Origin of the sequence: Spirillospora sp. NPDC047279 (assembly GCF_040643285.1) — a bacterium.
Classification (GTDB): domain Bacteria; phylum Actinomycetota; class Actinomycetes; order Streptosporangiales; family Streptosporangiaceae; genus Spirillospora.
Genome location: NZ_JBEYUA010000003.1, coordinates 359,555 through 415,336 on the forward strand (window position 1 = coordinate 359,555; position 55,782 = coordinate 415,336).

Below are 55,782 nucleotides of genomic sequence, written 5' to 3' on the forward strand. Positions count from 1 at the left end.
GCCTGGGCACGAGGACGGCGTCCCGGATCGAGTTCATCGACCGCGACGGCTGGTTCCGCGGGCCGATGCAGACGCTCTCCGACTACTACGACCGCACCCGCCGCGACTGGTGGCCCCGCGGCCGGCTGCGGCTGCTGACCGAGCCGGTGTGGACGGGCCGCACGCCGCTGGAGATCCGCGAGTGGAAACGCCACGAGGCGATCCTCAACGTGGCGTTCGCCGGCACGCCCAGCACCTTCGTGTGCGCCTACGAGACCGGCGCGGTGCCGCCGCACGTGATCATGGACGCGGCCCGCACCCATCCCGAGCTCCTCGACGTCGAGGGGCTGCGGCCGAGCGGCGAGTTCGTCGACCCGGCCGAGTTCTACGCCGGCTGCAACGCCACACGGCTGGAGCCGCCGCCCCCGTACGCCGCCCGGCGCGGCTTCGCCACCGGCGAGCTGCCGGGCCTGCGGTCGTTCCTCGCCGAGGAGTCGGCCCGGCTCGGGCTGCCCGAGACGCGGTCGCTGCCGTTCGTGCTGGCCGTCAACGAGGTCGCCACCGACGTCATCCGGCGGGGCGGCGGGCACGGCGGGGTCTGGTTGTGGGCGGAGCACGGCGAGCTGCTCTGCGACGTCGCCGACCCCGGGCGGGTGATGGAGGACCGGTTCCTGGGCTACCTGCGGCCGCGGCCACTCCAGCCGGGCGGCGCCGCGATGTGGGCGGTGCGGATGCTCTGCCACGTCGTGGAGATCCGGGCCGGCGAGCAGGGCACGGTGATCCGGATGCACCTCAAGCTGACCTGAGCGGGTGCGGGCCGCGGCACGGCAGGTAATCTGCGGACCATGCTGACGATCGAGCGTGCCCTGGTCGACAAGATCGTCGCGCACGCGCGCGCGGACCACCCCGACGAGGCCTGTGGCGTGATCGCCGGGGCGATCGGCTCCGACCGGCCCACCCGGTACGTGGCGATGACCAACGCCGAGCGCTCGCCCACGTTCTACCGGTTCGACTCGCTGGAGCAGCTCAAGGTCTGGCGCGAGATGGACGACCGGGACGAGGAGCCGGTGGTGATCTACCACTCGCACACCGCGACCGAGGCCTACCCCTCGCGCACCGACATCTCCTACGCCTCCGAGCCCAACGCGCACTACGTCCTGGTGTCCACGCGCGCCGAGGACGACACCGAGTTCCGCTCGTTCCGCATCGTCGACGGCGAGGTGACCGAGGAAGAGGTCAAGATCGTCGACGGGTACTCCTGACGCGGGCGTGGGGGCTCTTCCCCAGGTCGGTAAACTGGCGGTCATGAGGACGAGCGAGCAGTGGTGGGGCGCCCTGAGGCGGCGCCGCGACGCCGTGCTCGTGATGTCTCCGGTACAGAGCTTCCTGTTCGGGCACTCCCGCGCCGAGGTCGTCTACGACTGTCGCTGAGGCGCGCGCCCTCGGGCGCGTGCCGAGCCCGCCCGGAATTCCCCCGCGCCCCGCCCTGTTGTGACGCCGTGGCGGGGAAGCCCGTACGAACCTGAAGGAGACCATCGCGATGGCGATCGAAGTCCGGATCCCGACGATCCTGCGCACCCTCACCGACGGCGCCAAGGCCGTCGAGGGCAAGGGCACCTCGCTCGACGAGCTCTTCGCCGACCTCGACACCCGCCACCCGGGCCTGCGCGCCCGCCTGGTGGACGACAAGGGCCTGCGCAAGTTCGTCAACGTCTACCTCAACGACGAGGACGTGCGCTTCCTCGGCGGCCTGGAGACCGAGGTCTCCGACGGTGACAACGTCACCATCCTGCCCGCCGTCGCCGGCGGCTGAGCCGGAACCCGTGCCCATGCGTTTCGACTCGCTGCTGGACTCGCTCGGCCGTACCCCGCTGGTCGGCCTGCCCCGGCTGTCGCCCAGCCCCGAAGTACGGCTCTGGGCCAAGCTGGAGGACCGCAATCCGACGGGTTCGGTCAAGGACCGGCCCGCCTTCTTCATGATCGACAAGGCCGAGAAGGACGGGCTGCTCACGCCCGGCCGCACGATCCTCGAGCCCACCTCCGGCAACACCGGCATCTCGCTGGCCATGGTCGCCAAGCTGCGCGGCTACAAGATGATCTGTGTCATGCCGGAGAACACCTCCGAGGAGCGCCGCCAGCTGCTGCGGATGTGGGGCGCCGAGATCATCTCCTCGCCCGCCGCCGGCGGCTCCAACGAGGCCGTCCGGGTGGCCAAGAAGCTGGCCGGGGAGCATCCCGACTGGGTGATGCTCTACCAGTACGGCAACGAGGCCAACGCCCTGGCCCACTACGAGACGACCGGCCCGGAGATCCTCGAGGATCTGCCCACGGTGACGCACTTCGTGGCCGGGCTCGGCACCACCGGCACCCTCATGGGCGTCGGCCGCTTCCTGCGCGAGCACAAGCCGGACGTCCGGATCGTCGCCGCGGAGCCGCGCTACGGCGAGCTGGTCTACGGCCTGCGCAACATCGACGAGGGGTTCATCCCCGAGCTCTACGACGACTCGGTGCTGACCACCCGGTTCTCGGTCGGCTCCGCGGACGCGCTGCGCCGCACCCGCGAGCTGCTGGAGCAGGAGGGCATCTTCGCCGGGGTCTCCACCGGCGGCGCCCTGCACGCCGCGATCGGCATGGCCCGCAAGGCCGTCAAGGCGGGCGAGCGCGCCGACATCGCGTTCGTCGTGGCCGACGGCGGCTGGAAGTACCTGTCGACCGGGGCCTACGAGGGCACGCTGGAGGACGCCGAGGAGCGCCTCGAGGGTCAGCTCTGGGCCTGATCGCCGGTGGTGGGTAAGGTGCGTACTCGAACGGGATTCTAGAAAGCGGGCCCGGGAGGGTGCGGATGAGCAGGTTCGGCGACGCGACCGCGGTGAAGCGGGTGGACGACGGGCGTTACGAGGCCGATCTCGACGCCGGCTACGGCATCGGCGAGGCGCTCAACGGCGGCTACCTGATGGCCGTGCTCGCCCGCGTGGCCGTCGACGTCTCCCCGCACGCGCACCCGGTGTCCACCGCCACCAGCTTCCTGCGGGTGGTCAAGGCCGGTCCCGCCGAGATCCTGGTCGAGCCCCGCAAGACCGGGCGCACCGCCGCCATGGCGCGCCTGACGCTCGTCCAGGGCGGCGAGGCCGTGGTGGACGCCCTCATCACCACCGGGACGCTGGCGGAGGACCTGGAGCCGCAGTGGCGCGGCGAGGCACCGGCCGCGCTCCCGCCGCCCGAGGAGTGCTCCACGTTCTCCTCCGGCAAGGGTGAACGCGGTTTCGCCGACCAGGTCGAGATGCTCTTCGACCCCGCCACCATGGGCTGGCTCGACGGGCAGCCCAGCGGCCGTCCCGAGGCCCGCGCCTGGTTCCGCGTCCCCGGCCACGAGCCCGACGGCCTCGCCCTCGCCCTGGCCGTCGACGCGCTGCCGCCGGTCGTGCTCAACCTGGGCGCCAAGGGCTGGGCGCCGACCGTCGAGCTGACCTGGCACATGCGCGCGGTGCCGGCCCCCGGCTGGCTGGCCGTGCACGGCGGCGGCCGGCTGGTGGCGGACGGCTGGTTCGACGAGGAGGTCGAGGTCTGGGACTCCGCGGGCCGGCTCGTCGCGCAGAGCCGCCAGATCGCCCGCCTCGGCCGGGGCCTTCCCGCGTCCTGACCCGTTCCGGCCACCATCCGGTGACCATCGCGCGGCATACCGCTCCGTTCGCCGTCACTCTCGTCACCGCCGTCCGTCCGCGTCGCGAACGTCCGTCGCCCGGCGTGCAGGTGAACGTGCGCTTGGTCACACGGGGGCGTTGACGTGCTCCGTTTCAGGTATGTGACCATGTGATGTACACCGCATGAAGCGTTGCCGGGAGCAGAGTTCGCTTAGCCTTGAGGACCATGTCAGACGCGCCGATCGGAATCTTCGACAGTGGGTTCGGCGGCCTCACCGTGGCCCGTGCGATCCTCGACCAGCTGCCGAACGAGCCGATCGTCTATCTCGGCGACTCGGACCGCCAGCCGTACGGTCCGCGACCCATCGCGCAGGTGCGCTCCTTCGCCCTGGAGATGCTCGACCAGCTGGTCTCCGAAGGGGTGAAGATGCTCGTGATCGCCTGCAACAGCGCCAGCTCGGCGATGTTGCGCGACGCCCGCGAACGGTACGACGTTCCGGTCGTCGAGGTGATCCACCCGGCCACCCGCCGTGCCGCCCGTGCCACCCGCAACGGGCGGGTCGGCCTCATCGCCACCCAGGCCACGGTCACCAGCCGTGCGTACGAGGACGCGTTCACCGCCGCGCCGCACATCGAGCTCACGAGCAACGCCTGCCCGCGGTTCGTGCCGTTCGTGGAACAGGGGGTGACGATGGGGGACGAGGTTCTCGACGCGGCTCGCGGTTACCTCGCGCCGATCGTCGAACGCGGGTGCGACACCCTGATCCTGGGCTGCACCCACTATCCATTGCTCACCGGCGTCATCTCGTATGTCGTCGGAGACGGGGTCACACTGGTCTCAAGTGCCGATGAGACCGCCAAGGACGTCTATCGAGTGCTGAACGACCAGGGGCTCGCCCGTGCGGAGGCCACCCCACCACCGGCCCACCGGTTCCGCGCGACCGGTGACCCCGCCGTGTTCGCCGCGCTCGGCCGCCGTTTCCTGGGGCCCGAGATCGGCTTGGTGGAGACCACACCCGGGGCGGCGGGGCGCGGTCATGGGGACGGAACTCCGAACAAGGCTCTGACCAACTGATTCCTCGGGGGACACAAGAGGAGGAGTGAGCGTGCGGGTCACAGTGATCGGCTGCTCAGGCAGCTTTCCCGGACCGGACAGCCCCGCGTCCTGTTATCTGATTCAGGCCGAGGGCTTTTCCATGCTGCTCGATCTGGGCAGCGGCGCGCTCGGGTCGTTGCAGAAGTTTCACGAGCTGTACGACATCGACGCGATCTGCCTGTCGCATCTGCATCCCGATCACTGCCACGACATGTGCGGGTACTGGGTGGCGCGGCGTTACCGCCCCGGCGGCATGGCGCCGCGGATCCCCGTCTACGGTCCCGGCGTCACGCCGCGGCGCATGGCCGAGGCGTACGACCTGCCTCAGGACCCCGGCATGACCGAGGCCTTCGACTTCCACTCGCTCGAACGCGGTCCCTACGAGATCGGACCGTTCCGGGTGACGACCGCGCTGATGTCCCACCCGATCGAGGCGTACGGCTTCCGCATCGAGCACGACGGCAAGGTGCTGGCCTACTCCGGCGACACCGGTGAGTCCGAGGCGCTGGTCAAGCTCGCCCGCGGTGCCGACCTCTTCCTCTGCGAGGCGTCCTTCCTCGACGCCCCCGACCTTCCGCCCGAGCTGCACCTCACCGCGCGGGAGGCGGGCGAGCACGCCGCCCGCGCCGGCGTCGACAAGCTCGTGCTCACCCATCTGGTCCCGTGGAACGACGCGGACCAGTCGCTCGTCGAGGCCAAGGGGAGTGGCTTCGAGGGGGCGATCGAGCTCGCTCACGTGGGCGCCGAATACCGGCTCTGAGGCGTCCGGGCGGGGCTCCGCGCCGCGGGCCGGGCGATAGGGTGAGACGCATGGCTCGCCCTGACGATCGCGCTTCCGACCAGCTCCGTCCCATCCGCATCCAGCGTGGCTGGCTCGACCACGCCGAGGGGTCGGTGCTCATCGAGTTCGGTGCCACCCGGGTCCTCTGCGCCGCCTCCGTGCAGGACTCGGTGCCCCGCTGGCGGCGCGACAGCGGGCTCGGCTGGGTGACCGCGGAGTACGCGATGTTGCCCCGGGCCACCCACACCCGCGGCGACCGCGAGTCGGTCCGGGGCCGCCTGGGCGGCCGGACGCACGAGATCTCCCGCCTCATCGGCCGGTCCCTGCGGGCCGCCATCGACTTCAAGGCGCTCGGCGAGAACACCGTGCAGATCGACTGCGACGTGCTGCAGGCCGACGGCGGCACCCGTACCGCCGCGATCACCGGCGCCTACGTGGCGCTCGCCGACGCGGTGACCTGGATGCGCGGCAAGGGCCTGGTCAAGGGCGACCCGTTCGTCACCTCCGTCGCCGCCGTGAGCGTCGGCGTCGTCGCCGGGGAGCCGCGGCTCGACCTCTGCTACGAGGAGGACGTGGCCGCCGAGACCGACATGAACGTGGTGTGCACCGGCGACGGCCGGTTCGTCGAGGTCCAGGGCACCGCGGAGGGGCAGCCGTTCGACCGCGCCGAGCTCGACACCCTCGTCGACCTGGCGGCAGGGGGCTGCGCCGAGCTCACCCGCCTCCAGCGGGAGGCCCTCGGCGGATGACGAAGATCATTCTCGCCACCCGCAACGCGGGGAAGATCACCGAACTGCGCCGCATCCTCTCCGGCGACGTGCTCGGCGGGTCCGGAGCCGCCGCCCGAGCCGGCGTCCCGGCGGGTGACAGCATCGAGGTCGTCGGGCTGGACGCCTACCCGGACGCCCCCGACGTCCCCGAGACCGAGCTCACCTTCGAGGGCAACGCGCTGCTCAAGGCCCGCGCCGTCTGCGCGCACACCGGCCTGCCGGCGGTCGCCGACGACTCCGGCCTCTGCGTGGACGCCCTCAACGGCATGCCGGGAGTGCTCTCGGCGCGCTGGTCCGGGCGGTTCGGCTCGGCGACCGGCGACAAGGACCGGGCCAATCTCGACCTGCTCCTCGACCAGCTCGCCGACGTCGGCGACGAGCACCGCGGCGCCTACTTCGTCGCCGCCGCGGCCCTCGTGCTGCCGACCGGGGTGGAGCACTGCGTCGAGGGCCGGATGTACGGCCGGATCATCGGCGCCCCGCGCGGGGCCGGCGGCTTCGGCTACGACCCGGTCTTCGTCCCGGACGGCGAGGAGCGCACCTCCGCCGAGCTGGCGCCCGGGGAGAAGGACGCGATCAGCCACCGGGGCAAGGCGTTCCGTACGCTCGCCGACATCCTCCCCGAGGCCCTGGCCGCCGCCCGCTGATCCCGTACCCGCGCTGATCCCGTAACGCGCTGATCCCGGACAGCGCCGGCCTCGCGGCGAGGTCGGCCGGCCTGTCGTCAGGAGGTCGGCCGGTCCGGGCACTCGCCGAGGCGGAGGCCGGGCATCATGTGCCAGCCGACCGTCTCCATCACCGTCCGGAACTGCGGTGACATCCGGTCGAGGACGAGCGGGCCGCGTTCGGCGCGGCGCCGGGCCGTCTCGGCCAGCATGTTGATCGAGCCCAGGTCGATGAACGACAGCCCGGCCAGGTCAAGATGGATCTCGCGGCCGTTGACCGACGACGCCAGCCTGCCGAGCGCGCGGTCCAGCACGGTGTGCCGGGACGCGTCGAGCTCGCCGGACAGGGCCAGGCCGGCCGGCTCGAAGGTGCGCACGATGCGCAGCACCGTGTCGTCGAACTCGGGGTCCGGGCCGACGAGGACGTCGTGCGACCGGTGCAGGGAGCCGAGCTCGTCGGGCGTGCAGCGGCGCCGGTCGTAGCAGCAGATCGCGATGACGGCGGTGCTCGGCCGGATCGCCCGCTCGATCTGCAGCTCGCTGCCCAGCAGCGGCTCCAGGCCGCCGGGTCGGCGGACGGCCCAGGTCAGGTCGGCGGTCACCCGGACCGTCTCGTAGCCCTCCTGCCGGGCGCGCAGGATCTCGCGGACGAGCGCGTCGCCGACCGCGGCGGGCGGGCAGGACGGCCCGCCCAGCTCTTCCAGCGGGATGACGCGGAGGCCGGGCGACCGGGTGCCGGCGCCCTGCGTTCCGGGTGATGTCCCGGGTGCCGTCCCGGGCGGAGTGACGCGCAGGGCCGACTCACCGAGCACGATGACCTTGTCGCCGGCCTCCAGTCCGCAGCGGACGAACGAGCCGACGACGTGCCGCCGCTCCTCGTCGTTCGCGAACGCGAGCAGGGCGTGATCACCAGGCCGTAGTTCGCGGACCGGCCGGCGGACGGATACCAAGGTCTCCATATCGCCTTCCCTCAGCCCCCGCCCAGCCGCCCTGCCAACGGACGAGCCATGCTCGAAGCCTTCCACCGCATCTCCGGGGTCGAAACCAGACTACGTCCAGGGTGCCACGGCGAGTAGCGGGTCCCTTACCGCCTTTTACCGGTATTTGAGAGACGTCCGTCACCGGCGTACGTGCAGCCGCACGAACGTGCCGTCCCAGCCGGCCTTCAACTCCACGAGGTCCACCAGCAGCCGCACGGTCCACAGCCCGAACCCCCGCTGCAGCGCCGACTCCGGCGGGACGAACCCGGTCAGCGGGCCGGGACGCCAGAAGCCGTTGTCGCCTATCTCGCACACGAGCTCGTCGTCGTCGGCCCACAACCACACGCCCATCGGCGGGGTGCCGTGCCGCACCGCGTTGGTCGCCACCTCGTTGACCGCGGTGACCAGGGTGCGTGCGGCCGTGCTGTCGAAGCCGTGCCCGAGGGCGCGGGTGCCGACGAAGGCCCGCAGGTCGTGCAGGTCGTCGCTCTCGATCGTGCGGTATTCGGCGTCGCGCGGCCGGTCGAGGCAGACCTTGCTGTCGCAGCCGTTGCCGAAGTCGACCGGCTCGACGTACGACTCGTTGACGCGAGTGCGGCCGTCGTCACCGCTGAGGAACTTGGGGTGCGTGTGGCGGGCGTGCTCGATGACCCCGTGCGGCAGCGCGGTGCGGTCGTAGGGGCACAACGCCGATGCGCCGGAGTCCTTGAACGCCACGTTGATGAGCGACTCGTACCGGGCCCACTCCAGCGTCTCGCGCGGATCCTGGCCGCGCCAGACCGGCTCGGCCAGCGCGCGGACGGTGCGCGGCCGGCTCTCCTGGACGATGCCCTGGTAGTCGCGCAGCGTGCGCACCGGGTGCCGGTAGAACTCCTCCGACGGGGCGAAGATCATGCCCTGGCCGTCGGCCCCGAGCGTCTCGCGCACCGCCTCCAGCCCCCGTCGCTGGATGACGACCACGACCTTCTCGTCCTGCTCCATCCCCTCACGGAGGAACGGGACGGCGGTGCGCAGGAGGTCCTCGATGCCGCCGTACAGGAAAGCCCTGTGCTCCAGTGTCATGAGGCCATTCCTCGTTCTTGCCCGCGGGCCAGCCCGGGGAGCCGGTGCCAGCCGACCATCTCGATCACGTTCTCCACGTCGGGCGGTAGGTGGTCCAGGACCAGGGCGTCGTCGGTGGGGAGGCCGGTCGCGTGGTGGGCGAGCAGGTTGAGGCCACCGAGGTCGATGAAGCCGAGCCTGGAGAAGTCCAGGTGGATGCGCCGGCGGTCGCAGGTGACCAGCGACAACTTCTCGGCGAACACCGCGTGCCGCGCCGCGTCCAGCTCCCCCTCGACCCGCAGCCCGTGCGGCTCGAAGGTGCGCACGATGCGGAGGATGCCATCGTCGAATTCGGGATTCACTTCCACGAGGACCTCGTGAGTGTTCCGCAGGGCGTCGAGCTCGTCGGCGGGACAGGCGTGCTTGTCCACCTGGCAGATGGCCATCGCCATGGTGCTGGGGGAGACCGTCTCGCCGAACTGGTGCTCGCAACCCAGCATCTGGGTGATGTCGGACCGGCCGGGCTCGTTGAGCACCCAGCTGAAGTCCGTGGTCAGCCGGACCGCACGGAAGCCCTGGTCGAACGCTTCGTCGACCTCCCGCTCGAGCGTGCGCAACATCCGGTCGGGATCGAACCGGCCCCGGCCGGAGAGGCAGGCGCGCTCGCGCGGGATGACCCGCAGCTGCCTGGTGTGGGTGAAGGTGCACAGATCGATGCCACGCCTGGGACGTACGCCGGGCAGCCTGTCGGCGGGAGCGTCCGTCACGTAGACGACCTTCTCCTCGGTGCCGAGCCCGTCGTACACGAAGTCTCCGATGATGTGCGCGCGCTGTTCCTCGCCGGAGAAGGCAAGCCACGCATGGTCACCAGGTCGTATCTCGTTCACGGGCCGTTCGGCGATCCAGCTGTCCATGGCCTGCCCATCAAGGTTGGCGTGGATTCGTTCAGCGTACGCCGCGGGCGGAGATTTGGAAGCCCAATGCATAGAGTTCCTCACGCTGCGTGCCACCCCCTGGTAACGCCCTTCCGCCCCCGGTGTCGCGTCGCCATGACTAGCCACCTCCGCCCCCGGTCGTGGATCCGCCCCGCGCGCCGACGGTGGCCGGCACGCTCGGCAACCGTAGCCGGAGCCGGACCGCCGTGCCGTCGTCTCCGGTGCGGATCTGCACCATCGAGCACAGCAGCCGCACCGCCCACAGGCCGAACCGGCCCGGCCCGTCCGGCCGCGGCGGGATGAGGCCGCGCCCGGAGCCGGCCGGCCACCGGCCCGCGTCGGTCACCTCGCAGACGAACGCGGCCTCGCGCCACTCGACCCACATCCGGAGCACCATCGGCGGCCGGCCGTGGTTGGTCGCGTTGGTGACGACCTCGGTGACCGCGACCAGCAGCCGCTGGAGGTCTTCTTCGGCGAGGGGCGTGAGCCGCGCGTAGTCGGTCACGTAGGCGCGCAGCCAGTAGAGGTCGGGCCGGTCGATGGTGAGCGTCCAGGCGTCGTCGGGCGGCGCGGGCAGCGGCACCCGGTCGCAGAGGGAGTTGTAGGCCCAGGGGTCCATGTATCCGGGATTGCCGACCGCCCGGTCGCCGCGCAGCGTCTCCGGGTGGGTCCTGCGCGCCGCGGCGACGACCCCGGCGGGCAGCGACCTGGCGTACGGGCAGAGGATCGCGGCGCCGGTGCCGGCGAACGCCACGTTGACGATCGCCTCGAGCCGCTGCCATTCGAGGACCTCCAGCGGGCTGCGCGCCGTCCACGCCGGCTCGGCCAGGACCCGCAGCCGCCGGCCCTCGCCGCACAGCCGGTCGGCGTCGCCCAGGCAGTCGGCCAGCGTGCGCGCGGGATGCGCGTACCACCGGTCGGGCGCGACGAACTCGACCCGGCCGGCGCCGGGCGGCCCCAGGGCATCGCGCAGCACCGCCTCGCTGCCGATCCCGGTGACGGCCAGCACCCGGTCGCCCGCGTCGATCCCGTCGCGCAGGAACGGCATGGCCCCGGCCAGGAAGTCGTCGATCCCATCGTAAGGAAGCACCCGATGGGAGAAGGGTTCGCTCACGGTGCCCACCTGCGTCATGATCACAGCGCGACCGCCCGCTCACCGAACGAACGGGCCAGTCCAGCCTAAGCCGAATGGCCCCTCGTCGCCGAGAGCGTTTTTCAGATGATGATGCGTAACGGGAGTCTCACCTGCTCGCGCGGGTGAAATCGTGCTCGTGGGTGCGGACGGGGGGACTCGAACCCCCACGGTGTCTCCACCAACAGGACCTAAACCTGCCGCGTATGCCTGATTTCGCCACGTCCGCCAGCTTTCGACCGGATCAGCGGATCCCGTCGAAGCCGTGCTCGTTCGATCTTAGGCCGGGACGGCCCCGCGGACCTGGTCAGAGACCGAGGTCGCGCCGGAGCCGGTCGACGTGACCGGTCGCCTTCACGTTGTAGTACGCCTTTTCGATCCTGCCCTCGGCGTCGACGATGAACGTCGACCGGATGACGCCGACGACCAGCTTGCCGTACAGCTTCTTCTCGCCGTAGGCGGCGTAGGCCTGGAGGACCTTGGTGTCGGGGTCGGAGAGGAGCGGGAAGGTGAGCCCCTCCTTCTCGCGGAACTTGGCGAGCTTGGCGGGCTCGTCCGGGGAGACCCCCACGACCGCCACGCCCGCCGAGTCGAGGTCGGCGAGGCTGCCCTGGAAGTCGACCGACTCCTTGGTGCATCCCGGGGTCATCGCGGCCGGGTAGAAGTAGAGGATCACGCGGCGGCCGCGTAGGGACGCCAGGGAGACGGGGTTGCCGTCGGCGTCGGGAAGCTCGAAGTCAGGGGCGACGTCGCCCGGCTGCAGCCGCTCGGACACGGAGATCCGCCTTTCGCTGGGATGGTCACCCCACCGTACCGGCTGGGGTGGGGGCGGCGTCGGCCGGGAAGACCTGACAAGATATGCGGATCATGCGTCGCGACGCTCGGACGATAGGAACGACGATAGGAACACGGCATGGCTGACAGGCGCGATCCGGAGGCGCTGGAGCGGGAGATCGAGCGCACCCGCCTGGAGCTCGCACGCACCATCGACGAGCTGGCCGACCGGGTCAATCCCCGCAACGTGGCGGAGCGCGGCAAGGCACGCCTCCGTGAGCAGGCCGGGCAGGTCGTCCAGACCGCGCGGTCGTTCGTCTACACCCGCGAGCCCGAGGACGGCGAGCCGGGGCAGATCAACCCCAAGGCCGTCGCCGTCGGGGTGGGCGTGGCCGTCACGCTGACCGCCATGGTCCTCTTGAAGCGGCGCAGGCGCCGCTGAGACGCCGCACGGAGGCGCCGGTCCGCGAGCCGCGGCCGGCGCTTCTGCGTGTCCGGGTGAGGACGCGGACGACGCCCTGCAGTTCGGACAGCTCGGTGCGGCAGAGCTCGCACCTGGACAGGTGCGCCCGCAGATCGGCGGCCTCGGGGCCGGTCAGCTGCCCGAGGGCGTAGACGCCGAGATCGATCTGGTAGCCGCAGTTTCCACCCACGTCCTTGGTACGGAACGGGGGCGGATGCCGTTCAGCCGAACTGCGGAAGATACGCCCGGTGCGCCGCCAGCCCCTCGTCGAGGATCTTTTCGGCGGTGTGCTTGCCCGGCACGAACGGATGCGCCATCAGCGCCTGGAGCGCCAGCCGCCGTGAACCGGAGACGGCGGCGTCGGACGCGAGCCGCTCGTACTCGTGCACGGCCTGCGTCAGCCCGCGGACGGCGCGGGGGATCGGGCCCATGGTCAGCGGCACCGGCCCGGCCGCGGTCAGCAGGGACGGCACCTCCACGATCGCGTCCGCGGGGAGCGAGGAGATCGCGCCCCCGTTGACGGTGTTGACGATCACCCGGCGGCTCTCGTTGAGATGCAGCGTGCAGATGACGTCGATGGCGAACTCGCCGTGCTCGCCGCCGCCCCGCTCCCGGCTCGGGTCGGGGTCGTCCTTGAACGACTCCTCGGTGACCTGGGCGACGAAGCCGGGCAGCATGGCCTGGATGTCCTCGGCCCGGGTGGTGCCCTTGGCGCGCAGCTCCGCCACGACCTCGTCGTGGAAGAAGTAGTACTTGGAGTAGGAGTTGGGCAGGAAGCCGAGGGCCTTGGCGAGCTCGGCCATGCGCGACGGGTCGCGCCATGGGGTGGCGCCGCCGCCGGGGATCTCCAGGTCCGCCAGGAGGGCGGGCAGGTCGAGTTCCCTGCCGTCCAGGCGCACCCGTTCGGCCCAGGTGGCGTGGTTGAGGCCGATCCAGTCGACCTCCAGGCGCTCGTGAGGCAGGCCGAGCAGGCCGGCCCACATCTCGGTGTCGCCGACGAACTGGTCGCACAGGCCGATGACGCGGACGCCGGTGTTGCGCGTCACCGCGTCGGTGACGATGTTGGTCGGGTTGGTGTAGTTGACGATCCACGCGTCCGGCTCGGCGTGCGCGGCGATCTCCAGCAGGACCGGGACCGACCGGCAGGCCATCATGAAGCCGCCGGGCCCGGCGGTCTCCTGCCCGACGACGCCGTGCGCGAGCGGGATCGCCTCGTCCAGGCGCCGGGCCTCCATGCCGCCGGGGCGGAACGTGGTGAAGACGTAGGCCGCACCGGACAGCGCGGGCTTGAGGTCGGTGTGCGCGGTGACGGTGAACGCGGCGCCCCGGGCGGCGAACATGCGGGTCGCCAGCCGGGTCATCAGCTCCAGGCCGGCGGCGTCGGGGTCGTAGAAGGCGAGCTCGGCCCCGGCCAGGTCGCCGGCGCGGTGCAGCAGACCGCGGATCACCCCCGGCATGTAGCCGCTGCCGGCTCCGACGATCGCGATCTTGACGTTCGCCTCGGGCACGCTCACCTCTCCACTTCCATGCTCGCCCTTGTCCCGTGCTCGGCCTTTTCCGCGGTCACACTGCCGCCCCGCTCACCGCAGGGTCGGCTCGGCGCGGGTGACGGAGTCGGCGCCGCGGTCGAGCTCGGTCTCGGGAATGTAGGGGACGACGAAGTCGTAACGTTCGAGCACCTCGGGCGGGACCTCGCCGGACTCGCCGAACGCCGCGATCTCGCCCCAGCAGGGCGCGCCGAGGGAGCCGCTGTAGTGGCGCACCGACAACCCGGCGCAGAGGTTGGCGAAGGACAGCCGCTGGCCGAGCGGCCAGCCCGCCAGCGTGCCGAAGACGAACCCCGCGGCGAAGACGTCGCCGGCGCCGGTCGGGTCGAGCGCCTCGACGGGCAGGGCGGGCGCGGACGCGCGTTCGCCGGTGGTGGAGTCGACGGCGATGGCGCCGCGCGACCCCTGCTTGACCACGACGACCGGGACGCGCGCGGCGAGGGCCTCCAGCGCGGCCTCGGGGGTGCGGGTGCGCGTGTAGGCCATCGCCTCGACCGCGTTGGGCAGGAAGACGTCGACGTGCGCCAGCCGGTCGAGCACGTCGGTGGACCAGGTCTCGGTCGGGTCCCAGCCGAGGTCGGCGAAGACCAGCGCGCCCTCCTGGCGCATGGCCAGCGCCCAGGCCGGGACGTCGCGGTCGATGTCGATGAAGCAGGTCGCGGTGCGCGGCAGGTCGCTGATCAGGTCGGCGGCCGACACCGACAGCGGCTTGGTGTAGGTGACCATGCTGCGGTCGGCGGCGTACGCCAGCGAGACCGTCACCGGCGTGGACCAGCCGCCGACCTTGCGCGACCAGCTGAGGTCGACGTCCTCCTGCTCGGAGAGCGTGCGCCACAGGTAGGCGCCGAACATGTCGTCGCCGAACGGCGCGGCGAGGCCGGTGCGCAGGCCGAGGCGGCTCATCGCGACCGCGATGTTGGCGATCCCGCCCGGCGCCGAGCCGAGCCCGTCGGTGACCAGCTCGGTGCCGGGCGGCGGCAGCCCGGGCAGCCCGGTGAAGATCATGTCCATGAAGACCTGGCCGGTGAGGAAGACGTCCAGGCCCCGGCCGCCGGTCGGCACCCCGGGGCCGCGTTCCGCGCAGGGCGCCTCCAGGGACGGCTCCGGCGCGGTGCCCGGAGCCCCGGCGGTGCCCGGAGCCTTCGCGATGCCCGCGGGCCCGGCCGTTCCGTCCGTCGTGCCGGTCGTCGTGTCGGTCATGGCGCCGCCGGGCGTCACGGCCCCTCCAGGTCGGCGGGCGCGGTGGCGCGGAACCGGGCCTCCACGGCGGCGCGGACGATCTGGGTCTCGGGTTCGAGCGCGATCGCCTCGGGGGCGGAGGGCGCCGCGCCGGCCTGGCCCGCGAAGGCGGGGACGGCGGCCATGTACTCCTGGGGCCCGTGCGCGGGCCCGGTGGTGAGGCCCTCGTCCGCCAGCTCCACCAGCGCCGTCAGCCGGGAGCCGAGCGCCCCGGCGTAGCTGCGGGCGCGGGCCACGGCCTCGTGCGCCGCCTGCCGCGCGGCCTCCTTGTAGACCTCGCTGTCGCGGCGGAGCTCCCAGGCGGGGCCGTTGACGTAGGTGCGTTCCTGATCGCCGAGCCGGGTGACCAGCTCGCCGAGGACCGCGAAGTCGATGACCGCGATCTTGATCCAGACGGTGCCGCGGTAGGCGCGGACGTCGCCCTCCCGCCGCCGGTACTTCAGCAGCGGCGTGATCGAGAGACCGCCCGTCTCGAGCGTCTCGACCGCCTCCCCGTACGACCTGATCAGGTCGAGGCACGCCTGGTTGCGGGCCACCAGGGTGTCCAGGGTCTTGCGCCGGTCGCCCTCCTGAACCTCCACGTGCACGTGGAGCCGTGCGATCTCCGGCTCGACCTCCAGTACGGCCTCGCCGCGCACGCTGATCAACGGTGCGTCGGTCATGCCGCCCAACTTAACCGGTCCAGCACTGAACTCGCCCTTGACGGAAGAGGTCAGTTCGAGGTCAGAGAAAGGTGCGGCCCTCGCCACGGTAGGTGGGCACGGTGCGCACGAGGCGTTCGCCCTCCAGGAGGTGGAGGGCGTCGAATCGTTCGCACAGCTCACCGGCCTTGGTGTGGCGGAACCACACCCGGTCGCCCAGGCCCAGCAGGTCGGCGGACGGACCGAGCAGCGGGGTCTGGACCTCGCCGGCGCCCTCGTTCCCGTCGAACGACAGGCCGGTCGGCAGGTAGGGCTGCGGCAGGCGGATCCTGTCGGCCGGGCCGGACGCCAGGTAGCCGCCGCCCAGGCAGGTCACCACGCCGGGGCCGGGCCGGCGCACGACCGGCAGCGCGAAGAGCGCCGCGGGCCTGCCGCGGAAGTTGGAGTAGTAGTCGAACAGGTGCGGCTGGTAGAGGCCGGAGCCCGCGGCGATCTCGGTGACCGCGCGTTCGGCGGTGGTCTTCTCGACGCTGCCCGTGCCGCCGCCGTTCACGAACTCCAGGTCGGTGAGCTCGCGCACGGCCCTGACGATCGCGGCGCGGCGCCGGGCCAGTTCGAGCCGGGAACGTTTCTGCATGGCGCGGATCGTGCGGGCCATGGCGGGCTTGCCCGGCGGCAGGTCGCCGACCCCGGCGATCTGCGACTCGTACGCCATCAGGCCGACGAGCCGGAGGCCGGGACGCTTGAGGATCGTCTCGGCCAGCCCGCGGACCTCGTCCGGGCCGTGCAGCGGGGAACGCCGCGCGCCGACCCGCAGCCTGCCGCCGAGCGCGCGGTACGAGGCGTCGATGTCGACGCAGACGCGGACCGGGCGGCCGTCGGCGCACTCCTCGATCAGGTCGAGGTGCTCGACCGAGTCGACCATCACGGTGACCGTGGCGGCGGCGTGCTCGTCGGCGGCCAGCGCGGCGAGCGCGGTGCGGTCGCTGGTGGGGTAGGCGACCAGGATGTCGTCGCTGGTCCGCTGCTCGGCCAGCCAGAGGGCCTCGGGCAGGGTGAACGCCATGATCCCGGCGAACCCGTCCATGGCCAGGACCTCGTCCAGCAGGGCGCGGCACCGCACCGACTTGCTCGCCACCCGGATCGGCTTGCCGGCCGCGCGGCGGACCAGGTCGGCGGCGTTGTCGCGGAACGCCTGGAGGTCGACGACCGCGAACGGCGCCTCGAGGTCGGCGGTGGCGGCGTCGTAGCGCTCCCGGAGGTTCATACCAGCCAGGTTGCCACAGAAAACGCTAGATGTGAAAGTTATTCATGTCCAGCTAGCCGCGGGAATGGCCGGAGAAGAAGTCCCACAACATCCGGCTCGCCCCGCCGGGCCAGCGGTGCGTCCCGCCCACGATCTTGCAGAACGTGACCTGGGCGCCCTGGGACCCCTTGCCGGTGGTGTTGCACTGCGTGCCGGACGGGGCGCCGCCCATGGTGCCGGCGGTCTGCCGCACCGGCGGCAGCTCGCCGCGCTCCCGCCAGAACTCCACGGCCTTCGACACCGGCGGGAACCCCCGGCTGTCGTTGACGTCCCGGCGCCCGCCGCCGTTGAACGGCACGCTCCGGTCGGCGGTCCCGTGGAAGATCATCGCAGACACCGGGCGGTCCGGGTCGCACGAGGTCACCAGCGCGCCCTCGACCACCCCGATCCCGGCCACCTTGCCGGGCCGCTCGCAGGCCATCCGGTACGCCATCCCGGCCCCGTTGGAGAACCCCGTGACGTACACCCGCTCGCGGTCGGCCAGCCCGGCGCCGGTCAGCTTGTCGATCAGCTTGCTCAGGAACGCGACGTCGTCCACGTTGCCGATCTTGGCCGCGCCGCAGCAGTCGCCCGCGTTCCACGTCGTCATGAAGCCGTCGGGGTAGGCGACCAGGAAGCCCTTGTCGTCGGCCACCTTGTCGAACCCGCTCAGCGACCTGAACTGGCTCATGTTGGAGAGGCCGCCGTGCAGCGCCAGCACCAGGGGGAGCGGTTTGGCCGGCTTGCCGTCCTCCCACCTGCCCTTGGTGAGCTTGGGCGGCACGGTCAGCAGGTATTCGCGGTGCCCGACCGTGCCCACGTCCAGCTTCTGCTTGAAGGTGCCGGTGCTGGTCGGGATGCCGTCCACCCGGGTGGGCCGTTTGTCTCCGGTGCCCGTGCTCTTGCCGCCACCACCGTCCCCGGTGTTCTCGGTGCAGCCGGCGAGCACGAGAGTGGCCGTCAGCACGAGGAGCAGGATTCGCCGCATGGGAGCGAATCTAACCGCCACGAACGCCCGCAAACTACTCACCGGTAGTCCGCGGGTGCGGAACGGCGATCAGCGTCTCGTGCAACGCGTGCACCACGTGCGCCGGGAGCACCTCGCGTATGATCAGGTCTTCGGCGGACGCGTAGGGCTCGCTCTCCCGCACCGCGACGATGAGCCTGGCCTCGTGCTGACCGATGCCGCGCAGGTTGGCCAGCACGTGCTCGGGCACCGAGTTGACGTCCACCAGGCCGCCGTCGTCGAACGTGCGCGGCAGGTCGGGGCGGCCGATCTGCAGCTCGCGGGCGATCGCCGGGTGGTGCCGGGTCAGGGTCCGCGCCTGTTCCCGCCTGGTCCGCCGTTCGACCAGGTCGACCATGAGCGGGTCGGGCGGCTCCTCCGCGGCGGCCGCCGCCCGGCCGTGCGCCGGGCCGTGGTCCGGCATGGTCACGACGGCGATCTGCACCGCCGCGCCGAGCGACGCGACGATCACCGCCACGATCGCCGGGCCGTCCCACGGCGGGTTGGACCCGTCCGGCCCGGAGGTCACCAGCACGACCATGAAGAAGGACGCCAGGGCCAGGTAGGCCGCGGCCGACAGCGCGAGCACGAGGCTACGGCGCCGGGCCGCCAGGAAGGCCGGCACGGTCCATCCGGCGGTGCCGCAGGTGAGCAGGGGCACGGCGACCAGCGCGATCTGCGCCGGCAACCCGATGCCGTGGCGCTCGGCCGGGGCGGCCACCGGCGCGGGGTGGCCCAGAGGGAACGCCACCGGCGCCGGGGTCCAGCCCGATGGCGCCGCCGGGCCGGGGGGCGTGTCGACCGGCGCGGACGGAGGCGCGAAGTCCACCGGAGCCGAGACCGCCGCTGCCGCCGAGCCCACGGCCGACGCCCCCGCGGACGCGGCCGCCGGGGCCGCCGAGGGGGAGACCCACTCCGGGCGGCGCGGCGAGACGACCCACTCCGGTGGCCGCGACGACGGCGTCCGCCGGTCCTCGATCGGCCGGTCGGGGGTCAGCGCCGGGTCGGAGCGAAGGATCTTGAGATGGAGGTCCTGGAGCCGCTCGCCGGGCTCGACCCCGAACTCCTCGTCCAGGAACGTCCGGGCGGCGCGGTAGGCCGCCAGCGCCTCGGGCTGCCGCCCGCAGCGGTAGAGCGCCAGCATCAGGAGGTAGCGCAGCCGCTCGCGCAGCGGGAAGTCGGCGACCAGCAGGGTCAGCTCGGGCACCAGCGCCTCGTGCCGGCCCAGCTCCAGCTCGATCTCGGCGCAGGCCTCCAGCGCCGACGCGCGCTGGTCGCCGAGCCGGTCGCGGGCCGCGTCGAAGACCGGGCCCCTGAGCCCGGCGAGCGCCTCCTCGCGCCACATCGCCAGGGCCGCGCGCAACCGCGCGGCGGCCTCGGCCGGGGCGTCCGAGCGCACGGCGAGCGCGGCCCGCACGTCGCGCTGGAACAGCTCGGCGTCCAGGCCGTCGGGGCCCACGTGCAGGACGTATCCGGCCGGGCTCAGCGTCAGCATCTCGCCGGGCGAGCGCGGCGAGCGATCCGGCTCCAGCACCCGGCGCAACCCCGCGACGTACTTCTGGACGACGTTGGAGCCGTTGTCCGGAGGTTCGTCGCCCCACACCGCGTCGACGATCGACGGCACGGAGACCGGACGGTTGGCGTTCACGAGGAGGACGGCGAGGACGGCCCGCTGCTTGCCGGGGCCCAGATCGAGCTCCTCGTCGTCACCCCAGGCGCGCGGCCGCCCCAGGATCTCGAAGCGCAGAGACCGCACGTGCACCCTCCTGACCGGCGCGGAAGCCGGATCGCAGTCCGCCGGCAGTCCGAGCGCAGTGACGGCAGACCGACGACAGCGATCCCGCACTGACGTCCATCAGCCTCGTCCCTGACACAAGGAGAAGGGGACCGATGAGCATTAATAGGACGCTCACTCCGGCGTTCGCGTTGCCGATCGCACTCGTTTTCACCATGACGGTCGCATGCGACGCCGGCGGCGACGACGGCGCCGGGTCGGTGCGGCCGGGCACCTCCGCGCCGTCCGGCACGGCGCCGGCCGCGACGCCCACGCCCGCGGCGACGCCCAACGGGGTCGAGAAGCTGAGCGCGGCCAAGATCCTGAGCGCGGCCCGCAAGGCCACGGCCGCGGCCGCCTCGTTGCAGATCAAGGGCAAGGTCAAGGACGGGCCGCACTCCGTCGCGCTCGACCTCAGGTACGCGGGCGAGAAGCGTGCCACCGGCGCGCTGACGATGGACGAGACCCGCCTGGAGCTGACCCGGATCGGCGACACGGTCTACATCAAGGGCGACGACGCCTTCCTCCGGTCGATCGGCGGGAAGGGCGCCGTCCAGCTGCTGTCGGGCAAGTTCTTCAGGACCACGTCCAAGGACCCGGACTTCCGTGAGCTGGCCGAGTTCTCCGACGTGTCCACCCTGCTGCGGCCGGAGGGGACGGTGCGGAAGGGCACGACGACGACGATCGACGGGCGCGGCGCGATCGCGCTCGGCGACCGCGAGGGCCGGCTGTACGTGGCCACCGAGGGCGAGCCGATCGTGCTGCGCATCGACGCCGGCGAGGCCGGCCGCGTCGACTTCGCCTACGACGTCCCCGTCGACGTGAAGGCGCCGCCCTCCGGTCAGGTCGTGGACGTCTCCGCGCTCAAGAAGATGATCGAGGGCGGCCCGGCCTAGACGGGCCTCACGCCGTGGGGCGAGGCGGTCTCCGGAGGACGACGCGGGCCGCGCAGGCGGAGCCGAGCGCCAGGAGGACGGCGAGCGCGGCGACGACGCGGACGAGGCCGTCGGCGGAGGTGGGGGCGGCGAAGTAGACGCTCCCCAGCCCGGCGACGGCCGTCACGCTCGCCAGCAGCGGCCCGGTGGTGTTGAGCGCCGAGATCGCCGAGGCCAGCCGGGTGTCCACCATGGTCGTGATCCGGGCGATGAGCGGGCTGTACCCGGCGGCGTGCCCCGCTCCGGCGACCATGAGCAGCGGAACGGCGCCGAACGGCCGCCAGCCGTCGTGCTGCGTCAGGACGAGCGTGGCCGCGCACACCGCGAAGGCGAGCGGCCCCGCCGGCGGGAGCAGCCGCTGGACCCGCGGGTGGTAGCGGTTCCAGGTGAGGCTCAACGCCCCGAAGCCCAGCGCGTACGGGACGAACGCCAGGCCCGCCTCGATGGGGGAGAAGCCGAGCCCGGACTGAAGGTGCAGCGTCAGGGTGAGCAGGAAGACCGTGTAGCAGCCCATGACGATCCAGCACGCCGCCAGGCCCGGCTTCACCCCCGCCGGCCGCAACGCCGCCATGTCGAGCACCGGGTGCGGGGCGTTCACCTCGTACCGCACGAACGCCGCGAGCAGCACGACGCCCAGCACGAGCCACGCCCAGGCGTACGGGGGCAGGAAGATGAGCGGCACGATCAACGTGGTCATCGCCGCGGTCAGCCCGGCGACGCCCACCAGGTCCAGCCGGGGCCGCCGGACGTCGCTCGCGGCGGCCGGCAGCACGCGCGTCCCGATGGCCAGGAGCAGCGCGCCGACCGGAAGGTTGATCAGGAACGCCGACCGCCAGGAGACGCCGACCGCCAGGCCGCCGACGACCTGCCCGAGCGCCACGCCCAGCGCCAGCACCATGCTGTAGAGACCGATCGCCCGGTGCCGGGCCGCGCCGTCCCAGTGCAGCTGGATCAGCGAGAAGACCTGCGGGATCAGCAGCGCCGCGCCGGCCGCCTGCGCGATGCGGGCGACGACCAGCGTCGCCGCGGTCGGCGCCAGCCCGCACAACGCCGAGGCCAGCGTGAACCAGGCCAGCCCGGCCAGGAACACGCGCCGGTGCCCGAGGACGTCGCCCAGCCGCGCGCAGGTGACCAGCAGAACGCCCGTCGTCAGCAGGTATCCCGAGACGATCAGCTGGATCGCGGCGCCGCCCGCGTTCAGGTCCTCGTGGATCGTCTGCGCGGCCACCGAGACGATCGAGCCGTCCATGGCCGCCATCGCCTGCCCGGTGAGCAGCACGGCCAGCATCGGTCCCCGGCGCACCCGGGGGAGAAGGTCGGTCACGGCTCGATCATGCGCCGCCGGCCGCCGTCCCGTCTTGAAGGAATATGCGGTCCGGTACGGGTCCGGCACGGGCCTGGGGCGCGGTCCGGCAGGAGGCCCGGGAAACGTCGGAGGCGGCCCGTAGATTGGAAACGTGCGTAGGGCGCGAGCAGTGGTCGAGGGGCCGCACTTCCGGATCGACACGGTCGACTGCGCGGACGACCATGCCGGGTGGTCCCGGCCGGAGCGGTCGGTCGCCACCCAGATCGTGCTGGTCAGGCGGGGGCGCTTCCGGCTCGACTCCGAGGGGCGCGAGCTGGTGGCCGACCCGACGACGGGCTACCTGCACGCTCCCGGCGTCGAGGAACGTTTCGCGCATCCGGCGGGCGGCGATGTCTGCACGTCCATCACCCTCGTCGGCGACGCCCTCCTCGCCGGCCTGCCCGAGCCGCGTTCCCCCGAAGTGCGCGTCGACGCCCGGCTGGAGCTCGCCCACCGCCTTCTCCTCCGCGCGCTTCCCTTCCGCGCGACCGGCGCGGCGGGTGCGGCGGCGCCGGGGCCGGATTCGTTGGCCGATTCGTTGGCGGAGACGGTGGTCGGCCTGCTGGGGCTGGCGCTGCGCGACCGGCCCGACGAGCGGCCGGGACCGGGCCGCGGCGAGCTGGCCCGGCGGGCGCGGGAGGCGGTCGTCGCCGACGAGCCGGGGAGCGACGACCTGGTGGGGCTGGCGCGGTCGCTGGAGACCTCGCCGTCGCATCTGAGCCGCACGTTCCGCCACCACGTCGGCATGACCGTCAGCCGCTACCGCAACCGGGTGCGGGTGAGCCGGGCGCTGTCGCGCATCGAGGAGGGCGAGACCGATCTCGCCGCGCTGGCGCTGGGCCTCGGCTTCAGCGACCAGGCGCACTTCGGCCGGGTCATGCGCGCCGAGCTCGGCGCGACGCCGGGCCGGGTGCGCGAGCTGCTCGGCGAGCATCCGCCCCCGCGGTCAGGCCGGGCTCCTCGGCCGGAGGCCGGGGTCGCCGCCGTGGGCGGCGCGGGCCGCGCGCTCCATGATGCGGCGCAGCTCGCGCTGGACCGGCAGCAGGTCGTCGCGGAGCTGCTCGCCGAGTGAGGTCAGGCGGACGACCCGGCTGGTGCGGTCGAACAACACGGCGCCGAGCCGGCGTTCCTGCTTCTTGATCGACTGGCTGACCCTGGACTGGGAGATGTGCAGCCGTTCGGCGGTCCGGCCGAAATGCAGTTCTTCGGCCAGCGTCAGGAAGATCTCGATGTCGCGCAGCTCCACCCGAATCCTCCGATTCGACAGTCCAGGGGATCGGAACCCTAGGGGACCGGAGGTTGGTGGGGCGGATGGGTCACAGGAGACTTAACTACCTCGCAACACGCATTGTGATGGTCTAGGCCGTTTTCGGGGTTTTTCTGGACGGCGCGCCGGACGGTCACCACACTGACGGCGATCTTTTCGGTCTCGGCGCCCGGAACGTTCGTCCTGAAGCGGTCAGGGCGGCGATTTCGGGTGACACGGAGGGAGGTCCGAGTGATGAGCGTGCGTCGTGTGGTCACCGGTCATGATGTCGCCGGAAAGGCGGTCGTCGTCAGCGACGAGGCGGTGGAGCCGTTCAGCCCGCGGTTCGCGCCGCGGTACACGATCTGGGCGTCCGACGAGGTCGTCGAGCTTCCGGACGAGGGTGCCGGGCCGGAGTTCGTCGGCCCGCTGATCCCGATGCCGGGCGGCTTCCATGTCCTGCGCCTCACCTTTCCCGCCGGGTTCAACTCGGACGCGATGTTCGACGTGTCCGACCCGGTGGAGGCGGCGGAGCGGGCGCGGGAGCAGCTGGCGGCCTCGGTCGCGATCGTGGACGACCCGAACCCGCCGGGGGTGTACGGGACGTTGCCGGGCTTCACCGGCATGCACGCGACCGCCTCGGTCGACTGCCTGATGCAGCTGGCCGGCGAGTCGGTGTGCGTGCTGGAGGACACCGAGATCCGCCTGAAGCCGGGGGACTGGATCGTGCTCAACGGGGTCGTGCACGCCTGGCGCAACGACGGCGACGCGGACGCGGTCCTGGTCGGCGTGGTCGTCGGGGCCGAGCACGCGGGGGCGCCGCTGCGAACCGGCTGAGGCGTTCCAAGACTGGAACGGAATGCTTCGTTCTGCTATAGTAGGACGTGTAAGAACCCATCCGAAGGGGGCACTCCATGGCTGAGATCAAGCCGTTCCGCATCGACGTCCCGCAGGCCGACCTGGACGACCTCCAGGAGCGCCTCGCGCGCACCCGCTTCGCGAACGAACTGCCCGAGGACCAGGTCACCGACGGCGTCCAGAAGGGCCCGATCGCGCCCGGCTGGGAGCAGGGCGTCCCGGTGTCGTACGTCCGCACCCTGGTCGAGTACTGGCGCGACGAGTTCGACTGGCGCGCCCAGGAGGCCAGGCTCAACGAGTACCCGCAGTTCACCACCGAGATCGACGGGCTGGAGGTGCACTTCGTGCACGTCCGCTCGCCCGAGCCGGACGCCACCCCGCTGATCCTCACCCACGGCTGGCCCAACACCTTCGTCGAGTACCTCGACCTGGTCGGGCCGCTGACCGACCCCCGCGCGCACGGCGGCGACCCGGCCGACGCGTTCCACGTGGTGATCCCCTCGCTGCCCGGCTTCGCCTTCACCGGCGCGCCGAGCGAGAAGGGCTGGGCCGCCGAGCGCACGGCCAGGGCGTGGGCCGAGCTCATGCGCCGTCTCGGCTACGAGCGGTACGGCGCGCACGGCAACGACGCCGGCGCGGTGCTGGCCCCGTTCCTCGGCCGGGTCGACCCCGCGCACGTCGTGGGCCTGCACGTGAACCAGATCTTCTCGTTCCCGTCGGGCGACCCGGCCGAGTTCGAGGGGCTCACGCAGGACGAGCTCGAATACCTGGGCTTCCTCCAGGGCTTCGTCGAGCACGCCGTCCACGACCGGGCGCAGCAGGCCCAGCCGCAGACGCTCGCGCACGCGCTCTCTGACTCGCCCGCCGGCCAGGTCGCCTGGAGCGGCCAACTGCTCGGCGACGTGGCGAGCCCGGACGTGATCCTCACCAACATCGCCCTCTACTGGTTCACCAACACCAGCGCGTCGGCGGCCCGCTGGTACTACGAGAACCACAAGGCCGAGCAGCCGGCCGAGCCGACCACGGTCCCGATCGGGCTGGCGAGCTTCGCGTTCGACTTCCGGCCGATCCGCAGGTTCGCCGAGCGCGACCACAAGAACATCGTCCACTGGAACGAGTACGACCGCGGCAGCCACTGGGCCGCGCACGACGCCCCCGACCTGCTGGTCAAGGACCTCCGCGAGTTCTTCCGCAACCTCCGCTAGGTCCTGCCCGCCCCAGTGCCGTACCGGCGCGAAGGCCCCCACCCCGTGTGCCGGCGTGGGGGCCCGGCCGGTCGTCAGGCCCATGGATCCCGGCAGCGAGGCGAGGAGCTCGGTCCGCCCGCACCCGCGACCGCTCCGCGTAGCCGGCACGGCGATGAGTTCTCGCCGGCGGCGAGGTCTGCATGTGCGACGACCGCGAGACGGGATGACCGCGAACTTGGAGGACGTATGAATCCGCCCATCGGAAGCATCCTGCTGGGCAGCACCGACCCCGGGCGGCTGCGCGCCTGGTACGAGACGGCCTTCGACATGAAGGCGGACGGCGACGGGTTCCTGCGGTTCGGCGAGGTGGGCGTGCTCATCGACGGGCGCGACGACGTGGCGCCCCGGGCCGCCGAGCCGCGGGTGATCATCAACCTGCATGTGAAGAACGCTCGCACGCTGGCGGAACGGCTCGACGGGCTGGGCGTCACCTGGATCACCGAGCTGGAGTACCGGGAGGCGGGCGGCGCGTGGTTCGCCACCCTGGAGGACCCGGACGGCAACGTCCTGCAGCTCATCGAGCTGGGGCCCGACTACTGGAGGCTCCGCCGGGAGCGGCTGGGCCACGGGCACGGCGGCCTCCTCGGGGCGGCGGCGGTGGCGTCGCGGCTTCCCGCGCAGGATCTCGAACGGGCACGGGCCTTCTACGCCGCCAAGCTCGGCCTGGAGCCCGCGGAGGAGAGGCCGGGCGGGCTGCTCTACCACTGCCAGAGCGGCAGTTTCGCGCTCTTCCAGTCGGCGGGGAGGCCCTCGGGCGACCACACGCAGATGGCATGGCGGGTGGACGACCTGGACCGGGTCGTGGCCGAGCTGCGGGAGCGCGGTGTGGAGTTCGAGGAGTTCGACATGCCCGGCTTCACGGCCGTGAACGGCGTCGTGGAGGTGCGGGGCGACTACCCGTCGCACGGAGGCGTCGGCGAGCGGGCGGTCTGGTTCCGCGACAGTGAGGGCAACCTGCTCGGCGTCGGCCAGTCGATCTAGGGCGTCTCGATCGAGGCCCGGGACGTCGGGTGGGCCGGGACGGCGAGGACCTGGAGAGCCTGGATCAGGCGTGGGCCGTCCTCGCCGAGGGGCTCGAGGAAACGGTCTTCGAGGTCCCGGCGCACCCGCTCGCCGCGGGCCAGGACGGCGCCGCCCGCCGTGGTCGGCTCGACGAGGTTGCGGCGGCGGTCCCGCGCGCTCCGGCGGCGCCGGAGGAGCCCTCTGGCCTCGAGGGCGTCCACGAGCGTGACCATGGTGGTCGGGTCGACGCCGAGGCGCCCGGCGGCCTCCGTCTGGGAGAGCGGCTCGGCGGCGAAGAGCGCGAGGAGGGCGAGCTCGCGTCCGTTGATCCCGAGCGGGGCGAGGGCCCGCGCCGACTCCTCGACGTGCCGGAGGTAGGCGTGCTTGAGCAGGAAGCCGAGCCGCCCGGCGAAGGCCGCGGGAGCCGGGTCCGAACGGAAAGTCTCTTTCGTTTCGGGGATCGATCTGAAGATCTCGATCAGGTCGTCCCAGTCGGCCTCCGGGGGCGCGGCGTGGAAGGTCGCGGCCACCGGCGCCCACGCCTCGATCTCGCGGGTGCGGCCGGTGCAGACGACGTGCGCCGAGCCGTCCGCGAGATCGAGCGCGACCGCCCGGTGCGGGAGGTCGAGGTAGAAGCCGGTGATCCCGGCGATCCGCGCGTCGAGCGGGGGCACGGTGGCGAAGGCGGGCGGCTCGTCCAGCCAGGGGCGCAGGCCGTAGCGGCGCCAGGCGTCCAGGACGGTCGGCGACGACACGCCGAGCTCCGCCGCCACGTGCCGGGACGACCGGCCGCCGCCGAGGGCGCGGAGCACGATCTCGGCGTCGCCGACCGTGCGCGGCCGTCCCGAACGTTCCCGGTCGGCGAGGGCGTCGATGCCGCCCGCCTCGTAGCGGCGGCGCCAGAGGCGGACCGTCGGCACGGCGGTGGCGGTGCGTTCGGCGATCACGGTGTTGGGCAGTCCGGTGGCGGCCAGCAGCACGATCCGGGCGCGGCGTGCCGGTGTGCCGTCGCCTCCGGCCATCGTCTCCAGCCGGGCACGATCACCGGGCTGGAGGGAGAGGGGTGCCTTGATCCGCATCTGAGAGAAGAGGTCTTTTCTGTCGAGAGATATGTTGAGTTTACGGCTTAGCCTGGCGGCATGCGAGTGACATTCGGCGTGAAGACCACGCCCATGCACGTCGGCTACGCCGACATCCTGCGGGTCTGGCGTGAGGCCGACACCGTCCAGGAGATCGAGGACGCCTGGCTGTGGGACCACATGCTTCCCCTGGCCGGTCCCAAGGACGGGCCCGTCTACGAGGGGTGGACGCTGCTCAGCGCGCTGGCGGCGCAGACGAGCCGGTTGCGGCTGGGGCTGCTGGTGACGAGCAACCGGATCCGGCAGCCGGCGGTACTGGGCAAGATGGCCTCCACCGTGGACGTCATCTCGGGCGGCAGGCTCGTGCTGGGCATCGGCGCCGGCGGGACGCACCAGCCGGCGGGCGCGGGCGGGATCGCCGGGGAGAACCCGGCCATCGCCGAGTACGCGGCCTACGGGCTCACCCTCGTACCGCCCGGCGAGGGGATCGCGCGGCTGGCGGAGACCCTGACGATCCTCAGGCGCATGTGGAGCGAGGACGTCTTCGACTTCGACGGGCGCTACTACACGCTCGCAGGCACGCGCAACGAGCCCAAGCCCGTCCGGACGCCGCCGATCCTGGTGGGCGGGTGGGGCGACCGGATGTTGCGTCTGGTGGCGGAGCACGCCGACATCTGGAACATGCCCGGCCCGCCGCACAACCCCGTGGAGATCCTGGCGGAGCGCGCCCGCGCGCTGGACGCCCGCTGCGCCGAGATCGGGCGCGACCCGGCCGGGATCACCCGATCGGTGCAGATGATCGTCGACCTCGAGGACACGGCCGGCGCGGTGGAGACCTCACTCGAACTGATCGGCGCCGGCTTCACGCACCTCGTCCTGAGCCTGCGGCCGCCGTACCCGCACGGCGTCGCGCACCGGCTGGCCGAGGAGATCATCCTGCCCGTGCGCGCACGTCTCGCCTGAACGCGGCCGGTCCGGGCGTCCTGGGGCACGGGTGACGGTCACGATCGCCGGTATCGGACCGGCGTCCTAGGACGCGGTGCGCAGGGAGGCGCGGTTCAGGCCGGCGATGCGGGCCAGGCGGCGGTGGGACTCGAGCCGGGCGTCGCGGTCCCAGGTGCTGGTGTGGACGAGGATCTCGTCGGCGCCGGTGCGTTCGATGAGGCCTTCGAGCCGCTCGGCGACCTCGTCCTCGGTGCCGTGGACGTGGCCGCGCATCGCCTCGTCGAAGATCCGGCGTTCGCGGTCGGTCATGGCGCCGGCGAGGATCTCGCCGGGCGGCGCGAGCGGCGGGAACTCGCCGCGCGTCCGCGAGTAGGCGTTCGCCCAGGCCTCGGGGACGAGCAGGCGGCGTGCCTCCTCGGTGGTCGCGGCGACCGCGACGGTGCCCGAGACGACGACGTACGGGGCGCCGCCGCCGCGGAAGTTCGCGCGGTAGCGGCGGATCGCCCTCGACCATGCGGTCCTCGCCGCGGGCGGCGGCGATGACGAGGGGCAGGCCGAACTCGGCGGCCACGTCGGCGCCCGACCCGGTGGCCAGGACGAACGCCGGGACGCGCAGGCCGTCCGCGGGCCAGGCCCGCACGCCGGGATAGGCGCCCTGATCGCCCCGCAGGAAGCCGAGCAGCTCGGTGAGCTGGGCGGGGAAGTCGTCGGCGTCGTCCTTGCCGTGGCCGAGCGCGGCGCGGACGCCGCCGGTGAAGCCGACCGAACGCCCGAGGCCCATGTCGATGCGGCCCGGATGGAGGGATTCGAGGACGCCGAACTGTTCGGCGACGACCAGCGGGCGGTGGTTGGGCAACATCACGCCGCCGGTGCCGACCCGGATGCGGGTGGTCGCGGCGGCGACGGCGGCGGCCAGGACGGTGGGCGCCGAACCCGCGACACCGGGGACGCCGTGGTGCTCGGACACCCAGAAGCGGTGATAGCCCAGCTCCTCGGCCTGGCGGGCGAACGCGACGGTGGCGCGCAGGGCGCTCGGGTGGTCCTCGCCCACCCGCGTCCGCGAACGGTCGAGGATCGAGAAGCGTGTTCCGGCCAGTGCTGAGCCCATGGCCGTTCCAACAGCGCAAGGCCCAGGTCATTCCCCCTCCGTCCCCGGCCCCGGCGCGCTGGCCGACAACCTCCTGGCCCCGCTGGCGTCCGAGTCGTACGTCCACCAGCGCGACCAGGGCCGCACCCCCGCGGAGATCACCGACGCCCTCACCCACCTGGCCCACGGCGTCCTGACCCTTGACGCCGGGCCCGGCGGGCCCTAGGAAGGCCGCGCCGAGAGGAGCGCGGTGACGGCCTGGAGGAGGTCGGGGGGGTTCCAGGTGGTCGAGGGCGGGGAGCTCGGCCGGGGCGTGCCAGCCGAAGGCGAGGAAGGTCTCGTCCTCCTCCGGCGTGAACGCGGCGGGTGCCACCTCGGGGTGGTCCTTGAAGCGGGCCAGGAAGAAGGGCTCGACCTTCCGGAAGCGCCCGTCGGCACTCGCCCTCCGGTCGTGAGACGACGTGCCCATCCTCCTCAATCCGGGCCGGGCGCGCACTCGGGCGGCCACCTCGGGCGGGACGCCGGGCGTAAGCTCGAGTCCCTCGCTCCGGACGGCCCGCGCACCTCCGGCGCCGAGATCCGTGACGAACCGCACCCTGGCGAAAGTGAGACCGTGACCGAATACGTGCTGACGCTCTCGTGCCCGGACCGGCCCGGCATCGTGGCCGCGGTCTCCGGGCTGCTGGCCGAGCGCGGCTGCAACATCCTCGAGAGCCAGCAGTTCAGCGACCTCGACAGCGGCACCTTCTTCATGCGCGTGCAGTTCGCGGCGCTGACGGCCACGCCGGAGGACGAGCTGCGCGGAGACCTCGCGGTGCTCGGCGGCGAGCTCGGGCTCGACTGGCGGCTGGAGGCCACGGCGACCCGCGAGCGAGTGCTGATCATGGTGTCGAAGGCCGGGCACTGCCTCAACGACCTGCTCTACCGGCAGCGGTCGGGCCTGCTCGACATCGAGATCGTCGCGGTCGTGTCCAACCATCCCGACCTGCGCCCGCTCACCCAGTCGTACGGGATCGACTACCACCACCTGCCGGTGCGGAAGGGCGGCAAGGCGGCGCAGGAGGGCGAGGTGTTCACGCTGGTCGAGCACTACCGCGCCGACCTGGTCGTGCTCGCCCGCTACATGCAGATCCTCTCCGACGAGTTCTGCGCCAAGCTGCCCGGCAAGATCATCAACATCCACCACTCGTTCCTGCCGAGCTTCAAGGGCGCCCGGCCCTACCACCAGGCGCACAAGCGCGGCGTCAAGGTGATCGGCGCCACCGCGCACTACGTCACCGCCGACCTCGACGAGGGCCCGATCATCGAGCAGGAGATCTCCCGGGTCGACCACGCGCACGGCCCCGAGGACCTGATGGCCGTCGGCCGCGACATGGAGTGCCTCGCCCTCGCCCGCGCCGTCCGCTGGCACACCGAGCAACGCGTCCTCCTCAACGGCGACAGGACCGTCGTCTTCCGCTGACCTGGGGACACGCCGGTTCTCGCGGTTGCCGCTTTCCCACGGTGACATTGCCTCACCATGGGTAACGGCACCTGACGGTGCGTCGAAGTCTCCACGGGGGTGGTGATGGGCGAGACGCTGATCACGGAGTTGATGGAGGACGCGCCGGACCGGGACGGCGACCGGGCGCGGGCGCGGCGGCTGGCCGTGGCCGAGTTCCGGCCGCGCCGGACGGCGATCGGCCTCGTGACGGCGCTGGTGGTGACGTCCGCCGCGGGCATCGTGGCGTACGAGACGCTGGCGTTCATGCTCGGCCGGCCGTTCCGGCTGCTGCCCGCCGAGGACGTCGCGCGGCTGTCACGTCGGCTGACCTGGCGCGACGCCGGAGTGCTCGCGACCGGCGCCGGGCTCGCCGGCACCGGTCTGCTGCTCCTGCTCGCCGCGCTGCCGGGCCGGGCCCGGCTGGTCGCGCTTCGCGGCACCGGCGGCCGGTCGGCGGCCGGCGTCGCCCGTTCCGCGCTGCAACGGTCGCTGACCGCGGCCGCGCTCGGCGTGCCCGGCGTCGGCAAGGCGAAGGTGCGGCTGCGCGGCAGGCTGCGGCGCCGGCGGCGCGTCGTCGTCTGGGCGTCCACCCGCTACCGCAACCCCGCCAACCTCTCCGACCTGGTCCGCACGGCCGTCACCGCGCACCTGGAGTCGGTGGGCCTGATGGACGAGCGGCGCGTGGACGTGCGGCTGAGCTGGCGGAAGGACTGAGGGCGGATGCGAGTCGGGATCACGATCACCGGGCTGGTGCTGCTGGCCGCGGGTGCGGCGACGCTCTCGCTCGGGCTCGGCGCGTTCGGCGCGGAACGGGCCGGGGCGCCGCTGCTCGACGCGGCGATGACCCGCCACGGCGGGGCGGACTGGTTCTGGCCGGTCGTCGCCGCGGTCGCCGAGATCGTCACGCTGGCCGGCGCGGTCTGGACGGCGCGCCTGCTCAGGAACGCCGCCGGGCGGCGCCGCGCGGCCGTCGACGGGCCCACCCGGATGCTCGCCCGCGCGGCCGGCCGTGACCTGGTGCGCGCGGCGAAGCCGCTGCCCGGGGTGCGCGACGTGCGGACCCGGCTGACCGGATCGACGGACCGCCCGCGGCTCCTCCTTGACGTCGACTGCGACGGCGCCACGCCACTCGGCGAGATCCACGCCGCGCTCGGCACCGGGCCCGCGGACCGCTACCGCGCCGCGATGGGCATGCCCGAGCTGATCGTCGTGATCCGCTTCAGGTTGCCCGAGCCCGAGCCGGCGCCCGCGGTGGTGCCCGAGCCCGAGCCCGCCCACGCCTGAACGGGCGGACCGCGCTACGGCCGGGTGGGCCGGCCGGAGGTGCGCTTCTACCCGCCGCCGTGACGGCTTAGGGTGCACGATGTGGCGAACGAGATCCGCGTGAACGACGGCGCCGGGGCGGACGGCGAGATGCGACGCAACGTCGGGGCGTTCGAGCAGACGGTGCGGTCCACGATCCTCCTCGCGGAGACGTTCACCGGGCCCGAGTGGGACCTGCCGACCGAGTGCCCCGGCTGGAGCGTCAAGGACGTCGTCTCGCACATCGTCAGCGTGGAGGCGATGTTGCTCGGCGACGACCCGGCGTCCTTGCACGTGCTGCCGGACGACCTCCCGCACGTGCGCGGCGAGATGGGCCGCATGCTGGAGCTCGGCGTCGACGCGCGCCGCCCGGTGCCCGGCCCGCGGGTGCTCGGCGAGCTGCGCGACGTGCTGGAACGGCGGCTGGCGGCGCTCGCCACGATCGACCCGGACCAGGAGACGATGGCGCCGAACGGCCGCATGGTGCCGTACTCGATGTTCATGGTCTTCCGCGCGTTCGACTGCTGGGTGCACGAGCAGGACGTCCGGCGCGCGACCGGCCGGCCCGGCAACCTCGACGCGCCCGGCGCGGAGTGCGCCCGGACGATCCTGCGGCCCGGCCTGCCGATGGTGGTCGCCAAGCGCGCGGGCGCGGCGCCCGGCCAGTCGGTGGCGTTCCGCGTCACGCGCCCGCTGCCGTCCACCGCGTACGTCGAGGTCGGCGCGGACGGGCGCGGGCGGCTGGCGGACGAGCCGGGGCAGGTGCCCACGGTCACGCTGAGCATGGACTGGGAGACCTACGTCCGGCTGGCCGCCGGACGGTGCGGGCCCGCTGACGTCACGGTCGAGGTCACCGGCGACGCGGACCTGGCCGGCCGGGTTCTCGCGGCCATGTCCGTGACGCCCTGAACGTTGTTCGTGAGGCACCTGAGCGACCCGAGTTGGGGATCGCTTTGACCGTTGTTGGGGTATTGAATCCACAAATCTCCTGGTCACTGGGCTACTGTCCGAAGTGACCGCTCTGAACGTCGAGGGGATGGGGGACGCGCATTGACTGACACTCCAGTAACCGGCGGCTCCAGGTCGGAGCCCTTCGACGCTCGGGGGGATATGACGAACGACTTCTCGGGCCCCTTCCACTAGCGGCCCGTCCCGACGGAGGCCGCGGCGACCCGATCGCCGCGGCCTCCGTTCGCGCGCGGGCGCGACATCGCCCCTCCAGTGGGTTGTCTTTTCCAACTCTCTATCTCTATGGTGAGTTGATATTTCCAACTCACTGGAGGTGCCGTGCGCACGGACCACCGCCTGGGCCCCGTGTTCGCCGTCGTCGCGGCCGGGGTGGCGATGTCGAACCTCGACGTCTTCATCGTCAACGTCGCCCTGCCGGAGATCGGCACGCACTTCGGCGGCGCCTCGCTGGCGTCGTTGTCATGGATCCTCAACGCCTACGCGGTGGTCTTCGCCGCGCTCATGGTCCCGGCGGGCGGGTTCGCCGACCGGACGAGCCCGCGGCGCGCGTACCTGCTCGGGCTCACCGTCTTCACGGCCGCCTCGGTCGCCTGCGCGCTGGCCCCCGGTGTGTGGACGCTGGTCGCCGCCCGCGTGGTCCAGGCCGCGGGCGCCGCCGTCCTCATTCCGTCCTCGCTCGGCCTGCTGCTCGCCGCCGCACCGCCCGAACGCCGGATGGCGGCCGTCCGGGGCTGGACCGCGATCGGAGGCGTGGCCGCCGCGCTCGGCCCGGTGGTGGGCGGCGCGCTCACCGACCTCGACTGGCGGTGGGTGTTCCTGGTGAACGTGCCGATCGGCATCGCCGCGATCGTGGCCGGCCTGAAGCTGCTGCCGCGCACCCCCGCGAAGGAGGAGACCCCGCGCGCCGACCTGCTGGGAGCCGCCGCGCTCACCGCCGGCGTCGCGTCGCTCTCGCTCGGCGTGGTGAAGAGCTCCGACTGGGGATGGACGTCCGCCGAGGTCATCGGCTCGCTGGTGGCCGCCCTGGTCCTGCTCGCCTGGTTCGTGACGCGGTCGGCCCGGCATCCTTCGCCGGTGTTGCCGCCGGCGCTCCTCCGCGTTCGGGGCTTCGGTCCGGCGACGCTGGCGAGCGTGCTCTTCGCGGTCGCCTTCGCCGGGATGGTGCTGTCGTCGGTGCTCTGGTGCCAGGAGGTCTGGCACTGGTCGGCGCTGCGCACCGGGCTCGCGATCGCGCCGGGCCCGCTCATGGTGCCCGCGCTCGCCGTCGGCGCGGCCCCGATCGCGCGGCGCTTCGGCGCGGGACCGCTCGCGATCGCCGGGTGCGCGTTCTTCGCGGGCGGCATCGCCTGGTGGACGTGGCGGATCGAGGACGGGTACGCGGCGGGCATGCTCCCCGGGATGCTCCTCACCGGGATCGGCGTGGGCCTGACCCTGCCGACGCTGGTCGGCGCCGCCGTCACCGCGGTCCCGCCGCAGAACTTCTCGACCGGGTCCGGCGTGGTCACCATGGCCCGCCAGGTCGGGATGGTGCTCGGGATCGCCGTCCTCGTCGCCGTCCTCGGGGACCGCCCCGACGCCGCCGCGTTCGACGCCGGCTGGGTGGCCACCCTGACCGCCACCGCCGCCGTCGCGGTCGTGTGCCTCTTCCTCCCCAGGCCCCGCCCGGTCCCGGCGCCCACCACGGGGCCCCCGAGGCAACCGGCCGCCCAGGCGTGACATCGGTTGACCGTGGTTTCGCTGCGGGCTTCCACATTCGGTCAGAACGGACATGGATCATCGGGAGACATGGACGGAACCCCGGTGCGCTTGTTTGTCTGTTCCCCAGACCGGCGGCCCCCTAGGGGAGGGGGATCCACCGCGGTCCGAAGGGGAAACGGGGTTCCTAGAAGTGACCAGTTACGCCTGCCTGCGGGGGCTCTCCGCAGGAATCGACAAAGGATCCGACGACGGATACCGCGCGGTCATGGAACGTCTCGCGGCCGACCTCAAGGGCGGCGGCGTAGACGACAAGGTCGTGCTCCAGGTGTCCGTGGGGGCGGACGACGCCACGGACGATCGGCGCTACCTCACCGCGTCACCGGGACGGGCGGGCGGCGACCGCGTTTCGCGTCCCGACGTCGAGGTGGTCATCGCGCCGGAGACGTTCTGGAAGATGGCCGAGGGCGCGTACTCGCCCGTGGCCGCCCTTCAGGACGGGCGGCTCCGGCTGCGCGGTGACATGACCCTCGCCAAGCGGCTGCTCCGGTTCCTGGCAGGGCCCGGCGGCTCGGTCGACTGCGGCTGACGGAAAAGGGGACACATCATGGCATCCGTCATCGGAACCATCGACTTCATGCACGTCGGCGAGACCTTCGCGAAATTCCAGATGAAGGACGAGACCGACGGCAGCGCCGAGACCTTCATCCTCTTCGCCGACACCGACGCGGAGATCCCCGACCGGGTGACCCAGAGCCTCTGGTCGGCGATCCTCCGCGACGCGATCCTGAACGGCACCAGGATTCAGGTCGGCACGCCGAGCGCCAACTCCGCCGTCGTCTCCCTTCTCACGATGCACGCCGCGCCGGCTCCGTGAGAGAGGTGACGACATGGCGATACCCGACAACTTCCACGCCCTGTACGACAGGGACGCGGCGGAGGCGGCCGGGCTGGCGATGCCCGGCCCCGTCCCGCGGCACGAGACGGGCAGCCGCCGCCTCGCGGAACGGCTGCCGCGGCTGCTGACCGACTACGACGGCGCCACCGGCGGTCCCGTCCAGGTGTGGAACCTGGACCCGGAGCCGCTCGGCCCGCCCGCGCCCACTCCGGAGGCCGCGGTCACCGGGTTCGTCGCCGACCGGACCGACCTGTGGGGGCTGAGCCGGGACGATCTCGGCACCCTGGAGGTCACCGGCGTCAGCCGGACCGGCCTGCGGAGCGTGCACCTCGTCCAGCGCGTCGGCCCGGCCGAGGTGTGGGGGTCCGAGGTCACGGTGGCGATCGACTCCGACAACGCGGTCACGGCCGTCGCGGGGCAGATGTTCCCCGGCGCGGCCGGCGCGCCGACCGCCGCGCTGGACTCCGTTCCGGCGGAGAACGCCATCGCGCGGGCCGCCGCCGACCTCACCGGTGAGGGCTTCGAGCCGTCCGACTTCGTGCCGGCGATCGATCCCGGCTCGGGCAACGGCTCTCCGTACCGCTTCTACACCTACGCGGCGCGCGACCGGGAACCGGAGCTCGAACGGCCGGTCCGGGTCAAGGACGTGCTCTTCCCGTTCGGCGGGGAGCGGTTCGTCCCGGGCTTCTACCTGGAGCTCTGCTTCAAGCAGGGGCCCGCGTTCAGCTACGTGGTCGAGGCCGCCGACACCGGGCAGGCCATCCTGTTCCGCAACAACCTGACGGCCGAGGCCTCCTTCACCTATCTCGTCCACAACACGCGGGACGTGCTGCTGCGCCCGCTCGACAGCCCGGCGCCGGGGACGCCGCATCCGAACGGCACGCCCAACGGGTTCCAGGCGTCGACGGTGGGGGAGGTCGCGGTCAGCGTCGACAGCCTGATCGGCGATCCGTGGCTGCCCGCCACCGCGACCACCACGCAGGGCAACAACTGCGCGGCGTACGCCGACCTGGTCGCGCCGGACGGGCGCGGCAACGGTGACGTGCTCGGGCAGACGACGAGCACCCGCACGTTCGGCAACACCTACAACCACGGCCTGTCCGCGACCGACCCGGCCAACCTGCAGAACAGCCTCACCGGGATGTTCTTCCACGTGAACTGGCTGCACGACCGCTGGTACGCGGCGGGCTTCGACGAGGGGGCGGGCAACGCCCAGCAGGACAACTTCGGGCGCGGCGGCGCGGGCGCCGACCGGATCCTCGCCGAGGGCAACGACTTCAGCGGCACCACCAACGCCAACATGCTGACGCCCGCGGACGGCGCCAGCCCGCGCATGCAGATGTTCCTCTTCCCCGGGCCGAACCCGGACCGGACGAGCAACCACGAGGCCCTGATCACCTTCCACGAGATGGGCCACTACATCACCAACCGGCTGGTCGGGAACGCCAACGGGCTGACCAACGTCCAGGGACGTTCCATGGGGGAGGGCTGGGGCGACGCGTTCGCCCTGGTCATGACCTCGCGGGCGGGCGAGGACTTCGCGCGGGGCGCCTTCGCCGCGGGCGGCTGGGTCGTCCGCGACCTCCAGGCCGGCTTCACCGACAACTACTACTTCGGGATCCGCCGGTATCCGTACTCGGCGCGGACGACGCTCAACCCGCTGACGTTCCGCCACATCGGCAACAACGTGGCGCTGCCGGCGGGGCCGCCGATCACGCCGTTCACGGTCCCGGTCAACGCGCCCAACAACGAGGTGCACAACGCCGGGGAGGTGTGGTGCTCGGCGTTGTGGCAGGTGTTCGTCAACCTGGTCGCGCGGCACCGGCACCACCACGCCGAGCGGCGCATGGTGCACTACATGGTCGGCGGGCTCAAGCTGACGCCGAGCCAGCCGACGTTCGTGCAGGCCCGGGACGCCTTCATCCAGGCGGTGACCGCGATCGACCGCACCGACCTGGCCCCCGTGTGGCGCGGCTTCGCCACGCGCGGGATGGGCAACGGCGCGATCGCCCCCGCCTCGAACTCGACCACGCTGAACGGGGTGACCGAGAGCTTCACCGTCCCGGCGGGACTGCCGGACGACGAGAAGATCGAGAATCTGGCCGCGATGAACATGTTCTGACCGGCCCGTCCCGCGCACGCCTCCCGCCGATCAACCGGCGGGAGGCGTACGCATGTTCGGCGGATGTGTGACGGCCGCCATGCGCGCTGTGGGTTGTGTTTTCCAACTTTCAGGCGGATCATCTGAGCCAGAGGGTTTGGTTTTCCAACCGAGGAGGACGCCATGCGGGACGCGGTGATCGTCGAAGCGGTGCGCACGCCCGTCGCCAAGGGGAAGCCGGGCGGGGCGCTGCACGCCGAACACCCGGTGGACCTGCTGGCCAGGACGCTCACGGCGCTGGTCGACCGCACCGGGATCGACCCGGCCGAGGTCGACGACGTGATCGGCGGCGTGGTCACCCAGGCGGGGGAGCAGGCCGTGAACCTCACCCGGTCGGCGGTCCTCGCCGCCGGGTTCCCCGAGAGCGTGCCCGCGACCACCGTCGACCGGCAGTGCGGCTCGTCGCAGCAGGCCGCGCACTTCGCCGCGCAGGGCGTGATCAGCGGCGCGTACGACGTCGTCATCGCGTGCGGCGTCGAGTCGATGTCGCGGGTGCCGATGGGGTCCGCCGTCCTGCCCGGCAGCGACCCGTTCGGGCCCGGCATGCACGCGCGCTACCCCGAGGGCCTGGTCGGGCAGGGCATCAGCGCCGAGCTCATCACGGCCCGCTGGAAGTTCACCCGCGAGGATCTCGACGCGTTCGCCCTGGAGTCGCACCGGCGGGCGGCGGCGGCCTGGGACGGCGGCGAGTTCGACCGCGAGGTCGCCTGGACGGGGCAGCGGGACGAGACCGTCCGGCCGGGCACGTCCATGGAGGCGCTCGCCGGGCTCAAGCCCGCCTACTACCAGCCCGCGTACGCGGAACGGTTCCCCGAGATCGGGTGGCAGGTGACGGCGGGCAACGCCTCGCCGATCAACGACGGGGCCGCCGCCCTGCTCATCATGAGCTCCGACGCGGCCCGGCGGCTCGGGCTGCGGCCGCGGGCGCGCTTCCACTCGTTCGCCGTGGCCGGCGACGACCCGCTGCTGATGCTCACCGCGGTCGTCCCCGCCACCGAGAAGGTGCTCGCGCGCGCCGGGCTCTCCCTCGGCGACATCGGCCTCTTCGAGGTGAACGAGGCGTTCTCGCCGGTGGTCCTGGCCTGGCGGCACGAGACCGGGGCCGACCTCGCCAGGGTCAACGTGCGCGGCGGCGCGATCGCCATCGGCCATCCGCTCGGCGCCAGCGGGGCCCGGCTAATGACGACGCTCGTGCACGCGATGGAGGACCGCGGCGAGCGCTACGGGCTCCAGACCATGTGCGAGGCCGGCGGCCTCGCCAACGCCACCGTCCTCGAACTCCTCTGACCGGACCGGGCGGCGGGTCGGTCGGAGAACCCAACCGACCCGCCTAGGCTGGACGTATGCCGCGTACATCGAACAAGGACGTTCACCCCCGCGAGTGCTCCGTCGCCGACACGCTCCAGATCGTGGGCGAGCGCTGGACGCTGCTGGTGATCCGCGAGCTGCTCTACGGGGTGCGCCGGTTCGACGGCATCGCCCGCAACACCGGGGCGTCCCGCGACATCCTCGCCGCCCGGCTGCGCAAGCTGGAGGCGGCGGGCATCATCCGGCGCGAGCTCTACAACGCCCACCCGGCGCGGTACGAATACCACCTGACCGAGCCGGGCCGGGAGCTGAGCGACGTGCTCTCGACCCTGATGAAGTGGGGCGACCGGCACCTGCACCGCGAGGACCCGCCGGTGCGCTGGATCCACGTGTGCGGCGAGGTCCTCGACCCGGTCGTGGTGTGCGCCCATTGCGGCGAGCCCGCGCGGGCCGGCGGTCACCCGACCGGGCGTGGCGCGCTGCTCGATTGAAATTTCTGCAAGCACTGCAAATGGCTTGCGTGATTCGTTCTATGCTTTCACCATGTCACGAAGACTGGCGGACGTCGCGCGCAAGGCCGGTGTCAGCGAGGCCACGGTCAGCCGGGTCCTGAACGGCAAGCCGGGGGTCTCCGAGGCGACCCGGGCCGGTGTCCTGACCGCGCTCGACGTGCTGGGCTACGAACGGCCCACGCAACTGCGCGGCGACCGGGCCCGGCTGGTGGGCCTGGTCCTCCCCGAACTGCAGAACCCGATCTTCCCCGTGCTGGCCGAGGTGGTCGGCGGCACCCTCGCCCAGCTCGGCTTCACCCCCGTCCTGTGCACGCGCACGGTCGCCGGCCTCTCCGAGTCCGACTACGTCAAGCTGTTGCTCGAGCAGCAGGCGTCCGGCGTGGTCTTCGCGGGCGGCCAGTTCGGCGAGGCCGACGCCTCGCACGACCACTACCGGCTGCTGCGCGAGCGCGGCATGCCGGTCGTGCTGGTGAACGCGGCGATCGAGGACCTCGGCTTCCCCCGCGTCTCCACCGACGACGCCGTCGCGGTGGAGCAGGCCCACGGCCACCTGCGGTCCCTCGGTCACGAGCGGATCGGCCTGGTCGTGGGGCCCGAGGACCACATGCCCTCGCGCCGCAAGGTGGCCGCGTTCGAGAAGGTCTCCGCCGGCGGGCGGGCACCGGTGGAGCACGCGCTGTTCGGGCTGGAGGGCGGGCAGGCGGCGACGGCGCGCCTGCTCGCGCTGGGGATCACCGGGGTCATCTGCGGCAGCGACCCGCTCGCGCTGGGCGCCATCAAGGCGGTCCGGCGGGCGGGGCTCAAGGTGCCCGGCGACGTGTCGGTGGTCGGCTTCGACGACTCGGCGCTGATGAGCTGCGTCGACCCGCCGCTGACCACGGTGCGGCAGGCCATCGAGGCGATGGGCCGCGCCGCGGTGACGCTGCTCGGCCGGCAGATCGACGGCTCCAAGGCCGTCGACGAGGAGCTCCTCTTCGAGCCCGAGCTGGTGGTCCGCGGGTCCACGGGTCCGGCTCCCACGGGGCGCTGACTGTCGATTTTTTGCAGGATTCTATTCAGAGTCTTGCAGTGTGATGTGCGTCGCTCTATCGTTCTCGCACCGGATCGTGCACCCCGGCTTTCGGTTCGAGGTGGCCTGCCCCGGCCGCCCGCGAGAAAGGGACCACCCCCATGAGCCCTCCGACGAGGAGACTCCGAAAGTTCACGACCGTGCTCGCGGCCTTCGCGCTCACCGCCGCCGCCTGCGGCGGCGGCGGTGACGACAAAGAGGGCGACGCCTCGGGCGCCGTGGACGAGAAGGTCACGATCACGGTCGGCTGCATGCCGGCCAAGAGCCAGCCGGCGCAGCGCAAGGAGTGGCAGGAGGACGTCGCCGCGTTCCAGAAGCTGCACCCCAACATCACGGTCGTCGGCAAGGACCCGTTCCCGTGCGCCGACCCCAAGACGTTCACGGCCAAGCTCGCCGGCGGCCAGATGGAGGACGTCTTCTACACCTACTTCACCGACGTCCGCAAGGTCGTCGAGTCCGGCCAGGCCGCCGACATCAGCAAGTACACCGGCTCGATCAAGCAGTTCCCCGACCTGATCCCCTCGGTCAAGCAGCTGTACTCCGACGGCGACAAGCTCTACGGCCTGCCCCGGCAGAACTACGCGATGGGCCTGATCTACAACCGGTCGCTCTTCACGAAGGCCGGGCTCGATCCCGACCGGCCGCCCACCACCTGGGCGCAGGCGCGCGAGTACGCCAAGAAGATCTCCGGCCTGGGCAACGGCACCGTCGGCTTCGCCGAGCTCAGCGCCGGCAACCAGGGCGGCTGGCACTTCACCACCGAGATCTACGGCCAGGGCGGCGAGGTCGTCACCGCCGACGGCAAGAAGGCCGCGTTCAACAGCCCGCAGGGCAGGGCCGTGCTGCAGAACCTCCAGCAGATGCGCTGGACCGACGACTCCATGGGCACCAAGCAGCTGCTCCAGGGCGCCGACGTGCAGCGCATGATGGCGGCGGGCAAGGTCGGCATGTACGTGTCGGCGCCCGACGAGGTGACCGCGCTGGTCGACCAGTTCCAGGCCGAGTACGAGGACTACGGCCTGGCGCCGATGCCCGAGGCCAAGGGCACCCTGCTGGGCGGCGACGGCTACATGTTCAACGTCAAGGCGTCCCCGGCCAAGATCAAGGCCGGCCTGCTGTGGCTGGAGTACTACGCGCTCACGCCCGGCCAGGGCCAGTTCAACTACGTGCGGGCCGCCGCCAACAAGCGGGCCGTCGGGCTGCCGCAGCCCAACTTCTACCAGGGCCGGACCGCCGCCACCGACCAGGACCTGCGGGCCAAGTCGGCGAACGTCCCCGTCGCCAACTACAAGCCCTACCAGGCCGCCGTCACCGGCATCCCCGGCAAGCTGGAGCCGCCGAACGCGCAGGAGATCTACGCCACCCTCGACACGGTGATGTCGGCCGTCCTGACCAGGCGGGACGCCAACATCGACCAGCTGCTCGCGGACGCCGAGAAGAAGGTCAACAACATCCTGCTGCGGGCGAACTGACCCGTGGTCACCACCCTCAAGAGCGCCGCGCGGCGGCCGCCGGTGCCCGAGCGCACCCGGCGGCCCCGCCGGCGCGGGCTGCCGCGGGGTGCACGGCGCAACCTGTCCGCGTACGGCTTCCTGTGCGGAGCGCTGATCTGCTTCGCGGTCTTCTCCTGGTACCCGATCATCCGGCAGGGACTGCTCGGTTTCCAGAAGACCAACTTCGTCGGGGAGTCGGAGTGGGTCGGCCTGGACAACTTCGAGCGGGTCACCTCCGACCCCGCGTTCGGCGCCGCCTGGAAGAACACGATCACGTTCACCCTGCTGGCGCTGCTGTGCGGGTTCGTGCTGCCGTTCGTGACCGCGATCGTGCTGAACGAGCTCCGGCACGCCCGCGCCTACCTGCGCTTCGTCGTCTACCTGCCGGTGATGTTGCCGCCCGCGGTCGCGGTGCTGCTGTTCAAGTGGTTCTACGACCCCGGGCCCGGGCTCTTCAACCAGATCCTCGGGGCGGTGCACCTGCCCACGCTGAGCTGGCTCGACTCGACCAGCACCGCGCTGATCTCGCTGGTCATCGTGGCGACCTGGATGAACATGGGCAGCGGCACGCTGATCTACCTGGCCGCGCTGCAGAGCGTCCAGAGCGAGCTGTACGAGGCGGCCGAGCTGGACGGCGCAGGGCTGCTGCGGCGCGTCTGGCACGTCACCATCCCGCAGACCCGGCTGATCCTGCTGGTGATGCTGCTCCTGCAGGTCGTGGCCACCATGCAGGTGTTCGTCGAGCCGTACCTGCTCACCGGCGGCGGCCCCGAGGACGCCACGGTCAGCGTCGTCTACCTGATGTACCAGTACGCGTTCAACTTCAACAGCTACGGCGGCGGCAGCGCCCTCGGCCTGATGCTGATGCTGGTCCTGATGGTGTTCTCCGCCGCGTACCTGCGCGTCACCCGCGACGACCGAGCCTGAACGAGAGGAGCCAGCCGATGTCGACCCTCACCGCGCGCCCGTCCGGTCGGCGGCGGGCCGGTCCACGGCGCCGCCGAGCGGACCGCGGGTACGCCAAGGCCGCGCCGCCGCGCACCCTCGTCTCGCCCCGGCAGCTCGGCACGCCGCGCGGCAAGGTGATCTATTGGACCGTTCTCATCTTCGTCCTGGTGCTGTTCACGGCGGTGTTCGTCTTCCCGCTCTACTGGATGGTGACCGGGGCGATGAAGTCGTCGGGCGAGCTGGCGCAGACGCCGCCGAGCCTCTTCCCGGCCGACCCCGACCCCGGCATCTACAAGGAGGCCTGGGACCGGCTGTCGCTGGGCCGGTTCCTGCTGAACACGCTGTGGTACGCGGCGGGCGCGTGGGCGTTGCAGATGGCGATCTGCGTCCCGGCGGCCTACGCGCTGTCCAAGCTGCGGCCGGTGCTGGGCAAGACCGTGCTCGCGTTGATGCTGGCGACGCTCATGGTGCCGCCGACCGTGCTGCTCGTGCCCATGTACCTCACGGTCAAGGACGTGCCGATCCTGCACGTCAACTGGCTGAACACCCCGATGGCGATCTGGTTCCCGGCCGCCGCCAACGCGTTCGGCATCTTCCTGCTCAAACGGTTCTTCGACTCGATACCGACCGAGCTGCTGGAGGCGGCGCAGATCGACGGCGCCTCCTCGGTGCGGGTGCTCTGGTCGGTCATCATGCCGATCTCGCGGCCGATCCTCGCCGTCGTCTCGATCTTCGCGGTCGTCGGCGTGTGGAAGGACTTCATCTGGCCGCTGCTCGTCCTGCCCGACACCGAGAAGATGACCGTCAGCGTGGCGATCTCGTCCCTGTCCAACCAGACACCGGAGAACATCCTGCTCGCGGCCCTGGTGATCTCGAGCATCCCGGCCATCATCCTGTTCTTCCTCTTCCAGCGGCACATCATGGCCGGTCTCACGGCCGGCGGCCTGAAGGGCTGACCCAGGGCAGCCGTTTCATTCGTTAAGGAGTCTCTTCAGCATGCCCGAAATCGCTTTCACCGCGTGGTGGCGCGACGCCGCGATCTACCAGGTCTACCTGCGCAGTTTCGCGGACGGCACCGGCGACGGCATCGGCGACCTGGCGGGGCTGCGGGCCCGCCTGCCCTACCTGACCGAGCTCGGCGTCGACGCGCTCTGGATCACCCCCTGGTACCCCTCGCCGATGGTGGACGGGGGCTACGACGTGGCCGACTACCGCGACATCGACCCGGTCTTCGGGACGCTGGCCGAGGCGGAGAAGCTGATCGGCGAGGCGCACGAGCGGGGGCTGCGCATCATCATCGACATCGTCCCCAACCACGGCTCGGACCACCACGCGTGGTTCAAGCAGGCGTTGCGGGACGGCCCCGGCGCCCCGTCCCGCGAACGTTTCTGGTTCCGGCCCGGCCGGGGCGACGAACCGCCGAACGACTGGCAGTCCATCTTCGGCGGCCCGGCCTGGACGCGGGTCCCGGACGGCGAGTGGTACCTGCACCTCTTCGACCCCGGGCAGCCCGACTTCAACTGGAGCAACCCGGAGGTGCGCGAGGAGTTCCTCGACATCCTGCGCTTCTGGTTCGACCGCGGCGCCGACGGCATCCGCATCGACTCGGCCGCCGTCCTGGTCAAGGACCCCGACGCCGAGCCCGACGGCCTGGACCCCTACACCGACCGCGACGGCGTGCACGAGATCTACCGCGAGTGGCGGCGGGTGGCCGACTCCTACGACAACCGCGCGCTCATCGGCGAGATCTGGCTCCCCGACCAGGACCGCTTCGCCGCCTACCTGGCGCCCGACGAGATGCACACCGCGTTCAACTTCGACTTCCTCAACTGCCCGTGGGACGAGCCCGCCCTCCGCCGCAACATCGAGACGACCCTCGCCACCCACACCCCGATCAACGCCCCGGCCACCTGGGTGCTCTCCAACCACGACGTGACCCGGCCGGTGACCCGCATGGGCCGTGCCGACACCTCGTTCTCCCTGGACGACCGCCGCCACGGCGACCCGACCGACCTGGCCCTCGGCACCCGCCGCGCCCGCGCCGCCGCCCTCCTGGCGATGGCCCTGCCCGGCAGCGTGTACGTCTACCAGGGCGAGGAGCTGGGCCTCTGGGACGTCGAGGACCTGCCCACCGACCTCCTCCAGGACCCCATCTGGCGCCGCTCCGGCCACACCGACCGGGGCCGCGACGGCTGCCGCGTCCCCCTCCCGTGGGCGGGCGACGCACCCCCGTTCGGCTTCGGCGGCGACCCCTGGCTGCCCCAGCCCGCCGCCTGGCGCGACCTCACCGCCGAAGCCCAGACCGCCGACCCCGGCTCGATGCACGCCCTCTACCAGCAGGGCCTGCGCCTGCGCCGCGACCTGGCGGGCACCCCGTTCACCTGGCTCCCGTCCGCCCCGGACGTCCTCACGTTCACCCGCGGCGACACGTTCACCTGCGCCGTCAACCTGGGGGCCACCCCCGTAGAGCTCCCACCCGGCACCCCGATCCTCACCAGCGCCCCCGTGGAGAACGGAATCCTTCCCCCGGACACCACCGCCTGGCTGGCGCCCTAGGTCACGTTGAAGCTGTACGTCACGTCGAGCGGACCCTGGCTCTTGCCGGGGTCCGCCTCCTTGGGCAACCCCTGAACGTGCACGGTCGCCGCCCCCGCCCGCACCGGATTGACGACCCACTCCGTATACCCGGGATCGACCAGGTAGTTGACCTGGTCGAGCCGCACGGCCCCACCCTGCACCCGCGGCTCCTGCCACACCCACCCGTTGCTCAGCCGGATGCTCACCGGCTCCCCGTGCAACGCCACCGTCTTCCCGCTGTCCTTCTCAGTCAGAACCACCTTGCCTCCAGCCGGTGCCGACGTACCCGGGGCCGTCGCCGAGGTGGCGGGCGGCGTTCCGGCGGTGGCCGACGCCGGATCCCGGTCTCCGTCCGACGCGCATGCCGTCAGAGCGGCGAGCAGGAGGACGGCCGGCACCACGACCCGCGACAGCGACAGCATGCCTCCAGTGCTACCACTTCCCGGCACGAGCGCCGAGGGACTCGCGCCGACGGATGACGTCGCGCAGAAGACTTGACAACCCAGGGACATGAAACCTATAAATCTGATTGCAGGTTCTCTTTCGGGCGAAAAGTCCCGATCTTCGGAGGTGATGAACGATGTTGCTGACGTCGATCGACCCGTTCGTGCAGGAGTTCGAGCGTCAGTTCAACCAGCTGACCCGGCAGACCGCCGCCGGTGCCGCGATGCCGATGGACGGCGTCCGGCGCGCCGACGACGTGGTGCTGCGCTTCGACCTTCCCGGCATCGACCCCGCCTCGGTCGAGGTCACCGTGGACCGCGGCGTGCTGACGGTCAGCGCCCGCCGCGAGGAGGAGTACGCCGAGAACGACCGGCTGTTCGTTCGCGAACGCACCATGGGCACGTTCACCCGGCGCGTCTACCTGTCCGAGCACCTCGACGCCGACGCGATCGAGGCCGCCTACGACAACGGCGTCCTCGCCGTCCGCATCCCGGTGCTCGAGCGGGCCAAGCCCCGCAAGATCGAGATCCAGCACAGCGGCGACGGGCCCAAGGCCATCCACCGCTGACGGCGCGGAAGGCCCGGCCGCGGCTCCTCCCGGCCGGGCCTTTCCCACGAGAGGAGAGCCGCCCCTTGACCGATCCCCTCCAGGACGAGCACGCCCCGCTCTTCACCGTCGGCCAGGTCGCCTCGATGCTCGACGTCCAGCAGGCCTTCCTGCGCCGCATCGACGAGCACCAGGTCGTGTCGCCCCAGCGGTCGGCGGGCGGTCAGCGCCGCTACAGCCGCCACGACATCGGCCAGGTCCAGCACGTCGTCGGCATGGTGGGCGAGGGCATGACCCTCCCCGCCATCCGGCGCATCATCGAGCTCGAACACGAGCTGGCGGCCCTCCGCGCCGAGCGCGACACCCTGGCCGCCCGCCTGAACGACCGCGACTGATCAGCGGGCGTCCCGCCACCAGTCATCGAGCGGGGTGACCGGAACGGTGCGCTTGTGCCGCGTCGCCACGAAGACGGACTCGACCTTCGCCGCCAGTTCCGGGGTGACGTCGACGCCTTCCAGATAGTCGTCGATCTCGGCGTACTTCAGGCCGAGGGCCAGCTCGTCGGGGAGCGCGGGGCGTTCGTCCTCGAGGTCGGCGGTCGGCACCTTCTCCCAGACGCTCGGCGGCGCGCCCAGCTCCTGCAACAGCGCGGCGCCCTGGCGTTTGGTCAGCCCGGTCAGCGGCGTGACGTCCACACCGCCGTCGCCGTACTTGGTGAAGAAGCCGGTCACCGCCTCGGCCGCGTGGTCGGTGCCGACGACGAGCAGGCCCAGCTGCCCGGCGATCGAGTACTGGACCACCATGCGTTCCCGGGCCTTGATGTTGCCGCGGACGAAGTCGCGCAGCCGCGGCTCGTCGCCCAGCAGCTCCTTGAGGCCGAGCGCAGACTCGGCGGCGACGGCGTCCGCGCTCGGCTTGACGTTCACCGTGATCGACCGGTCGGGACGGATGAACCTCAGCGCGATCTGCGCGTCCCCCTCGTCGGCCTGCACCCCGTACGGCAGCCGCACCGCGACGAACGTGACGTCGTGCCCCTCGGCGCGCAGCTCCTCACTGGCCAGCTGGCACAACCGGCCGGTCAGCGTGCTGTCCTGGCCGCCGCTGATCCCCAGCACGAACCCCTTGGCCGGCGTCGACCGCAGGAAGTCCTTGAGAAAGTCGACCCTTCGCCGGATCTCCTCCTTGGGCTCGATGACCGCCCGTACGCCGAGCTCAGCGAGGATCCGCTCCCGTAGTTCCGCCATGCCCGCACTGTACCGACCGAGATCATCCCGGGCCGGGGGAGACTGCGGTCATGACGAACTCAGTGATCACCACGGGAGCCGACACCGCCGAGGAGACCCGCGCGTTCAACGCCAGGCTGGCCACGATCACCGCCGCCGAGCCGAAGCTCTCCGAGATCGGCCCCGTGGAGGCACGCCGCCGCCGCGAGCAGGGCGAGGGAGTCTTCCCCGCCCCCGTCCGCCTCCCCGAGGGCACCGACGAGACCATGCGCGGCGTCCCCGTCCGGATCTTCCGTCCCGCCGACATCCGCGGAGTCCTCCTGCACGCCCACGGCGGCGGCTGGACGTTCGGCAGCGCCGCAGGCCAGGACGTCCGCCTGTGGGACCTCGCCGAGTCAGCCAACCTCGCAGTGGTCAGCGTCGGCTACCGCCTCGCCCCCGAGAACCCCCACCCCGCGGCCGCCGAGGACATCGAGAACGTGGCCCGCCAGCTGATCGCCACGTCGGCCACCGAGTTCGGCACCGACCGCCTCGTGATCGCCGGCGAGTCCGCAGGCGCCGATGATGTCAGCCCGTGCCGGCGTGATGATCACGTTCTCGGAGTGCAGATCTGTGTGAAGCAGGCAGTCACCGGTGATGGCCTCCAAGCCCCCGTACTGACGCTCAACTCCCTTGGTCACCCCCTTGGGGAGGGGGCCTGCTGGAGTCGCGCCAAGGCGACCCGAAGAAGGTCCAGGTCTGGAGAGCCGGGCGAATAGTCCGCGTGACGCCCGTCGACGTGCTCAAAGCCGAGCACGGTCCGGCCGTCTGACTCGATTCGCCGCAGGAGGCGATGCGAGATCCCGGCGACATAGGGGGTGACGTTGGCCTCGTTGTGCAGGGAACGGGCGAAGATCCCGCCGTTGGCCCCCTTGATGAACACCGGTCCGGTCTCGGTGTCCAGGGCGGCCGTGATGTCGGATCGGTCGCCGCCTGCCGGATGGCTGTCCAGGACTCGGCCCGTGTGCTCCTGAACACGGTCCCGGACAGCTCCCGGCAGGTCGGCCCAACTGATTCGCTCAGTCGTCGTCCGGGTCCGACCACAGGGCACCCGTGGTCTACAGAGAGCACCAGAATGATCCGGTCCTGTGGCCGTACCTCTGCTGTGGTCCTGACGGCGTTGGTGACCAGCTCGGACACGATCAACTCGCCGTCATCGATCAGAGCGGCGAAACCGAGTTCGCTGAGGGCTTGCCCGACAACTCGCCGCGCCCGGCCGACCTCCGCTGCCATGGGTGACAGATCCACCCGCACATACGGCGCACGCCCAGTAGCCGACCTCACGCCCGTCGAGTCAGGCGCCCGCCTCGTCTTATCCTGTACCTTGCCGATAGCCGGACCTCCGTTGTCCGGTCAGGCCCCGGAACCCCCGGTGTTCACCCACCGGCCCGGGGCCGTCTGACCCTCTTGACGATCGGCTTTCCGCCGCCGCCTCCATCAGTGACGCTCCGTATAGTCGCCACCAGGACCATTCAGCGATAGAGCACGCATCGCTGAGAGCGATAGGGACGCCGATGGAAGTTCGCACCCTCCCCGAAGCCCTCCAAATGATCATGGAGGCCAACGGTTGGTCTCAAACCCAGCTAGCACGTGAGCTGGGCGTTTCCCAAGGTTGGGTATCCGAGGTCTCGCGGGGGATAAAGGACACAACGGTCACCAAGGCCATCGGCCTACTCGCCCGCGTAGGCTGGGAAGTACGCATATCGCCCCGAGCGGAGGGCCCTGTGGAGCGCAGAGAGTTCATGGCCGCAGCCGCATCCGTGATCTTTGTGCCGGGACCACGGACCTCTCCTTATCGCGATCCCGCCTATCTCGACACGGTGGCCGAGTCTCTGGCCCGCAGCCGCTACGACCTCGGAGGCGTCCCGCTCGTTCCAGCGGCCGGCGCCCACGTGACCCGTATCGAAAAGGCGCTCTCCGCTGGTAGTGACGCGGCTCTCCAGAACGCCGCATCTGCTCTCGCCAATCAATCCGCGCTCGTGCTTTACGACGCCGACAAACTCTCCGCCGCAGACCATGCCGAGGCCCTCTCGTTGCGGCTTGCCACTCTGGTAGGCAATCGAGACGCGCAAGCACGCGCCTATGACGGTCTGAGCCGGATCAGTCTCTACCGGGGCGACTTCGCCCGAGCGGCTGCCTATGCCCGGCGCGGCCTTAAGCTCTCCGACCTCACGGCCGGCCAGCGCGCATCATTGAACATGCGCCTAGGACGCTCCTTGGCGCTGATTGCGGGTCATGGCGAGTCTTCTCGCTCAGCTCTGGATGACGCCCGTTCCGTTCCTGGCCTCTCCACCTTTGAACGCGCCGCACTGGTAGGAGACGTGGCCATCGGGCTTGGACACCTGCGCGTCTTCCGAGAGGCCGGTGCACTACTCGGCGAGGCCGCCGAAGTGATCGGGCAGTGGTCTCCGGTCTTCCAAGCGCAGTATCTCGGCCGCCAGATTCAAACTGCCCTACGAGCAGCTGATCCAGCCTTCGCGGCCGATCGCATGGCCGAACTGGCCAGAGCACTTCCCCTGGTTTCCTCCGCACGCGTGAACAAGCGCGCGGCGGACATCCTGGAGACATCCGCGCATTGGGCCCGCGTCCCCGAGATTCGCGACGCCAGGGAGCACCTGCTCACCGTGATGCCGTCTGGTTGACCGGTACCGACAAGCCGCCAGCGGGGTTGTGGCGGTGTTCAGGGTTCGGGGCGGAAGTCGTAGTAGGTCATGTTGCGTGGCTCGGTGAGCGCCTCCATGAACAGATCGGGGTGTTCGGCCGTCACCATCGCGCCGATTCGATGGAGCAGAATCCCCTCTGAGTAATACTCGCGCGCCATCCGTTCCCACCTCTCGTCGAGGATCTCGAGCGCGATTCCCTCATCGGTCCAGTGGTAGACCGCGACCTTTCGCATGCCCTCGGCCTGGAGCGCATAGAACCCGATCTTCCGGGGGATGCCGCTCGTCACGGTCTCGTCTCCCTTGTCATAGAGACGGTCTCGTCTCCCTTGTCATAGAGAGCGGATGCGCCTCGGAGAACGGCGGCTTGGTCGGGTTCTGAGGGGACGCAGTACTGAAGGGGTGGGGGTCTGGGGGCTTGCCCACAGCTTGGGTCTGGGCCGGGAGCCCCAGGTGGAGGGTCCGGAGCTCTAGCGGAGGGCCTTGATGATCAGCATTCGATCACGTTGACGGCTAGGCCGCCTCGGCTTGTTTCCTTGTACTTGTCGAGCATGTCTCGACCGGTGTCGCGCATGGTCTTGATGGCCTTGTCGAGACTGACGAAGTGGCGGCCGTCGCCTCGGAGGGCCATGCGGGTGGCGCTGATGGACTTGGTGGCGCCGATGGCGTTGCGCTCGATGCAGGGGATCTGGACGAGGCCGCCGATGGGGTCGCAGGTGAGGCCCAGGTTGTGCTCGATGGCGATCTCGGCGGCGTTCTCCACCTGCTCGGGGGTGCCGCCCATGACCTCGGTGAGGCCGGCGGCGGCCATGGAGCAGGCGGAGCCCACCTCGCCCTGGCAGCCGACCTCGGCGCCGGAGATCGAGGCGTTCTGCTTGAAGAGGACGCCGATCGCGGCGGCGGTGAGGAGGAAGCGGACGGCTCCCTCGTCGGAGGCGCCGGGGACGAACTTGGCGTAGTAGTGCAGGACGGCGGGGACGATGCCGGCGGCGCCGTTGGTGGGGGCCGTGACGATGCGGCCTCCGGCGGCGTTCTCCTCGTTGACGGCGAGGGCGAAGAGGGTGACCCAGTCCATCGCGTGCAGGGGGTCGGAGGGCTCCTCGCAGGTGAGCTGGCGGTGCAGCTGGGGTGCGCGGCGGCGGACCTTGAGGCCGCCGGGGAGGAGGCCCTCGCGGGAGCAGCCGCGGATGACGCAGTCCTGCATGACGTGCCAGAGGTGGATGAGGTCCCGCTTGATCTCGGTCTCGGTGCGGCCGAAGGCCTTCTCGTTCTCCAGCATGAGGGCCGGGATGGACAGGCCGGTGTCGTGGCACCGTTGGAGGAGCTCGGCGGCGGTGTCGAAGGGGTGGGGGAGGACGGTGTCGTCGGGCTTGATGCGGTCGGCGCCGGTGGCGTTCTCGTCGACGATGAAGCCGCCGCCGACGGAGTAGTAGACCTTGGAACGGAGCTCGGTGCCGTCGTGGGAGAACGCGGTGAAGCGCATGCCGTTGGGGTGGCCGGGGAGCGACTTCTTGCGTTCGAACACGAGGTGCTCGTTGACGACGAACGGGACGGCGTGGTGCTTGAAGAGGGTGAGCGTCCCGGACTCGCGGATCGCGGCGACGCGGGTGTCGGCGGTGTCGACGTCGACGAGCTCGGGCTTGTCGCCCTCCAGGCCGAGCATGACGGCCTTGTCGCTGCCGTGGCCCTTGCCGGTGAGGCCCAGGGAGCCGTAGAGGACCACCTGGACGGTGGCCGCCTTCTCCAGGACGCCGTCGCGGTCGAGGCCGCGGGCGAAGCGGTGGGCGGCGGCCATCGGGCCGCCGGTGTGGGAGGAGGAGGGGCCGATACCGACCTTGAAGAGGTCGAAGACGCTGATCGCCATGGGTGCTACCTCGTTGTAGCCGCTCCCCGCCGGAGACCCGGCGGGGAGCCACGGACTACAGGTTGGGGTACAGGGGGTGCTTGTCGGCCAGGGCCTTGACCCGGGCCGAGAGGGCCGCGGCGTCGAAGGACGGCTGGAGGGCGAGCGCGATGACGTCCGCGACCTCGCGGAAGTCGTCGGCGCCGAAGCCCCGGGTGGCCAGCGCGGGCGTGCCGATGCGCAGGCCGGAGGTGACCATCGGCGGACGCGGGTCGTTGGGCACCGCGTTGCGGTTGACCGTGATGCCGATGTCGTGCAGCCGGTCCTCGGCGTCGCGGCCGGTCAGCTCGGAGTCCACCAGGTCGACCAGGACCAGGTGAACGTCGGTGCCGCCGGTGAGGACCTTGACGCCCGCCTTGGCGGTGTCCTCGGCGAGCAGGCGCTCGGCGAGGATCCGCGCGCCCTCGACGGTGCGCTGCTGGCGGACCTTGAACTCGTCGGACGCGGCGACCTTGAGCGCCACCGCCTTGGCCGCGATCACGTGCTCCAGCGGGCCGCCCTGCATGCCGGGGAAGACCGCGGAGTTGATCTTCTTGCCGTACTCCTCGCGGGCGAGGATCAGGCCGCCGCGCGGACCGCCGAGCGTCTTGTGCGTGGTGGTGGTCACGATGTCGGCGTACGGGACGGGCGACGGGTGCAGGCCCGCGGCGACCAGGCCGGCGAAGTGGGCCATGTCGACCATCAGGAGGGCGCCGACCGAGTCGGCGATCTCGCGGAACGCGGCGAAGTCGAGCTGCCGCGGGTAGGCCGACCAGCCGGCGACGATCATCTTGGGCCGGTGCTCGGCGGCCAGGGACGCGACCTCGTCCATGTCGACCAGGCCGTCCTCGCCGCGTACGTGGTAGGGCACCACGTTGAGCGTCTTGCCCGAGTAGTTGAGCCGCATGCCGTGGGTCAGGTGCCCGCCGTGCGCCAGGTCGAGGCCCAGGATCGTGTCACCGTGCTTGAGCAGCGCGAAGTAGACCGCGGTGTTGGCCTGCGCCCCGCTGTGCGGCTGGACGTTGGCGTGCTCGGCGCCGAACAGCGCCTTGGCGCGGTCGATGGCCAGCTGCTCGGTGACGTCGACGTACTCGCAGCCGCCGTAGTAACGCTTGCCCGGGTAGCCCTCGGCGTACTTGTTGGTGAGGACCGACCCCTGGGCCTCCAGGACCGAGACGGGCGCGAAGTTCTCGGACGCGATCATCTCGAGGGTCGACTGCTGCCGGTTCAGCTCCTGGGCGACCGCCTCGGCGACCTCGGGGTCCGCCGATGCCAGCGAGTCGTACAGGGTGGTCATACTTAGCTCTCCTCGATCAGCTTGGTGTAGGCCTCGGCGTCGAGCAGGTCGCCCGGCTCGTCGCTGACGCGGACCTTGAAGATCCAGCCCTCACCGTACGGGTCGTCGTTGATGACCTTGGGCTCGTCGATCACCGCGGCGTTGATCGCGGTGATCTCGCCGTTGACCGGCGAGTACAGGTCGCTGACCGACTTGGTCGACTCGACCTCGCCGCAGGTCTCGCCCGCCTCGACGGTGTCTCCCTCGCTGGAGGTCAGCTCCAGGTAGACGATCTCGCCGAGGGCGTCGGCGGCGTGCTGGGTGATCCCGACCGTGACGATGCCTCCCTCCCCGTCCAGGCCGGACACCCATTCGTGCTCTTCGCTGTAACGGAGCTGCTCCGGAACGCTCACGATCGTTTCTCTCTCTTCTCGGATCTCGGTCGAAAGGTGTCAGGAACGCTTGTAGAACGGCAGGCTGACGACGTCGACAGGTTCCTGCCGCCCGCGGACGTCCACCGCGAGCTCGGTCTCCGTGACGCCGCTGTCGACGTACGCCATGGCGATCGGCCTGCCCAGTGTGGGCGACGGAGCGCCGCTCGTCACGACGCCGCACGGCGTGCCGTCCGACGTGACGACCGTGTAGCCCTTGCGGGGCGCCCGGCGGCCGCGGGCGACCAGTCCCACGAGGGTGCGGCCGGGCGGCGTCTGGGCCTGGGCCGCGAGGGCGGCCTTGCCGACGAAGTCGCCGGGCTTGTCCAGCTTGACGACGCGGCCGAGGCCCGCCTCGTAGGGGGACGTCTCGGCGGTCAGCTCGTTCCCGTACAGCGGCATGCCCGCCTCGAGCCGCAGGGTGTCGCGGGACGACAGGCCGCACGGCACCACGCCCTCGACCGCGGCCAGGGCCTTCCACACCGCCACCGCGTCACCGGCGTCGACGAAGAGCTCGAAGCCGTCCTCGCCGGTGTAGCCGGTCCGCGCCAGCAGGGCGTCCACCCCGGCGACCTTCGAGGCGAAGATCGCGTAGTACTTCAGATCCGGCAGCGGCGCGTCGGTGAACGCGGCCAGGATCTCCTGGGCCCGCGGCCCCTGGAGGGCGATCAGCGCGTACGCGTCGGACAGGTCGTTCACCCGTGCCTCGAAGCCGGCGGCCCGCTCGGTCAGGGCGTCGCGGACGACGGCCACGTTGGCCGCGTTGGCGACGACCATCCAGGTCTCGTCGGCCAGCCGGTAGACGATCAGGTCGTCCAGCACCCCGCCGTCCGGGGCGGTGATCATCGTGTAGCGCGCCTTGCCGACCTTCATCGGGGACAGGTTGCCGACCAGCGCGTGGTCGAGGGCGGCGCCCGCCTGGGGGCCGTGCAGGAAGATCTCGCCCATGTGCGAGAGGTCGAAGAGGCCCGCGCCGCCGCGCACCGCGGCGTGCTCGGCCGTCTCACTGGCGTACCGCAGTGGCATCAGGTAGCCGGCGAAGTCGACGAGGTTGGCCCCGAGCTCCTCGTGGACGTCGTACAGCGGCGTCTTCTTGGCGGGCATGGGTCGGCTCCTTGTTCGCGGGCGCGCGTGATCTCGATCGTCCCACCCGCGCACCGGGCGTCGTCGGTGCCTCCCCCTCTGTCATCGGCGCCTGAGAGCTTCACCCCGAGGGGCTTTCACCTTCGGCGGGGGACTCTTGGTCCCCGCTTTCCAGAGGTCGCCTGGTCCGCGCGGTCCGTGGGCCTGAGAGGTTCCGGGGAGGATTTGCTCCTTCGGCGTCCCTGGCCGGCTGCCAGGGCACTCTCCCGCGCGGGATCATCGGCTTTCG

58 protein-coding genes, 1 tRNA gene, 2 pseudogenes and 1 riboswitch (1 of these 62 running past the window's edge) are annotated in these 55,782 nt (G+C 71.6%); of the genes and pseudogenes, 37 read left to right on the forward strand and 24 right to left on the reverse strand.

Annotated features, from left to right (window positions below; all coding sequences use genetic code 11):
- The 10 genes from ABZ810_RS08845 to rdgB all read left to right on the forward strand — a co-directional run.
- Positions 1–785, forward strand: the 3' portion of a protein-coding gene (locus ABZ810_RS08845; RefSeq protein ID WP_358401080.1) for a sensor histidine kinase. It extends 196 nt beyond the left edge of the window; 785 of the gene's 981 nt are visible here — the last part of the coding sequence; the start codon falls outside the window, past its left edge; its stop codon occupies positions 783–785.
- Between the two features lie 39 nt (positions 786–824).
- Complete coding sequence (locus ABZ810_RS08850; protein WP_358401083.1) at positions 825–1,241, forward strand: M67 family metallopeptidase; 417 nt, start codon at positions 825–827, stop codon at positions 1,239–1,241.
- 43 nt (positions 1,242–1,284) lie between these two features.
- Positions 1,285–1,410: a hypothetical protein gene (locus ABZ810_RS08855; RefSeq protein WP_358401084.1), complete on the forward strand. Its 126-nt coding sequence runs from the start codon at positions 1,285–1,287 to the stop codon at positions 1,408–1,410.
- A gap of 109 nt (positions 1,411–1,519) precedes the next feature.
- On the forward strand, positions 1,520–1,792 hold the full coding sequence (locus ABZ810_RS08860; protein ID WP_358401087.1) for a MoaD/ThiS family protein: 273 nt from the start codon (positions 1,520–1,522) through the stop codon (positions 1,790–1,792).
- 16 nt (positions 1,793–1,808) lie between these two features.
- The gene (locus ABZ810_RS08865; RefSeq protein WP_358401089.1) at positions 1,809–2,756 is read left to right on the forward strand and encodes a cysteine synthase; all 948 of its coding nucleotides are present in this window, start codon (positions 1,809–1,811) and stop codon (positions 2,754–2,756) included.
- A 65-nt stretch (positions 2,757–2,821) separates the two neighbouring features.
- On the forward strand, positions 2,822–3,619 hold the full coding sequence (locus ABZ810_RS08870) for a thioesterase family protein (protein ID WP_358401091.1): 798 nt from the start codon (positions 2,822–2,824) through the stop codon (positions 3,617–3,619).
- Between the two features lie 227 nt (positions 3,620–3,846).
- Positions 3,847–4,695 carry a glutamate racemase gene (murI, locus tag ABZ810_RS08875; protein WP_358401094.1) on the forward strand — a complete coding sequence of 283 codons (849 nt, stop codon included), beginning with the start codon at positions 3,847–3,849 and terminating at the stop codon, positions 4,693–4,695.
- Between the two features lie 31 nt (positions 4,696–4,726).
- On the forward strand, positions 4,727–5,476 hold the full coding sequence (locus tag ABZ810_RS08880; RefSeq protein ID WP_358401097.1) for an MBL fold metallo-hydrolase: 750 nt from the start codon (positions 4,727–4,729) through the stop codon (positions 5,474–5,476).
- Between the two features lie 50 nt (positions 5,477–5,526).
- Positions 5,527–6,246 (forward strand): ribonuclease PH, encoded by a 720-nt coding sequence (gene rph, locus ABZ810_RS08885; protein WP_358401099.1) that lies wholly within the window; start codon positions 5,527–5,529, stop codon positions 6,244–6,246.
- The gene (gene rdgB / locus ABZ810_RS08890) at positions 6,243–6,914 is read left to right on the forward strand and encodes an RdgB/HAM1 family non-canonical purine NTP pyrophosphatase (protein WP_358401101.1); all 672 of its coding nucleotides are present in this window, start codon (positions 6,243–6,245) and stop codon (positions 6,912–6,914) included. The genes rph and rdgB overlap by 4 nt, the downstream gene beginning before the upstream one ends.
- A gap of 77 nt (positions 6,915–6,991) precedes the next feature.
- Here rdgB and ABZ810_RS08895 read toward each other — a convergent pair whose 3' ends face one another.
- From ABZ810_RS08895 to bcp, 6 genes are all read right to left on the reverse strand, one after another.
- Positions 6,992–7,891, reverse strand: coding sequence for an MEDS domain-containing protein (locus ABZ810_RS08895; protein WP_358401104.1), 900 nt, complete (start codon positions 7,889–7,891; stop codon positions 6,992–6,994).
- A gap of 159 nt (positions 7,892–8,050) precedes the next feature.
- Entirely contained in the window at positions 8,051–8,974 is a 924-nt protein-coding gene (locus ABZ810_RS08900) for an anti-sigma factor RsbA family regulatory protein (RefSeq protein WP_358401107.1), read from the reverse strand.
- Complete coding sequence (locus ABZ810_RS08905) at positions 8,971–9,867, reverse strand: MEDS domain-containing protein (protein WP_358401110.1); 897 nt, start codon at positions 9,865–9,867, stop codon at positions 8,971–8,973. Before ABZ810_RS08905 ends, ABZ810_RS08900 begins: the two co-directional genes overlap by 4 nt.
- A gap of 139 nt (positions 9,868–10,006) precedes the next feature.
- A complete protein-coding gene (locus tag ABZ810_RS08910; protein ID WP_358401112.1) occupies positions 10,007–11,002 on the reverse strand; it encodes a sensor histidine kinase in 996 nt (331 codons plus the stop codon).
- A 162-nt stretch (positions 11,003–11,164) separates the two neighbouring features.
- Positions 11,165–11,249, reverse strand: a tRNA-Leu gene (locus ABZ810_RS08915).
- A gap of 78 nt (positions 11,250–11,327) precedes the next feature.
- On the reverse strand, positions 11,328–11,795 hold the full coding sequence (gene bcp / locus ABZ810_RS08920; protein WP_358401114.1) for a thioredoxin-dependent thiol peroxidase: 468 nt from the start codon (positions 11,793–11,795) through the stop codon (positions 11,328–11,330).
- A 138-nt stretch (positions 11,796–11,933) separates the two neighbouring features.
- Here bcp and ABZ810_RS08925 point away from each other — a divergent pair, with 138 nt between their 5' ends.
- Complete coding sequence (locus tag ABZ810_RS08925; RefSeq protein ID WP_358401116.1) at positions 11,934–12,236, forward strand: DUF3618 domain-containing protein; 303 nt, start codon at positions 11,934–11,936, stop codon at positions 12,234–12,236.
- On the opposite strand, the gene ABZ810_RS08930 is transcribed toward ABZ810_RS08925, so the two are convergent.
- The 7 genes from ABZ810_RS08930 to ABZ810_RS08960 form a co-directional block, all read right to left on the reverse strand.
- Positions 12,190–12,447, reverse strand: coding sequence for a zf-HC2 domain-containing protein (locus ABZ810_RS08930; RefSeq protein WP_358401118.1), 258 nt, complete (start codon positions 12,445–12,447; stop codon positions 12,190–12,192). The genes ABZ810_RS08925 and ABZ810_RS08930 overlap by 47 nt on opposite strands.
- 31 nt (positions 12,448–12,478) lie before the next feature.
- The gene (locus ABZ810_RS08935) at positions 12,479–13,771 is read right to left on the reverse strand and encodes a glycoside hydrolase family 4 (RefSeq protein ID WP_358401121.1); all 1,293 of its coding nucleotides are present in this window, start codon (positions 13,769–13,771) and stop codon (positions 12,479–12,481) included.
- Positions 13,772–13,837: 66 nt separating this feature from the next.
- Positions 13,838–15,004, reverse strand: a complete 1,167-nt coding sequence (locus ABZ810_RS08940; protein WP_358401124.1) for a PfkB family carbohydrate kinase — start codon at positions 15,002–15,004, stop codon at positions 13,838–13,840.
- A gap of 14 nt (positions 15,005–15,018) precedes the next feature.
- A complete protein-coding gene (locus tag ABZ810_RS08945) occupies positions 15,019–15,705 on the reverse strand; it encodes an SIMPL domain-containing protein (protein ID WP_358401127.1) in 687 nt (228 codons plus the stop codon).
- 61 nt (positions 15,706–15,766) lie between these two features.
- A complete protein-coding gene (locus ABZ810_RS08950; protein ID WP_358401129.1) occupies positions 15,767–16,951 on the reverse strand; it encodes an amino acid deaminase/aldolase in 1,185 nt (394 codons plus the stop codon).
- A gap of 52 nt (positions 16,952–17,003) precedes the next feature.
- Complete coding sequence (locus ABZ810_RS08955) at positions 17,004–17,957, reverse strand: PHB depolymerase family esterase (protein ID WP_358401132.1); 954 nt, start codon at positions 17,955–17,957, stop codon at positions 17,004–17,006.
- A 34-nt stretch (positions 17,958–17,991) separates the two neighbouring features.
- Positions 17,992–19,731, reverse strand: coding sequence for a BTAD domain-containing putative transcriptional regulator (locus ABZ810_RS08960; RefSeq protein ID WP_358401135.1), 1,740 nt, complete (start codon positions 19,729–19,731; stop codon positions 17,992–17,994).
- Between the two features lie 134 nt (positions 19,732–19,865).
- Here ABZ810_RS08960 and ABZ810_RS08965 point away from each other — a divergent pair, with 134 nt between their 5' ends.
- On the forward strand, positions 19,866–20,645 hold the full coding sequence (locus tag ABZ810_RS08965; protein WP_358401137.1) for a hypothetical protein: 780 nt from the start codon (positions 19,866–19,868) through the stop codon (positions 20,643–20,645).
- Between the two features lie 7 nt (positions 20,646–20,652).
- Here ABZ810_RS08965 and ABZ810_RS08970 read toward each other — a convergent pair whose 3' ends face one another.
- On the reverse strand, positions 20,653–22,008 hold the full coding sequence (locus ABZ810_RS08970; RefSeq protein WP_358401140.1) for an MFS transporter: 1,356 nt from the start codon (positions 22,006–22,008) through the stop codon (positions 20,653–20,655).
- Between the two features lie 133 nt (positions 22,009–22,141).
- Here ABZ810_RS08970 and ABZ810_RS08975 point away from each other — a divergent pair, with 133 nt between their 5' ends.
- Positions 22,142–23,101 (forward strand): AraC family transcriptional regulator, encoded by a 960-nt coding sequence (locus ABZ810_RS08975; RefSeq protein WP_358401142.1) that lies wholly within the window; start codon positions 22,142–22,144, stop codon positions 23,099–23,101.
- A gap of 48 nt (positions 23,102–23,149) precedes the next feature.
- On the opposite strand, the pseudogene ABZ810_RS08980 reads toward ABZ810_RS08975, so the two are convergent.
- Positions 23,150–23,275 (reverse strand): annotated as a pseudogene (locus ABZ810_RS08980) (LysR family transcriptional regulator); the annotation flags it as partial.
- A 255-nt stretch (positions 23,276–23,530) separates the two neighbouring features.
- Here ABZ810_RS08980 and ABZ810_RS08985 point away from each other — a divergent pair.
- The 3 genes from ABZ810_RS08985 (at position 23,531) to ABZ810_RS08995 (ending at position 26,361) form a co-directional block, all read left to right on the forward strand.
- Positions 23,531–24,112, forward strand: a complete 582-nt coding sequence (locus ABZ810_RS08985; RefSeq protein ID WP_358401145.1) for a hypothetical protein — start codon at positions 23,531–23,533, stop codon at positions 24,110–24,112.
- Between the two features lie 77 nt (positions 24,113–24,189).
- Positions 24,190–25,338: an epoxide hydrolase family protein gene (locus ABZ810_RS08990; RefSeq protein WP_358401147.1), complete on the forward strand. Its 1,149-nt coding sequence runs from the start codon at positions 24,190–24,192 to the stop codon at positions 25,336–25,338.
- A gap of 228 nt (positions 25,339–25,566) precedes the next feature.
- Positions 25,567–26,361, forward strand: coding sequence for a VOC family protein (locus tag ABZ810_RS08995; protein WP_358401150.1), 795 nt, complete (start codon positions 25,567–25,569; stop codon positions 26,359–26,361).
- On the opposite strand, the gene ABZ810_RS09000 is transcribed toward ABZ810_RS08995, so the two are convergent.
- On the reverse strand, positions 26,358–27,461 hold the full coding sequence (locus ABZ810_RS09000) for a helix-turn-helix domain-containing protein (protein WP_358401152.1): 1,104 nt from the start codon (positions 27,459–27,461) through the stop codon (positions 26,358–26,360). The genes ABZ810_RS08995 and ABZ810_RS09000 overlap by 4 nt on opposite strands.
- Before the next feature lie 60 nt (positions 27,462–27,521).
- Between ABZ810_RS09000 and ABZ810_RS09005 the strand changes: the two genes are divergently transcribed.
- Positions 27,522–28,424, forward strand: a complete 903-nt coding sequence (locus ABZ810_RS09005) for an LLM class flavin-dependent oxidoreductase (protein WP_358401155.1) — start codon at positions 27,522–27,524, stop codon at positions 28,422–28,424.
- 66 nt (positions 28,425–28,490) lie between these two features.
- Here ABZ810_RS09005 and ABZ810_RS09010 read toward each other — a convergent pair.
- Positions 28,491–29,514, reverse strand: a pseudogene (locus ABZ810_RS09010) (LLM class flavin-dependent oxidoreductase).
- Here ABZ810_RS09010 and ABZ810_RS09015 point away from each other — a divergent pair.
- From ABZ810_RS09015 to ABZ810_RS09090, 16 genes are all read left to right on the forward strand, one after another.
- Complete coding sequence (locus tag ABZ810_RS09015; RefSeq protein ID WP_358401157.1) at positions 29,513–29,719, forward strand: hypothetical protein; 207 nt, start codon at positions 29,513–29,515, stop codon at positions 29,717–29,719. The pseudogene ABZ810_RS09010 and the gene ABZ810_RS09015 sit on opposite strands and share 2 nt — an antisense overlap.
- A gap of 387 nt (positions 29,720–30,106) precedes the next feature.
- Complete coding sequence (purU, locus tag ABZ810_RS09020; RefSeq protein ID WP_358401159.1) at positions 30,107–30,955, forward strand: formyltetrahydrofolate deformylase; 849 nt, start codon at positions 30,107–30,109, stop codon at positions 30,953–30,955.
- Positions 30,956–31,060: 105 nt separating this feature from the next.
- On the forward strand, positions 31,061–31,690 hold the full coding sequence (locus ABZ810_RS09025) for a DUF6286 domain-containing protein (protein WP_358401161.1): 630 nt from the start codon (positions 31,061–31,063) through the stop codon (positions 31,688–31,690).
- Positions 31,691–31,696: 6 nt separating this feature from the next.
- Positions 31,697–32,260: a hypothetical protein gene (locus ABZ810_RS09030; protein ID WP_358401163.1), complete on the forward strand. Its 564-nt coding sequence runs from the start codon at positions 31,697–31,699 to the stop codon at positions 32,258–32,260.
- A gap of 81 nt (positions 32,261–32,341) precedes the next feature.
- Positions 32,342–33,187, forward strand: coding sequence for a maleylpyruvate isomerase family mycothiol-dependent enzyme (locus tag ABZ810_RS09035; RefSeq protein ID WP_358401165.1), 846 nt, complete (start codon positions 32,342–32,344; stop codon positions 33,185–33,187).
- Between the two features lie 378 nt (positions 33,188–33,565).
- Positions 33,566–34,963, forward strand: coding sequence for an MFS transporter (locus ABZ810_RS09040; RefSeq protein ID WP_358401167.1), 1,398 nt, complete (start codon positions 33,566–33,568; stop codon positions 34,961–34,963).
- A 247-nt stretch (positions 34,964–35,210) separates the two neighbouring features.
- Positions 35,211–35,531: an SCP2 sterol-binding domain-containing protein gene (locus tag ABZ810_RS09045; protein ID WP_358401170.1), complete on the forward strand. Its 321-nt coding sequence runs from the start codon at positions 35,211–35,213 to the stop codon at positions 35,529–35,531.
- A gap of 18 nt (positions 35,532–35,549) precedes the next feature.
- A complete protein-coding gene (locus ABZ810_RS09050; protein ID WP_358401172.1) occupies positions 35,550–35,819 on the forward strand; it encodes a hypothetical protein in 270 nt (89 codons plus the stop codon).
- 13 nt (positions 35,820–35,832) lie between these two features.
- Positions 35,833–37,962: a M36 family metallopeptidase gene (locus ABZ810_RS09055; protein WP_358401174.1), complete on the forward strand. Its 2,130-nt coding sequence runs from the start codon at positions 35,833–35,835 to the stop codon at positions 37,960–37,962.
- Positions 37,963–38,124: 162 nt separating this feature from the next.
- The gene (locus tag ABZ810_RS09060) at positions 38,125–39,288 is read left to right on the forward strand and encodes a thiolase family protein (protein WP_358401177.1); all 1,164 of its coding nucleotides are present in this window, start codon (positions 38,125–38,127) and stop codon (positions 39,286–39,288) included.
- A 56-nt stretch (positions 39,289–39,344) separates the two neighbouring features.
- A complete protein-coding gene (locus ABZ810_RS09065) occupies positions 39,345–39,800 on the forward strand; it encodes a helix-turn-helix domain-containing protein (protein WP_358401179.1) in 456 nt (151 codons plus the stop codon).
- A gap of 52 nt (positions 39,801–39,852) precedes the next feature.
- Positions 39,853–40,851, forward strand: coding sequence for a LacI family DNA-binding transcriptional regulator (locus ABZ810_RS09070; RefSeq protein ID WP_358401182.1), 999 nt, complete (start codon positions 39,853–39,855; stop codon positions 40,849–40,851).
- Between the two features lie 140 nt (positions 40,852–40,991).
- Positions 40,992–42,362, forward strand: a complete 1,371-nt coding sequence (locus ABZ810_RS09075; RefSeq protein ID WP_358401185.1) for a sugar ABC transporter substrate-binding protein — start codon at positions 40,992–40,994, stop codon at positions 42,360–42,362.
- 3 nt (positions 42,363–42,365) lie between these two features.
- On the forward strand, positions 42,366–43,310 hold the full coding sequence (locus ABZ810_RS09080) for a sugar ABC transporter permease (protein ID WP_358401188.1): 945 nt from the start codon (positions 42,366–42,368) through the stop codon (positions 43,308–43,310).
- A 17-nt stretch (positions 43,311–43,327) separates the two neighbouring features.
- Complete coding sequence (locus ABZ810_RS09085; protein ID WP_358401191.1) at positions 43,328–44,287, forward strand: carbohydrate ABC transporter permease; 960 nt, start codon at positions 43,328–43,330, stop codon at positions 44,285–44,287.
- 40 nt (positions 44,288–44,327) lie between these two features.
- Positions 44,328–45,887, forward strand: a complete 1,560-nt coding sequence (locus tag ABZ810_RS09090; protein WP_358401194.1) for a glycoside hydrolase family 13 protein — start codon at positions 44,328–44,330, stop codon at positions 45,885–45,887.
- Here the strand turns inward: ABZ810_RS09090 and ABZ810_RS09095 are convergent.
- Positions 45,884–46,330, reverse strand: a complete 447-nt coding sequence (locus tag ABZ810_RS09095; protein WP_358401197.1) for a hypothetical protein — start codon at positions 46,328–46,330, stop codon at positions 45,884–45,886. The two genes, ABZ810_RS09090 and ABZ810_RS09095, sit on opposite strands and share 4 nt — an antisense overlap.
- A gap of 158 nt (positions 46,331–46,488) precedes the next feature.
- Between ABZ810_RS09095 and ABZ810_RS09100 the strand changes: the two genes are divergently transcribed.
- A complete protein-coding gene (locus ABZ810_RS09100; RefSeq protein WP_358401199.1) occupies positions 46,489–46,920 on the forward strand; it encodes an Hsp20/alpha crystallin family protein in 432 nt (143 codons plus the stop codon).
- Between the two features lie 65 nt (positions 46,921–46,985).
- Entirely contained in the window at positions 46,986–47,294 is a 309-nt protein-coding gene (locus ABZ810_RS09105; RefSeq protein ID WP_358401202.1) for a MerR family transcriptional regulator, read from the forward strand.
- Here the strand turns inward: ABZ810_RS09105 and nadE are convergent, their stop codons facing one another.
- Complete coding sequence (gene nadE, locus ABZ810_RS09110) at positions 47,295–48,143, reverse strand: ammonia-dependent NAD(+) synthetase (RefSeq protein WP_358401205.1); 849 nt, start codon at positions 48,141–48,143, stop codon at positions 47,295–47,297.
- A gap of 50 nt (positions 48,144–48,193) precedes the next feature.
- Between nadE and ABZ810_RS09115 the strand changes: the two genes are divergently transcribed.
- On the forward strand, positions 48,194–48,880 hold the full coding sequence (locus ABZ810_RS09115) for an alpha/beta hydrolase fold domain-containing protein (protein ID WP_358401208.1): 687 nt from the start codon (positions 48,194–48,196) through the stop codon (positions 48,878–48,880).
- A gap of 1,005 nt (positions 48,881–49,885) precedes the next feature.
- Positions 49,886–50,803: a hypothetical protein gene (locus ABZ810_RS09120; RefSeq protein WP_358401211.1), complete on the forward strand. Its 918-nt coding sequence runs from the start codon at positions 49,886–49,888 to the stop codon at positions 50,801–50,803.
- A 38-nt stretch (positions 50,804–50,841) separates the two neighbouring features.
- Here the strand turns inward: ABZ810_RS09120 and ABZ810_RS09125 are convergent, their stop codons facing one another.
- The 5 genes from ABZ810_RS09125 to gcvT form a co-directional block, all read right to left on the reverse strand.
- Positions 50,842–51,111: a hypothetical protein gene (locus tag ABZ810_RS09125; RefSeq protein WP_358401213.1), complete on the reverse strand. Its 270-nt coding sequence runs from the start codon at positions 51,109–51,111 to the stop codon at positions 50,842–50,844.
- A 200-nt stretch (positions 51,112–51,311) separates the two neighbouring features.
- Positions 51,312–52,685 carry an L-serine ammonia-lyase gene (locus tag ABZ810_RS09130; protein WP_358401216.1) on the reverse strand — a complete coding sequence of 458 codons (1,374 nt, stop codon included), beginning with the start codon at positions 52,683–52,685 and terminating at the stop codon, positions 51,312–51,314.
- A gap of 55 nt (positions 52,686–52,740) precedes the next feature.
- A complete protein-coding gene (glyA, locus tag ABZ810_RS09135) occupies positions 52,741–54,000 on the reverse strand; it encodes a serine hydroxymethyltransferase (protein WP_358401218.1) in 1,260 nt (419 codons plus the stop codon).
- A 2-nt stretch (positions 54,001–54,002) separates the two neighbouring features.
- Complete coding sequence (gcvH, locus tag ABZ810_RS09140; RefSeq protein ID WP_358401220.1) at positions 54,003–54,392, reverse strand: glycine cleavage system protein GcvH; 390 nt, start codon at positions 54,390–54,392, stop codon at positions 54,003–54,005.
- Positions 54,393–54,431: 39 nt separating this feature from the next.
- Positions 54,432–55,514 carry a glycine cleavage system aminomethyltransferase GcvT gene (gcvT, locus tag ABZ810_RS09145; protein WP_358401223.1) on the reverse strand — a complete coding sequence of 361 codons (1,083 nt, stop codon included), beginning with the start codon at positions 55,512–55,514 and terminating at the stop codon, positions 54,432–54,434.
- A 161-nt stretch (positions 55,515–55,675) separates the two neighbouring features.
- Positions 55,676–55,772, reverse strand: a riboswitch (glycine riboswitch).
- Positions 55,773–55,782 lie beyond the last annotated feature (10 nt).

Coding starts and splice junctions, on each gene's coding strand:
- ABZ810_RS08855 (WP_358401084.1), top strand. CDS start 1,285: ATGAGGACGAGCGAGCAGTGGTGGGGCGCCCTGAGGCGGCGCCGCGAC.
- rdgB (WP_358401101.1), top strand. CDS start 6,243: ATGACGAAGATCATTCTCGCCACCCGCAACGCGGGGAAGATCACCGAA.
- ABZ810_RS09025 (WP_358401161.1), top strand. CDS start 31,061: ATGGGCGAGACGCTGATCACGGAGTTGATGGAGGACGCGCCGGACCGG.
- ABZ810_RS08965 (WP_358401137.1), top strand. CDS start 19,866: ATGAGCATTAATAGGACGCTCACTCCGGCGTTCGCGTTGCCGATCGCA.
- ABZ810_RS09060 (WP_358401177.1), top strand. CDS start 38,125: ATGCGGGACGCGGTGATCGTCGAAGCGGTGCGCACGCCCGTCGCCAAG.
- ABZ810_RS08955 (WP_358401132.1), bottom strand. CDS start 17,957: ATGCGGCGAATCCTGCTCCTCGTGCTGACGGCCACTCTCGTGCTCGCC.
- ABZ810_RS08895 (WP_358401104.1), bottom strand. CDS start 7,891: ATGGAGACCTTGGTATCCGTCCGCCGGCCGGTCCGCGAACTACGGCCT.
- ABZ810_RS08850 (WP_358401083.1), top strand. CDS start 825: ATGCTGACGATCGAGCGTGCCCTGGTCGACAAGATCGTCGCGCACGCG.
- ABZ810_RS08985 (WP_358401145.1), top strand. CDS start 23,531: ATGAGCGTGCGTCGTGTGGTCACCGGTCATGATGTCGCCGGAAAGGCG.
- ABZ810_RS08925 (WP_358401116.1), top strand. CDS start 11,934: ATGGCTGACAGGCGCGATCCGGAGGCGCTGGAGCGGGAGATCGAGCGC.
- ABZ810_RS09065 (WP_358401179.1), top strand. CDS start 39,345: ATGCCGCGTACATCGAACAAGGACGTTCACCCCCGCGAGTGCTCCGTC.
- ABZ810_RS09100 (WP_358401199.1), top strand. CDS start 46,489: ATGTTGCTGACGTCGATCGACCCGTTCGTGCAGGAGTTCGAGCGTCAG.
- ABZ810_RS09030 (WP_358401163.1), top strand. CDS start 31,697: ATGCGAGTCGGGATCACGATCACCGGGCTGGTGCTGCTGGCCGCGGGT.
- ABZ810_RS09015 (WP_358401157.1), top strand. CDS start 29,513: ATGGCCGTTCCAACAGCGCAAGGCCCAGGTCATTCCCCCTCCGTCCCC.
- ABZ810_RS08900 (WP_358401107.1), bottom strand. CDS start 8,974: ATGACACTGGAGCACAGGGCTTTCCTGTACGGCGGCATCGAGGACCTC.
- ABZ810_RS09090 (WP_358401194.1), top strand. CDS start 44,328: ATGCCCGAAATCGCTTTCACCGCGTGGTGGCGCGACGCCGCGATCTAC.
- ABZ810_RS09045 (WP_358401170.1), top strand. CDS start 35,211: ATGGAACGTCTCGCGGCCGACCTCAAGGGCGGCGGCGTAGACGACAAG.
- ABZ810_RS09115 (WP_358401208.1), top strand. CDS start 48,194: ATGACGAACTCAGTGATCACCACGGGAGCCGACACCGCCGAGGAGACC.
- ABZ810_RS09085 (WP_358401191.1), top strand. CDS start 43,328: ATGTCGACCCTCACCGCGCGCCCGTCCGGTCGGCGGCGGGCCGGTCCA.
- ABZ810_RS09070 (WP_358401182.1), top strand. CDS start 39,853: ATGTCACGAAGACTGGCGGACGTCGCGCGCAAGGCCGGTGTCAGCGAG.
- ABZ810_RS08945 (WP_358401127.1), bottom strand. CDS start 15,705: ATGACCGACGCACCGTTGATCAGCGTGCGCGGCGAGGCCGTACTGGAG.
- ABZ810_RS08870 (WP_358401091.1), top strand. CDS start 2,822: ATGAGCAGGTTCGGCGACGCGACCGCGGTGAAGCGGGTGGACGACGGG.
- ABZ810_RS08950 (WP_358401129.1), bottom strand. CDS start 16,951: ATGAACCTCCGGGAGCGCTACGACGCCGCCACCGCCGACCTCGAGGCG.
- ABZ810_RS09000 (WP_358401152.1), bottom strand. CDS start 27,461: ATGCGGATCAAGGCACCCCTCTCCCTCCAGCCCGGTGATCGTGCCCGG.
- murI (WP_358401094.1), top strand. CDS start 3,847: ATGTCAGACGCGCCGATCGGAATCTTCGACAGTGGGTTCGGCGGCCTC.
- ABZ810_RS09055 (WP_358401174.1), top strand. CDS start 35,833: ATGGCGATACCCGACAACTTCCACGCCCTGTACGACAGGGACGCGGCG.
- gcvT (WP_358401223.1), bottom strand. CDS start 55,514: ATGCCCGCCAAGAAGACGCCGCTGTACGACGTCCACGAGGAGCTCGGG.
- ABZ810_RS08860 (WP_358401087.1), top strand. CDS start 1,520: ATGGCGATCGAAGTCCGGATCCCGACGATCCTGCGCACCCTCACCGAC.
- rph (WP_358401099.1), top strand. CDS start 5,527: ATGGCTCGCCCTGACGATCGCGCTTCCGACCAGCTCCGTCCCATCCGC.
- ABZ810_RS09005 (WP_358401155.1), top strand. CDS start 27,522: ATGCGAGTGACATTCGGCGTGAAGACCACGCCCATGCACGTCGGCTAC.
- ABZ810_RS08990 (WP_358401147.1), top strand. CDS start 24,190: ATGGCTGAGATCAAGCCGTTCCGCATCGACGTCCCGCAGGCCGACCTG.
- ABZ810_RS08940 (WP_358401124.1), bottom strand. CDS start 15,004: ATGACCGACACGACGACCGGCACGACGGACGGAACGGCCGGGCCCGCG.
- nadE (WP_358401205.1), bottom strand. CDS start 48,143: ATGGCGGAACTACGGGAGCGGATCCTCGCTGAGCTCGGCGTACGGGCG.
- ABZ810_RS09095 (WP_358401197.1), bottom strand. CDS start 46,330: ATGCTGTCGCTGTCGCGGGTCGTGGTGCCGGCCGTCCTCCTGCTCGCC.
- ABZ810_RS08905 (WP_358401110.1), bottom strand. CDS start 9,867: ATGGACAGCTGGATCGCCGAACGGCCCGTGAACGAGATACGACCTGGT.
- ABZ810_RS09075 (WP_358401185.1), top strand. CDS start 40,992: ATGAGCCCTCCGACGAGGAGACTCCGAAAGTTCACGACCGTGCTCGCG.
- ABZ810_RS08995 (WP_358401150.1), top strand. CDS start 25,567: ATGAATCCGCCCATCGGAAGCATCCTGCTGGGCAGCACCGACCCCGGG.
- ABZ810_RS09050 (WP_358401172.1), top strand. CDS start 35,550: ATGGCATCCGTCATCGGAACCATCGACTTCATGCACGTCGGCGAGACC.
- ABZ810_RS08865 (WP_358401089.1), top strand. CDS start 1,809: ATGCGTTTCGACTCGCTGCTGGACTCGCTCGGCCGTACCCCGCTGGTC.
- ABZ810_RS09130 (WP_358401216.1), bottom strand. CDS start 52,685: ATGGCGATCAGCGTCTTCGACCTCTTCAAGGTCGGTATCGGCCCCTCC.
- glyA (WP_358401218.1), bottom strand. CDS start 54,000: ATGACCACCCTGTACGACTCGCTGGCATCGGCGGACCCCGAGGTCGCC.